53 protein-coding genes and 1 other RNA gene are annotated in these 56,756 nt (G+C 72.1%); 39 read left to right on the forward strand and 15 right to left on the reverse strand.

The annotated features are described in order from the left end of the window. Positions 1-169 precede the first annotated feature (169 nt). From prfB to BLU82_RS02570, 9 genes are all read left to right on the forward strand, one after another. Positions 170-1,288: a peptide chain release factor 2 gene (prfB, locus tag BLU82_RS02535; RefSeq protein WP_370246274.1), complete on the forward strand. Its 1,119-nt coding sequence runs from the start codon at positions 170-172 to the stop codon at positions 1,286-1,288. A 148-nt stretch (positions 1,289-1,436) separates the two neighbouring features. Next, positions 1,437-2,126, forward strand: a complete 690-nt coding sequence (ftsE, locus tag BLU82_RS02540) for a cell division ATP-binding protein FtsE (RefSeq protein WP_069110375.1) — start codon at positions 1,437-1,439, stop codon at positions 2,124-2,126. Between the two features lie 40 nt (positions 2,127-2,166). Beyond that, on the forward strand, positions 2,167-3,072 hold the full coding sequence (ftsX, locus tag BLU82_RS02545) for a permease-like cell division protein FtsX (protein ID WP_069110374.1): 906 nt from the start codon (positions 2,167-2,169) through the stop codon (positions 3,070-3,072). Positions 3,073-3,578: 506 nt separating this feature from the next. Beyond that, positions 3,579-5,009 carry a M23 family metallopeptidase gene (locus BLU82_RS34645; RefSeq protein WP_172885516.1) on the forward strand — a complete coding sequence of 477 codons (1,431 nt, stop codon included), beginning with the start codon at positions 3,579-3,581 and terminating at the stop codon, positions 5,007-5,009. 41 nt (positions 5,010-5,050) lie between these two features. Then, positions 5,051-5,524 (forward strand): SsrA-binding protein SmpB, encoded by a 474-nt coding sequence (gene smpB, locus BLU82_RS02555; protein ID WP_092615190.1) that lies wholly within the window; start codon positions 5,051-5,053, stop codon positions 5,522-5,524. Between the two features lie 18 nt (positions 5,525-5,542). Further along, entirely contained in the window at positions 5,543-6,544 is a 1,002-nt protein-coding gene (locus BLU82_RS02560) for a DUF3048 domain-containing protein (protein ID WP_092615193.1), read from the forward strand. A 23-nt stretch (positions 6,545-6,567) separates the two neighbouring features. After that, the gene (locus BLU82_RS02565; RefSeq protein ID WP_092615196.1) at positions 6,568-7,050 is read left to right on the forward strand and encodes a tetratricopeptide repeat protein; all 483 of its coding nucleotides are present in this window, start codon (positions 6,568-6,570) and stop codon (positions 7,048-7,050) included. Positions 7,051-7,349: 299 nt separating this feature from the next. Next, positions 7,350-7,499 (forward strand): hypothetical protein, encoded by a 150-nt coding sequence (locus tag BLU82_RS33950; protein WP_157740488.1) that lies wholly within the window; start codon positions 7,350-7,352, stop codon positions 7,497-7,499. Beyond that, complete coding sequence (locus BLU82_RS02570) at positions 7,496-7,921, forward strand: MaoC/PaaZ C-terminal domain-containing protein (protein ID WP_092615199.1); 426 nt, start codon at positions 7,496-7,498, stop codon at positions 7,919-7,921. The genes BLU82_RS33950 and BLU82_RS02570 overlap by 4 nt, the downstream gene beginning before the upstream one ends. Here BLU82_RS02570 and BLU82_RS02575 read toward each other — a convergent pair. Further along, entirely contained in the window at positions 7,918-9,816 is a 1,899-nt protein-coding gene (locus BLU82_RS02575) for an acyl-CoA dehydrogenase family protein (protein WP_092615202.1), read from the reverse strand. The two genes, BLU82_RS02570 and BLU82_RS02575, sit on opposite strands and share 4 nt — an antisense overlap. A 267-nt stretch (positions 9,817-10,083) precedes the next feature. Here BLU82_RS02575 and ssrA point away from each other — a divergent pair. From ssrA to BLU82_RS02605, 5 genes are all read left to right on the forward strand, one after another. Continuing rightward, positions 10,084-10,455: a transfer-messenger RNA gene (ssrA, locus tag BLU82_RS02580) on the forward strand. Between the two features lie 262 nt (positions 10,456-10,717). Continuing rightward, complete coding sequence (locus tag BLU82_RS02585) at positions 10,718-11,650, forward strand: hypothetical protein (protein ID WP_157740489.1); 933 nt, start codon at positions 10,718-10,720, stop codon at positions 11,648-11,650. Positions 11,651-11,756: 106 nt separating this feature from the next. Further along, the gene (locus BLU82_RS02595) at positions 11,757-12,587 is read left to right on the forward strand and encodes a hypothetical protein (protein WP_157740490.1); all 831 of its coding nucleotides are present in this window, start codon (positions 11,757-11,759) and stop codon (positions 12,585-12,587) included. A 260-nt stretch (positions 12,588-12,847) separates the two neighbouring features. Beyond that, the gene (locus BLU82_RS36245; protein WP_370246303.1) at positions 12,848-13,102 is read left to right on the forward strand and encodes a DUF5994 family protein; all 255 of its coding nucleotides are present in this window, start codon (positions 12,848-12,850) and stop codon (positions 13,100-13,102) included. Between the two features lies 1 nt (position 13,103). Further along, complete coding sequence (locus BLU82_RS02605) at positions 13,104-14,237, forward strand: acyl-CoA desaturase (RefSeq protein WP_092615218.1); 1,134 nt, start codon at positions 13,104-13,106, stop codon at positions 14,235-14,237. 14 nt (positions 14,238-14,251) lie between these two features. Here the strand turns inward: BLU82_RS02605 and BLU82_RS02610 are convergent, their stop codons facing one another. After that, positions 14,252-14,461: a lipopolysaccharide assembly protein LapA domain-containing protein gene (locus tag BLU82_RS02610; RefSeq protein ID WP_157740491.1), complete on the reverse strand. Its 210-nt coding sequence runs from the start codon at positions 14,459-14,461 to the stop codon at positions 14,252-14,254. A 284-nt stretch (positions 14,462-14,745) separates the two neighbouring features. Here BLU82_RS02610 and BLU82_RS34650 point away from each other — a divergent pair, with 284 nt between their 5' ends. From BLU82_RS34650 to BLU82_RS02665, 12 genes are all read left to right on the forward strand, one after another. Beyond that, entirely contained in the window at positions 14,746-14,922 is a 177-nt protein-coding gene (locus BLU82_RS34650; RefSeq protein ID WP_172885517.1) for a hypothetical protein, read from the forward strand. Positions 14,923-15,004: 82 nt separating this feature from the next. Then, the gene (locus BLU82_RS02615; protein ID WP_092615224.1) at positions 15,005-16,282 is read left to right on the forward strand and encodes a guanine deaminase; all 1,278 of its coding nucleotides are present in this window, start codon (positions 15,005-15,007) and stop codon (positions 16,280-16,282) included. A gap of 179 nt (positions 16,283-16,461) precedes the next feature. Further along, positions 16,462-17,883 (forward strand): xanthine dehydrogenase small subunit, encoded by a 1,422-nt coding sequence (locus tag BLU82_RS02620; protein ID WP_092615227.1) that lies wholly within the window; start codon positions 16,462-16,464, stop codon positions 17,881-17,883. After that, positions 17,880-20,162: a xanthine dehydrogenase molybdopterin binding subunit gene (xdhB, locus tag BLU82_RS02625; RefSeq protein ID WP_092615230.1), complete on the forward strand. Its 2,283-nt coding sequence runs from the start codon at positions 17,880-17,882 to the stop codon at positions 20,160-20,162. The genes BLU82_RS02620 and xdhB overlap by 4 nt, the downstream gene beginning before the upstream one ends. Beyond that, on the forward strand, positions 20,159-20,980 hold the full coding sequence (gene xdhC / locus BLU82_RS02630) for a xanthine dehydrogenase accessory protein XdhC (protein WP_092615233.1): 822 nt from the start codon (positions 20,159-20,161) through the stop codon (positions 20,978-20,980). The genes xdhB and xdhC overlap by 4 nt, the downstream gene beginning before the upstream one ends. Further along, a complete protein-coding gene (locus BLU82_RS02635) occupies positions 20,967-22,190 on the forward strand; it encodes an aldolase/citrate lyase family protein (protein WP_092615235.1) in 1,224 nt (407 codons plus the stop codon). The genes xdhC and BLU82_RS02635 overlap by 14 nt, the downstream gene beginning before the upstream one ends. Before the next feature lie 9 nt (positions 22,191-22,199). Next, a complete protein-coding gene (gene pucL, locus BLU82_RS02640; RefSeq protein WP_092615238.1) occupies positions 22,200-23,087 on the forward strand; it encodes a factor-independent urate hydroxylase in 888 nt (295 codons plus the stop codon). A gap of 8 nt (positions 23,088-23,095) precedes the next feature. After that, entirely contained in the window at positions 23,096-23,527 is a 432-nt protein-coding gene (uraD, locus tag BLU82_RS02645) for a 2-oxo-4-hydroxy-4-carboxy-5-ureidoimidazoline decarboxylase (RefSeq protein WP_197682689.1), read from the forward strand. Continuing rightward, positions 23,524-23,826: a hydroxyisourate hydrolase gene (gene uraH, locus BLU82_RS02650; RefSeq protein WP_092615242.1), complete on the forward strand. Its 303-nt coding sequence runs from the start codon at positions 23,524-23,526 to the stop codon at positions 23,824-23,826. The genes uraD and uraH overlap by 4 nt, the downstream gene beginning before the upstream one ends. Beyond that, positions 23,816-25,141 (forward strand): allantoinase AllB, encoded by a 1,326-nt coding sequence (gene allB / locus BLU82_RS02655; protein WP_092615245.1) that lies wholly within the window; start codon positions 23,816-23,818, stop codon positions 25,139-25,141. Before uraH ends, allB begins: the two co-directional genes overlap by 11 nt. Continuing rightward, on the forward strand, positions 25,138-25,950 hold the full coding sequence (locus tag BLU82_RS02660) for a bifunctional allantoicase/(S)-ureidoglycine aminohydrolase (protein ID WP_092615248.1): 813 nt from the start codon (positions 25,138-25,140) through the stop codon (positions 25,948-25,950). The genes allB and BLU82_RS02660 overlap by 4 nt, the downstream gene beginning before the upstream one ends. Before the next feature lie 84 nt (positions 25,951-26,034). Continuing rightward, on the forward strand, positions 26,035-26,430 hold the full coding sequence (locus tag BLU82_RS02665) for a VOC family protein (protein ID WP_092615251.1): 396 nt from the start codon (positions 26,035-26,037) through the stop codon (positions 26,428-26,430). Here BLU82_RS02665 and BLU82_RS02670 read toward each other — a convergent pair. Genes BLU82_RS02670 through BLU82_RS02685 form a run of 4 tightly spaced genes read right to left on the reverse strand, consistent with a single transcriptional unit; the run spans position 26,382 to position 30,633 of the window. After that, the gene (locus BLU82_RS02670) at positions 26,382-27,038 is read right to left on the reverse strand and encodes a helix-turn-helix domain-containing protein (protein WP_092615254.1); all 657 of its coding nucleotides are present in this window, start codon (positions 27,036-27,038) and stop codon (positions 26,382-26,384) included. The two genes, BLU82_RS02665 and BLU82_RS02670, sit on opposite strands and share 49 nt — an antisense overlap. Before the next feature lie 24 nt (positions 27,039-27,062). Beyond that, positions 27,063-28,076, reverse strand: coding sequence for an NAD(P)-dependent alcohol dehydrogenase (locus BLU82_RS02675; protein ID WP_197682690.1), 1,014 nt, complete (start codon positions 28,074-28,076; stop codon positions 27,063-27,065). Positions 28,077-28,078: 2 nt separating this feature from the next. Beyond that, complete coding sequence (locus BLU82_RS02680) at positions 28,079-28,834, reverse strand: SDR family oxidoreductase (protein WP_092615257.1); 756 nt, start codon at positions 28,832-28,834, stop codon at positions 28,079-28,081. Next, positions 28,831-30,633, reverse strand: coding sequence for a hypothetical protein (locus BLU82_RS02685; RefSeq protein WP_157740492.1), 1,803 nt, complete (start codon positions 30,631-30,633; stop codon positions 28,831-28,833). Before BLU82_RS02685 ends, BLU82_RS02680 begins: the two co-directional genes overlap by 4 nt. A 153-nt stretch (positions 30,634-30,786) precedes the next feature. Here BLU82_RS02685 and BLU82_RS02695 point away from each other — a divergent pair, with 153 nt between their 5' ends. The 12 genes from BLU82_RS02695 (at position 30,787) to BLU82_RS02750 (ending at position 43,973) form a co-directional block, all read left to right on the forward strand. Beyond that, the gene (locus tag BLU82_RS02695; protein ID WP_172885518.1) at positions 30,787-32,520 is read left to right on the forward strand and encodes a hypothetical protein; all 1,734 of its coding nucleotides are present in this window, start codon (positions 30,787-30,789) and stop codon (positions 32,518-32,520) included. Positions 32,521-32,550: 30 nt separating this feature from the next. Next, positions 32,551-33,897: an ABC transporter substrate-binding protein gene (locus tag BLU82_RS02700; protein ID WP_157740496.1), complete on the forward strand. Its 1,347-nt coding sequence runs from the start codon at positions 32,551-32,553 to the stop codon at positions 33,895-33,897. Positions 33,898-33,949: 52 nt separating this feature from the next. Next, on the forward strand, positions 33,950-34,894 hold the full coding sequence (locus BLU82_RS02705; RefSeq protein WP_092615272.1) for a carbohydrate ABC transporter permease: 945 nt from the start codon (positions 33,950-33,952) through the stop codon (positions 34,892-34,894). After that, a complete protein-coding gene (locus BLU82_RS02710; protein ID WP_092615275.1) occupies positions 34,891-35,682 on the forward strand; it encodes a carbohydrate ABC transporter permease in 792 nt (263 codons plus the stop codon). The genes BLU82_RS02705 and BLU82_RS02710 overlap by 4 nt, the downstream gene beginning before the upstream one ends. Before the next feature lie 76 nt (positions 35,683-35,758). Then, entirely contained in the window at positions 35,759-36,775 is a 1,017-nt protein-coding gene (locus BLU82_RS02715; protein WP_092615278.1) for a LacI family DNA-binding transcriptional regulator, read from the forward strand. Between the two features lie 132 nt (positions 36,776-36,907). After that, complete coding sequence (locus BLU82_RS34925; protein ID WP_197682691.1) at positions 36,908-38,236, forward strand: glycerophosphodiester phosphodiesterase family protein; 1,329 nt, start codon at positions 36,908-36,910, stop codon at positions 38,234-38,236. Positions 38,237-38,304: 68 nt separating this feature from the next. Beyond that, positions 38,305-40,827 (forward strand): fibronectin type III domain-containing protein, encoded by a 2,523-nt coding sequence (locus BLU82_RS02725; RefSeq protein ID WP_157740498.1) that lies wholly within the window; start codon positions 38,305-38,307, stop codon positions 40,825-40,827. Between the two features lie 79 nt (positions 40,828-40,906). Beyond that, a complete protein-coding gene (locus tag BLU82_RS02730; RefSeq protein ID WP_092625340.1) occupies positions 40,907-41,179 on the forward strand; it encodes a DUF1876 domain-containing protein in 273 nt (90 codons plus the stop codon). 35 nt (positions 41,180-41,214) lie between these two features. After that, positions 41,215-42,006 carry a nucleotidyltransferase domain-containing protein gene (locus BLU82_RS02735; RefSeq protein WP_092615284.1) on the forward strand — a complete coding sequence of 264 codons (792 nt, stop codon included), beginning with the start codon at positions 41,215-41,217 and terminating at the stop codon, positions 42,004-42,006. Positions 42,007-42,079: 73 nt separating this feature from the next. Beyond that, positions 42,080-42,406, forward strand: a complete 327-nt coding sequence (locus BLU82_RS02740; RefSeq protein ID WP_092615287.1) for an L-rhamnose mutarotase — start codon at positions 42,080-42,082, stop codon at positions 42,404-42,406. 103 nt (positions 42,407-42,509) lie between these two features. Next, complete coding sequence (locus BLU82_RS02745) at positions 42,510-43,406, forward strand: hypothetical protein (RefSeq protein WP_092615289.1); 897 nt, start codon at positions 42,510-42,512, stop codon at positions 43,404-43,406. Positions 43,407-43,415: 9 nt separating this feature from the next. Beyond that, on the forward strand, positions 43,416-43,973 hold the full coding sequence (locus BLU82_RS02750; RefSeq protein WP_092615291.1) for an AAA family ATPase: 558 nt from the start codon (positions 43,416-43,418) through the stop codon (positions 43,971-43,973). 54 nt (positions 43,974-44,027) lie between these two features. On the opposite strand, the gene BLU82_RS34655 is transcribed toward BLU82_RS02750, so the two are convergent. Together BLU82_RS34655 and BLU82_RS02760 are read right to left on the reverse strand one after the other, a co-directional pair. Then, entirely contained in the window at positions 44,028-46,202 is a 2,175-nt protein-coding gene (locus BLU82_RS34655; protein WP_172885519.1) for an Ig-like domain-containing protein, read from the reverse strand. 133 nt (positions 46,203-46,335) lie between these two features. Next, the gene (locus BLU82_RS02760; RefSeq protein WP_092615295.1) at positions 46,336-47,223 is read right to left on the reverse strand and encodes a sigma-70 family RNA polymerase sigma factor; all 888 of its coding nucleotides are present in this window, start codon (positions 47,221-47,223) and stop codon (positions 46,336-46,338) included. Between the two features lie 144 nt (positions 47,224-47,367). On the opposite strand from BLU82_RS02760, the gene BLU82_RS02765 reads away from it, so the two are divergent. Next, the gene (locus tag BLU82_RS02765) at positions 47,368-49,488 is read left to right on the forward strand and encodes an MMPL family transporter (RefSeq protein ID WP_092615298.1); all 2,121 of its coding nucleotides are present in this window, start codon (positions 47,368-47,370) and stop codon (positions 49,486-49,488) included. 16 nt (positions 49,489-49,504) lie between these two features. Here the strand turns inward: BLU82_RS02765 and BLU82_RS02770 are convergent, their stop codons facing one another. From BLU82_RS02770 to BLU82_RS02800, 7 genes are all read right to left on the reverse strand, one after another. Further along, the gene (locus BLU82_RS02770) at positions 49,505-49,729 is read right to left on the reverse strand and encodes a hypothetical protein (protein ID WP_092615301.1); all 225 of its coding nucleotides are present in this window, start codon (positions 49,727-49,729) and stop codon (positions 49,505-49,507) included. A 79-nt stretch (positions 49,730-49,808) separates the two neighbouring features. Next, the gene (phzG, locus tag BLU82_RS02775; protein ID WP_092615304.1) at positions 49,809-50,450 is read right to left on the reverse strand and encodes a phenazine biosynthesis FMN-dependent oxidase PhzG; all 642 of its coding nucleotides are present in this window, start codon (positions 50,448-50,450) and stop codon (positions 49,809-49,811) included. Positions 50,451-50,459: 9 nt separating this feature from the next. Continuing rightward, the gene (locus BLU82_RS02780; RefSeq protein WP_092615307.1) at positions 50,460-51,518 is read right to left on the reverse strand and encodes an ABC transporter permease; all 1,059 of its coding nucleotides are present in this window, start codon (positions 51,516-51,518) and stop codon (positions 50,460-50,462) included. Beyond that, the gene (locus BLU82_RS02785; RefSeq protein ID WP_092615310.1) at positions 51,515-52,579 is read right to left on the reverse strand and encodes an ABC transporter permease; all 1,065 of its coding nucleotides are present in this window, start codon (positions 52,577-52,579) and stop codon (positions 51,515-51,517) included. The genes BLU82_RS02780 and BLU82_RS02785 overlap by 4 nt, the downstream gene beginning before the upstream one ends. Further along, positions 52,576-54,120 carry a sugar ABC transporter ATP-binding protein gene (locus tag BLU82_RS02790; RefSeq protein ID WP_092615313.1) on the reverse strand — a complete coding sequence of 515 codons (1,545 nt, stop codon included), beginning with the start codon at positions 54,118-54,120 and terminating at the stop codon, positions 52,576-52,578. The genes BLU82_RS02785 and BLU82_RS02790 overlap by 4 nt, the downstream gene beginning before the upstream one ends. A 16-nt stretch (positions 54,121-54,136) precedes the next feature. Further along, positions 54,137-55,135: an ABC transporter substrate-binding protein gene (locus tag BLU82_RS02795; RefSeq protein ID WP_092615316.1), complete on the reverse strand. Its 999-nt coding sequence runs from the start codon at positions 55,133-55,135 to the stop codon at positions 54,137-54,139. Between the two features lie 112 nt (positions 55,136-55,247). Next, complete coding sequence (locus BLU82_RS02800; RefSeq protein ID WP_092615319.1) at positions 55,248-56,270, reverse strand: LacI family DNA-binding transcriptional regulator; 1,023 nt, start codon at positions 56,268-56,270, stop codon at positions 55,248-55,250. Between the last annotated feature and the right edge of the window lie 486 nt (positions 56,271-56,756).

The following is a 56,756-nucleotide window of genomic DNA, read 5'->3' on the forward strand; positions in this document are numbered from 1 at the left end:
GACCTGGTGGCGGCGTTGCCAGGGCCGCAACGGTGCACGTCACGCAACATGGAACGCCGTGCGATGTCGCGCTCAGTGGGGCGGCCGGACACGTTTCCGCCCAGGTCGCCGCCCGCGTCGGCCGTCGTCGTGCCGGGAATCTCAGCCGCAGCGCGTACCCTTGTGCGACGTGGCAGCACGTGACGTAGACGCCGAGATCGCGGACCTCTCGCAGACCCTCGCCAGCATCGAGAATGTTCTCGAGCCGGAGAAGATGCGAGAGCGCATCACCGACCTCGAGGCGCACGCGGCCGCGCCGGACCTGTGGGACGACGTCGAGCAGGCGCAGCAGGTCACCAGCCAGCTGTCGTACCTGCAGGCCGAGTTGCGCAAGGTCACCGAGCTTCGCCAGCGCATCGAGGACCTCCCGGTCATGGTCGAGCTGGGCCGCGACGAAGGCGACGCCGACGCGATGGCCGAGGTCGAGCGCGAGATCGACGACCTCCGGAAGGTGATCTCCGACCTCGAGATCCGCACGCTGCTGTCCGGCGAGTACGACGAGCGCGAGGCCGTCGTCACGATCCGGTCCGGCGCCGGCGGGGTCGACGCCGCCGACTTCGCCGAGATGCTGCTGCGCATGTACCTGCGCTGGGCCGAGCGGCACGGCTACAAGACCGAGGTCCTCGACACCTCCTACGCGGAGGAGGCCGGCCTCAAGTCGGCGACGTTCGAGGTCAAGGCGCCGTTCGCGTACGGCACGCTGTCCGTCGAGGCGGGCACGCACCGCCTCGTCCGCATCTCGCCGTTCGACAACCAGGGCCGCCGGCAGACGTCGTTCGCGGCGGTCGAGGTCATCCCGCTGATCGAGACCACCGACCACATCGACATCCCCGAGACCGACATCCGCATCGACGTGTTCCGGTCGTCCGGTCCCGGCGGGCAGAGCGTCAACACCACCGACTCCGCCGTCCGCATCACCCACCTCCCGACCGGCCTGGTGGTGTCGATGCAGAACGAGAAGTCGCAGATCCAGAACCGCGCCGCCGCCATGCGCGTCCTGCAGTCCCGACTCCTGCTGCTGCGCCGCGAGGAGGAGCAGGCGCAGAAGAAGGAGCTGGCCGGCGACGTCAAGGCGTCGTGGGGCGACCAGATGCGCTCCTACGTCGTCCACCCGTACCAGATGGTGAAGGACCTGCGCACCGAGCACGAGGTCGGCAACCCGCAGGCCGTGTTCGACGGGCAGATCGACGACTTCCTGGAGGCCGGCATCCGCTGGCGCAAGCAGCAGGAGCAGGCCGAGGCCCAGTGAGCACGATTCCCCTTTCGCATGCGCGACTCACCGTCCCTTCTCAGCGTGCGGTCACATCCGGACGTACACTCGCACACGAACCGGCAGACGAGCTTCAGGCGGTCAGGGCCATCGCAGGAGCGTCTGACATCCACATCGGCGAGGCATCGTGATCCTTTTCGACAACGTCAGCAAGTTGTACCCGACGCAGAACCAGGCAGCGCTCGAGAGCCTGTCCCTGGAGATCGAGAAGGGCGAGTTCGTCTTCCTCGTCGGGCCGTCCGGGTCCGGCAAGTCGACCTTCCTGCGGCTGACGCTGCGCGAGGAGAAGCCGACCGCGGGCCGCATCCGCGTCGCCGGCAAGGACCTCCACCGGCTGTCGAACTGGAAGGTCCCGCACCTGCGCCGCCGCATCGGCACCGTCTTCCAGGACTTCCGGCTGCTGCCGAACAAGACGGTGTTCGAGAACATCGCTTTCGCGCTGCAGGTCATCGGCAAGCCGCGCCGCCAGATCAACCGCGACGTCCCCGCCGTCCTCGAGCTCGTCGGGCTCGACGGCAAGGAGGACCGGCTGCCCGACCAGCTCTCCGGTGGCGAGCAGCAGCGGGTCGCCGTCGCCCGCGCGTTCGTCAACCGCCCGCTGATCCTGCTGGCCGACGAGCCCACCGGAAACCTCGACCCGGGCACCAGCGTCGGCATCATGAAGCTGCTCGACCGCATCAACCGCACGGGCACCACCGTGGTCATGGCCACCCATGACCAGTCCATCGTCGACCAGATGCGCAAGCGCGTCATCGAGCTCGAGCACGGCAAGCTGGTCCGCGACCAGTCGCGCGGCGTCTACGGCTACACCCGCTGACACCGCCCTTCGTCCCGAACCCGCCGACCCGGAAGAAACCATGCGCTTCCAGTACGTCCTGTCCGAGATCACGACCGGCCTGCGCCGCAACCTGACGATGACCATCGCGCTCGTCATCGTGGTGGCCATCTCCATCGCCATGCTGGGCGCCGGCCTGCTGATCCGATCCCAGGCCGAGACCACCAAGGGCTACTGGTACGACCGCATCGAGATCTCGGTGTTCATGTGCAACGAGTACTCGACCGGAGCCGGCTGCGCCGACGGCGCCGTCACCGACGCGCAGCGCGACACCATCCGGCAGACGCTGGAGTCGCACCCCGAGGTCGACGAGGTGTTCTACGAGAACCAGGAGCAGGCGTTCGAGCGGTTCAGCGAGCAGTTCGACGACTCCGACATCGGCGGCATCATCACGCCCGACCAGCTCCCCGAGTCCTTCCGCGTCGCCCTGCAGGACCCCGAGCAGTACGACGGCGTCGTCTCGGCGGTGGCCGGTCTGCCCGGCGTGCAGGAGGTCACCGACCAGCGGCAGCTGCTCGAACCACTGTTCCGGACGCTCGACGGCTTCCAGCTGGTCGCGTTCGCCATCACCGTCATCCAGATCATCGCGGCGGTGCTGCTGATCGGTAACACCATCCGGCTGGCCGCGTTCAACCGGCGCCGCGAGACCGGCATCATGCGGCTGGTCGGCGCGTCGAACTTCTACATCCAGCTCCCGTTCATCCTGGAGGCGGCGATCGCCGGCCTGCTCGGCTCGGTGCTCGGCGTCATCGCCCTCTTCGGCGGCGTCGAGCTGATCGTCGGCCGGTTCATCGCGCCCAACCTCCAGTTCACGTCCTGGGTCGACAGCGCCGACGTGTGGGCGGCGACGCCCTGGCTGCTGGTGGCCGGCGTGCTGTTCTCGATGCTGGCCTCGTTCGTGACCCTCCGCCGCTACCTGCGCGTCTAGCGGTTGGGCCGGCGCGAGGTCTGGCGCGCGGTCGGCGATCGGGCTGGTGAGCGGTCTGGTGCGCGCTGGGTCGCCGATGCGCGGACGTTGTCGCGCTGACGTTGTCGGTGCCCGCCCGTAGGGTGAGAGGCCCTCCCGGCCGGGAGGGGGCCGTACGTCGAGTCGGCCGTGTCTGGCGGTGCAGGGCGCCGGTCGCGTGCGGCCTCGGTCGGCCACCGCGCTGGCGCGGCCCGGGCACCCTGGAGGCCCTGCGCAGCCACCACTGAGCCCGGCGGCAGCCATCACTCGAGCCCGGCGGCAGCCACCACTCAGACCGCGGCCGGACCCTGACCCACCACCTCCCGACACGCCGAGGCGGCGAAATCCGGCGTCCGCGCCGATTCGCGTTACTTGCCCACCTTGTGCCCTCGCCTGCGGGAATGACAGCGATGTAGTTATCGCGGGCTGCTTCGCGGCCAGAGTGAATGGTGTTACGGTCATGCACGAGTGGTGCGAGGGAGGCCGCTGTGAAGGCTGTGACAACTGAGACGTCGTGGGCGCGGCGGGTGACCGTGATCGTCGTCACCGTCGGCCTTCTCTGCACCGGTCTGAGCCAGGCATGGGCCACGTCCGACGCCGAGCGACGGTTGAAGGACGCGCAGAACAGCCTGGAGCACGCCCAGGATCAGCTGGCCCACTCCACGCAGGCGCTCGCCGACGCGACGGCCGCGTACCAGGCGGCGACGGCGCAGTTGCCGGCCGCCGAGGCGACGCTGGCCGGCGCGCAGCAGGGCCTGGCCACCGCCGAGCACGAGCTCGAGGTCGCGCGCGGCGAGGTCGCCGCGGCACGGGCGGCCGACGAGGCGGCGGCGCAGAAGCTGGCCGACGCCGAGAAGAAGGTGAAGGACCAGATCGCCAAGATCGACGACGTCACGGAGCGGATCGACGGCAAGCGGGCGTCGATCAGCCAGGTCGCCGTCGAGGCGTACACCCGCGGCGTCGGCGCCGACCTCGCCAGCCTCACCATCCTCATGCAGGCCGACAGCATGGACGCGCTCGCCGCGCGCGCCGCCGCTTCCACGTCGGTGCTGACGGCCGAGAACACCATCCTCGGCGCCCTCAAGGACGACCGCGCCGAGCTGGCCAACGAGCGCGTCGTCCTCGAAGACCTGGAAGCGGCCGCCGAAGAAGCCCGTCAGCTGGCGGCCGCCACCCTGCAGGCGACCGAGGAGCGCGAGCAGGCCGCCGAGGCCGCGCGCGCCACCGCGCAGGCCGCCAGCGACGCCGCCGCGGCGGCGAAGGCCGAGGTCGACCAGCTCGTCTCCGCCCGCGACGGTGCGAGGACGGCGGCGCAGGCGGCCCAGGCCGCGGACCAGGCCCAGACGGCGGCGTGGTCGGCCGAGCGGGACCAGATCGAGGCCGAGATCGCCGAGATCCAGCGCCGGCAGCAGGAACAGGCCGAGCAGGAGCAGGCCGAGCAGGAAGCCGAAGAGGACAACGGCGGCTCCGGCGGAGGCGGCGGCGGTGGTGGCGGCGGAAACGGCGGTGGCGGCGGAGGCGGCGGCAGCTCCGTCACGCTGGCCTTCCCGACCGCGAACCCGTACGTCACCTCGCCCTACGGCATGCGCGTCCACCCGGTCACCGGCGTCTACAAGCTGCACGACGGCACCGACTTCCGGGCCTACTGCGGCACGCCGATCCGCGCGGCCGCCGCGGGCACCGTCGAGTGGGCCTACTACCGGGGCGCGTACGGCAACCAGGTCGCGGTCAGCCACCGGCGCATGGTGACGACGTACAGCCACCTGTCGCGGTTCGCCGTCAGCGACGGCGAGAGCGTGTCGCAGGGCGAGATCATCGGCTACTCCGGCACGACCGGCAGCTCGACCGCCTGCCACCTGCACTTCATGCTCTACGTCGGCGGCGAGCGCGTGAACCCGATGAACTACCTCGGGCAATAACGCAGTCGTCTCGAGGGCACCGGAGGTGCGATCCTTGGGGCATGGCACGAGAACGCGGACGCACCGTGGTGGCCCAGAACCGCAAGGCCCGCCACGACTACCACATCGACGACACCTACGAGGCCGGCATCGTCCTGACCGGCACCGAGGTGAAGGCGCTGCGGGCCGGCAAGGCGTCGCTGGTCGACGGTTTCGCCGAGGTCCGCGACGGCGAGGTGTGGCTGCGCAACGTGCACATCCCCGAGTACGACCTCGGCACCTGGAACAACCACGCGCCGCGGCGCTCGCGCAAGCTGCTGCTGCGCAAGGACGAGATCAGCAAGCTCATCGGCAAGACCCGCGAGACCGGGTTCACGCTCGTCCCGCTGACGCTGTACTTCAAGGACGGCTACGCCAAGATCGAGCTGGCGCTGGCCCGCGGCAAGAAGGCCTACGACAAGCGGCATACGCTGGCCGAGCGCGAGGCGAAGCGCGAGGCCGAGCGCGCCATGGCCAACGCCCGCCGCAAGCGCTGAGCCCGCGGTGAGCCCGCAGTGAGCCCGCGGCGGCTCCCGGCGGCGACGGCCCTGCTCCTGGCGGCGGTGCTGCTGGCCGGCTGCGGCGGCGGCTCCGCGGCCTCGACGCCGTCGCCGTCCGCCTCGACGCCCACCGCCACGGCCACGCCCACCCCCGCCCCGGCCTGGCCGCTGACCGGCCTGCCCGCGCCGTCGGCCGCCGACGCCGCGACGCCGGCGCTGGTCGTGAAGATCGACAACACGCCGTCATCGGCGCCGCAGCTGGGGCTGTCGAAGGCCGACCTCGTGGTCGAAGAGCTGGTCGAGGGCGGGCTGACCCGGCTGGCCGCGCTGTACCAGTCGGCGCTGCCGCCGGTCGCCGGGCCGGTGCGGTCGGTGCGCACCACCGACGCCGGCCTCGCGCTGCCGGCGGGCGGCGTGCTGGTCGCGTCCGGCGGCGCGGAGCGGGTGCTGAAGGCGCTGGACGAGGCCGGCGTCACCGTGCTGACCGGCGGCGGCAACGGCCTGTCCCGCGACCACAGCCGGCCGGCGCCGTACAACGTCATGCTCGACCCCGCGGCGGCGGTGGTCAGCCTGCCCGCCGGCGCCGGCGTCCCCACCAGCCCCTACCTGCCGTGGGGGACGGCGCCCGCGGGCCGACCGGTCGGCGGCGCCGTCGTGACGTTCTCCGCCGCGCGCACCTCGACCTGGACGTGGTCCGACGGCGTCTGGGTGCTCGACGGCGACCACGCGGCCGACGGCGACCGGTTCGGCCCGGCGACGGTGCTGGTGCTGCGGGTCGAGCTGCGCGACGCCGGCTACGAGGACCCGGCCGGCAACCCGGTCCCCGAGACCGTCCTCGTCGGCTCCGGCGCCGCGACGCTGCTCACCGGCGGCGCGGCCGTCGAGGGCACGTGGAGCAAGGAGTCGCTGGCGGCGCCGCTGACGCTGGCCGGCGCCGCTGGGGCGCCGCTGCACGTGCCGCCGGGGCGGGTGTGGATCGAGCTGGTCCCCGACTCCGGCTCGGTGACGCTGCGCTGACCGCGCCGTGCGAGGCTGGCCCGATGACCGACGACGCATGGGAAGGACGCATCGCCGCGGCGTGGGCGTCCATCGACGAGTACGACGACGACGCGTTCCGGGCCGTCGTCGACGACCTGGCCGCCGAGCTGCCCGCCGGGCACCCCGTCGCGGCGTTCGAGCGGGCCTGCGCGTTCGACTCGACCGGCCGCCCCGACCTCGCCGAGCCGCTCTACCGCGAGGCGCTGGCCGCCGAGCTGCCGGGCGAGCGGCGTCGCCGGGCGGTGATCCAGCTGGCCAGCACCGTCCGCAACCTCGGTCGTCCGGCCGAGAGCGTCGAGCTGCTCACCGCGGAGCAGGGCCGCGGCTCGGACCACCTGGACGACGCGGTCAGCTGCGTGCTCGCGCTGGCGCTCACCGACGCCGGGCGGGAGCGCGAGGCCGTCTCCGTCGCCGTCGGCGCGCTGGCCCGGCACCTGCCGCGCTACCAGCGCTCGATGACCGCCTACGCCCGGGCGCTGGTCTAGGGTGTGTCTGCCAAGTCCGTGGCCTACTGCGCGACGCCCAGGCGGCGCCTCGCTGCGTTCTCGTCAGTCGTCATAGAACCCCGCCATGACTCCTTCCTCGCACCTTGCGAGGCCTCCACCCGGACGCCGCTCGCTACGGCCGAGACATGGCAGACACACCCTAGGCGGAGTGATGCGCACCGCACCCGCGAGACCTTGTCACCCCGCTTAAAAGAAGGGATATTCGTTTTAGAAACTCGACCGACCCACGGAGGCATCCCGTGACACCACCGCCACGAGCGCAGGCAGGACGATCGCCGGTGAGGATGGAGCGGGTCGCCGGGCGATGGTGGTGGGTCCGGCGCGACTGCTACGGCCGGGTCGCCGCGATGGCGGCGGACCTCGACGGCGTCCGGATGCTCGACGTCGCCGTGGTCACCCGGCGCGACGGGGCGGGAGCCCGCCGATGACGTCGTCCGTCGTGGAGGCGGGCCCGGCGGCCGGGACCGTCGTGGCGAGCGCCGAGTACCGCATCAGCCGCGCGGACCTGGTCCGCTACGCCGGCGCGTCGCACGACTTCAACCCGCTGCACTGGAGCCCGCGGATCGCGGCCGCGGCCGGGCTGCCCGGCGTGATCGCGCACGGCACCCTTCTCCTCGGCCTGGTGACGCGGCTGCTGAACGGCTGGCTGGGCGACCCGGGGCGGCTCGACGAGCTCACCTTCCGCTTCCTCCGCCCCGTCGTGGTGCCCGACGACGACGTCTCCGTCGCGATGAGGGCCCAGGTCGCGGAGCGTCATCCGGACGGCCGGGTCGCCGTGACGGTGGTCGGGTCGGTCGAGGGCACCGGCACCGTGGGCCGGGGCCGCGCGATCGTCCGGCCGCCGGACTAGACGGCGCGGCGCGCGACGTTCTCGGCCGGCGGGCCGCTCGCCGGTGCGGCGATCCAGGGGCCGGTGCCCTCGCTCTGGTCCAGCACGTCAGCCTCGAACCAGGTGTGCTCGCCGGCCAGCACGGCCTTCGCCAGCGCTTCGTCGGCGCCGTCGGTGTTGCGCCAGAGCCCGTCGAACAGCCGCTCGACCCGCAGCCGCGCCTGCCGCGCGAACACGTCGGCCAGCTGGACGGAGCCGGAGTCGGGCAGCATGCGCGCCCGCACGCAGGACGCCGCGATGGCGAACAGCTCGGCGCCGATGTCGACGACCCGGCCGAGGAAGCCCTGCTTGCGCTCGAGGCCGCCCTGCCAGCGGGCCATGCCGTAGAACGTCGACCGCGCCAGCCGCCGCGACGCGCGCTCGACGTAGCGCAGGTGCGGCGCCAGCACGCCGAAGTCCTGGTACGACGTCGGCAGCTGGCCGGCCCCGGTGACCAGCTGCGGCAGCCACTTCGCGTAGAACCCGGTCGCCTTGACCGCCGCCTTGGCCTTGCCGGGCAGCGCGACGTCGGGGTCGACGATATCGCCGGCGGCCTGCAGGTGGGCGTCGACGGCCTCGCGGGCGATGAGCAGGTGCATGATCTCCGTGGAGCCCTCGAAGATGCGGTTGATGCGCAGGTCGCGCAGGATCTGCTCGGCCGGTACGGCGCGCTCGCCGCGGGCCCGCAGCGAGTCGGCGGTCTCGTAGCCGCGGCCGCCGCGGATCTGCACCAGCTCGTCGGCCACCTGCCAGGCCGTCTCGCTGCACCAGAGCTTCGCCAGCGCCGCCTCGATGCGGATGTCGCGCCGTCCCTCGTCGGCCAGGTGAGCGGAGAGGTCGAGGACGGCCTCCTGTGCGTACGCCGTGGCCGCGATGTAGGACAGCTTGTGTGCGACGGCGGCGTGCCGGCCGACCGGGCGGCCCCACTGGACCCGCTCGGCGGACCACTCGCGGGCGATCTTCAGGCACCACTTCGACGCCGCCGTGCACAGCGCCGGAATCGACAGCCGTCCGGTGTTCAGCGTGGTCAGCGCGATCTTCAGGCCCTCGCCCTCGCGGCCGACGCGGTTCGCGGCCGGGACCTTCACCCGGTCGAGCCGGGTGACGCCGTTCTCGATGCCCTTGAGCCCCATGAACGCGTTGCGATGCTCGACGGTGATGCCGGGGGAGTCGGCCTCGACGACGAACGCCGTGACGCCGCCGCGGCCGCCGTCGTGCTCGGGGACCCGCGCCATGACGATCAGCAGCTCGGCGATGACGCCGTTGGTGGTCCACAGCTTGGTGCCGCTGAGCTCGTAGGCCGCGCCGCCGTCGACCGGGACGGCTTCCGCCGCGAGGCGGGCGGGGTCGGAGCCGACGTCGGGCTCGGTGAGCAGGAACGCGCTGATGGCGCCGCCGGCGCAGCGGGGCAGGAACGCCCGCTTCTGCTCGTCGGTGCCGAACAGCTTCACCGGCTCGGGGACGCCGATGGACTGGTGCGCCGACACCAGCGCGCCGATGGATGGGTGCACGCCGCCGAGCAGCATGAGCGCGCGGTTGTAGCCGACCTGCGTGAGCCCGGCGCCGCCGTATTCGCGCGGGATCTTCATGCCGAACACCCCGGCCCGCGCCATGGCCTTGACGTACTCGTCGGGGATGCGCGCCTCGCGCTCGATGACCGCGCCGTCGAGCTCGTCGCAGACGCCGCGCAGCCGGTGGAGGAACGCCGTCGTGGCCGCCTCGTCCTCGGGGCGCTGCGCCGGGTGCGGATGGATGAGGTCGAGCCGGAACCGGCCGAGGTACAGCTCCTTCGCGAACGACGGCTTCTCCCACCGCGTCTCGCGCGCCGCCTCGGCGACCCGCCTGGCTTCTCGCTCGTCGACCTGCTGGGTGGTCATCCGCGCCTCCTCCGTCGGTGGCGTCGTACCCAATGTTACCCGCAGGTAGCCATAGTCGCGATGCACAAATAGTCTGGTCGCCGGCCGGCCGCAGCTGGTCGCGCCCTGGGGCGGCGCCGGGTGGGCAAGACGTTCCTGCTCACGCACTTCGCCCAGGGGCGGCCGGCCGACGTCCTGGCCGACGGGGAATCTCAGTGGCCCGGTCGGCGTTGAACGTTGTAACCTTGGCGAACCTTCGGGTGCGCCCGGGGGATTGACAACTCCAGAGGGGCTGAGCGGTTTCGACTTCGTTCGTCGAACCAGGGGAAGCGGGCCGAGGAGGCCGCGTTATCTCGTTAACGCTCGCGGCAAACGTTACAAGTGCCAACGCTAAGCGCACTGACTTCGCCCTCGCCGCCTGACGGCAGGTACTGAAGTCTGTCGACCCGGGGATGTCTCCGCCCCGGTGTTCGGCATCATCTAGGAGACTCACCGACCGGTACGGTCACGGGACCGGTAGGGACACTCACGTGGCTGGGCTCGTCACGGTGAACTCGCCTGTGTGATCACCGGAGCCGAGTAGAGGCATGACAGGCTGCGCCCGGAGAAGCCCTGGAGAAGCGTCGAAGGACCCGGGTTCGATTCCCGGCAGCTCCACAACAGCCGAAGCGGCTGGTCAGAAGCGATTCTGGCCAGCCGCTTCGTCGTGCGACGACCACGTGACGACCACAGTGCGGATGCGCAGCGCGCCGGTTACGGCAGTGCCGGATGCGGCCGCCGGTCGGCCAGCACGGCGTGACCTCGCCGAGGCCGGCCAGGACCACGGGCTCCGAGGCAACCGAGCGCGCCGCGGGAGCGTCATGGCTATGTGAGGGGCGCCACATTCGCGCCCGCATCGCATTCTCGACCTCGGGAGAGCGGCATGAAAGTGACCGCAACAGCTGTCGGAGTCATCGTCGCGGCCATCGTGAGCAGCGGTGTCACCTCCAGCGCCACCGCACCCTCGAGCACCTCTGCGGTGCGCGCAGCAGCACCAGCGGCCGTCTGCCAGACACACCTCGGCACGTTCGACCACAGCGGCACCTACCGCAAGGTGAACGTGTCCAGCGACCTCACCATCGTCATCGGCGAGGGCGGCAACCTTCCTGGCGCGGCCGACCTCCGAACCCTGGGCACGGGCAGCATCGACTACGGAGACCACGCCGAACCACAGCCGTTCCACGACAACTGGCACCTCGCGACGTCCTCGGCCGCGCTGTACCTGATCCGCGCCCAGAGCAATTCCTCGACCGGTGAGCACGACAGCGTCACCGCCGAACTGGTGGCGCCGCGGTGGGGCGGTTTCCGTCACCTGGTGCAAGCCGGCCAGCCAGGTGAATCAGTGCCCAATCTGATCTACGGCCTGCACGACAACGGCACCTTGTACCGGTATCAACTCAGCTGGGGCGGAGGAACACCCGGTGTCAGCTCCTACGGCAGCGTGGCCGGATTCGGCGACCTCCGAACCATGACGTTGATCAGCCGCAGGCCCGGCTACGACACGCTGCTGGCCACGACGACCACTGGGCAGCTGACCTCGATCAGAATCCCCACGACGGCCACCATGACCGCGACCCGCTCGGTGATCCGAACGCGCACATGGGGAGCGCTCGACCAGCTCGCCATCGGGGTGTGCGACTCCGGCACGATGCTCGTCGCCATCAACAGCGCGACCGACCTGGCCTACGCCTACCACCTCGGCGTTCTCAACGGCACGAGCACCCCGATCACGAGCTGGGGGCAGCTCCGGGGCCAGTGGGCCTACCGGCTCGTCACCAGCAGCTTTCCCTTCGACACCATGCCACGTGGAGCGTGATCAAGTGAGACCACGATTCGCCATCATCGCCGCCGGCCTCTTCGTCGGCGCGACCCTCGCCGCGGCGCCGGCCGCGAGCTCGACGCCGGGCACCCCCGACCTCCCCGTGGTCCGCGCCGCCGCGTCGTCGACCCTGCCCTGCAGCATCGAAATGTCGATCATCGGCGCCGGAAGGTACCGAGAAATCCGCGTGAGCGACACGACCAGCCCGCGCACCATCACCGAGATCGGCGAGGTGCCCGGCGGAAGGTCGGTCCGCTCGTTGGCCACCGGCCACTTCCACGCCGACTTCGGCTTCAAGCTCCGTCACCACCTGGGCAACACCTCGACCTCGCTGTTCAGCCTCTCCGCCCGCGACGACCAGGACAGCAAGGAGATCACCGTCACCTCCATGGGTCGCGGCTGGGGCGGCTTCCGGCGCCTGGTGTCCTCCGGAGAGGCGACGGAATCCGTCAGCCCCGTCAGCCTCTACGGTCTGCACGACAACGGAAGGATCTACCGCTATCGGGTCGCCGCCCGCGAAGGCGGACAGCGCGTGGTCACCGGCGCCGGATCCGTCGCCGGATTCTCCGACCTGAAGACCATCGCGTTGATCAGTGTCACCTCGAGTTACCACGCACTCCTGGCCAACACCACCTCTGGCCAGCTCGTCGTGATCAAGATCCCGACGTCGTCCACGATGACCGCCACCCGGACCGTGATCAGGACCCGCACCTGGCAAGGGTTCGAGCACCTCGCTGTGGCGGACTGCAACGAGGGCTCGACCAACGTCCTGGTCGGCATCGACCACGACACGTCATCGGCCTACGCCTACTCGATGGCATTCCTGAAGAACACCACCAGCTCGATCCTGGGCCACGGGCAGGTCGCCGGCTCCTGGCCGTGGCTGGTCTTCACCAGCCTCCACGAGGCCGAGAACCCGCCTCAGGGCGCATAAGGCAGTACGGCGGTGAGTGGGTCGCGACGACGTGCGTCGTGACCCGCTCATGTCGCCTGTCGCCCGCTCGGTGCAGCCGATGGGTTCTGGGCCGGCACGGTCGAGTGCGGGCCGAGTAGACCGCCGATCCGCGTCGGCCGGTCGTCAGGGGCGGACAGGGTAGAATCAGGACATCGGCGCACGGTACTGAGCCCGGTCGGGGCTCCGGCGGCGCCGGCATCATGAAGCTCGGCCGCAGAGGCCGGAGACGGGCCGCGATCATGGCATCGCCCGCATCAGCAGTCGCCTCCGCGCGAGAGACGGCGCGCACCGCGTTCACGTCCCTGCCGGACCGGCACCGCGTCCTCGACGGCGGCTGGTGGCCCAGGTCCCGCGACCTCGTCGCCGAGTTGCCTGGCGTCATGCCTGCCGCCGGCGACGCGGAGTCGGCCGGGCGGGCGTTTGCTCACGTGCTCCGCGGGCACGGTCACGATGAGGCGAGCGCGACGCTCGCCGACACGAACTCGAGGAGTTGACATGACCACTGAACAACCGCTCAGACAGCGACGAGCCCATCCGCAGACCCGAGGTGGTGCCGGTCCACCGGTCGCGACCAAGGACCGGGTCCCGGCTCCCGTCCGTCACGTCAGCACGTACACCGAGCTGGCTCGGCAGATCCGCGAGGCCGGGCTGTTGCGGCGGCGCTACGGCTACTACTGGACCCGGATCGCCGTGGCCGTGACGGCGTTCGCGGGGATCTGGGTGGGGTTCGCGTTCCTCGGTGACTCCTGGTTCCAGTTGCTCCTCGCCGCCGCGCTCGCGGTCGTGCTGGTCCAGTTCGGGTACCTCGGGCACGACAGCGCCCATCGCCAGATCTTCGCCTCGCACCGGTGGAACGACTGGACCTCGCGGGTCTTCTCCGGGCTGTTCACCGGGCTCAGCTACGGCTGGTGGCAGTCCAAGCACAGCCGGCACCACGCCAACCCGAACAAAGAGGGCTCGGACCCCGATGTCGGGCCCGGCGTGCTGGCGTTCACCCCGGCCGTCGCCCAGGCCCGGCGCGGCCTGGCCGCTCGCCTGACGCCCCGTCAGGGCTACTTCTTCTTCCCGCTGCTGCTGCTCGAAGGGCTCGCGCTGCACGTCGCGAGCATCCAGACGATCATGCGGCGGCAGCCGCTGAAACACCGCTGGTGGGAGGCGTCGTTCGTCGCCGTCAGGCTCGGCGGGTACCTCACCGTGCTGCTGCTGGTGCTGCCGCCCGGGAAGGCGGCCGCCTTCTTCGGCGTGCAGATGGCGCTGTTCGGACTGCTCCTCGGAGCTTCCTTCGCACCGAACCACATCGGCATGCCCATCGTCGCGCCGGACGAGAAGGTCGACTTCCTGCGGCGTCAGGTGCTGACGTCGCGCAACATCCGCGGTGGCCGGCCGATCGACTTCTTCATGGGCGGGCTCAACTACCAGGTCGAGCACCACCTGTTCCCGAGCATGCCCCGGCCGAATCTTCGCCGGGCCCAGCCGATCGTGCGGGAGTACTGTGCCCGGCACCTGGTCGGCTACACCGAGACCAGCCTCTTCGGCGCCTACCGCGTCATCGTCGGCTACCTCAACCGGGTGGGGCTGCGCGGCCGGTACGCCTATCGGTGCCCGATGGCCGCGCAGTTCCGCGTCTGAGGATCCGACCCTGGTCAGCCGGGCCGGCGGGACAGCTGCCGCCGCAGCCGGATGATCCGGACGCTGCCGATGACCGCCACCACGAAGCCCGCGCTCGCTGCGGCGATGAGCAGCGCCAGCGCCAGCGGAACGCTGCCCTCCAGCCACAGGAAGGTGACGTCGACCCGACCCGTGTTCTGCAGGATGAACACCATCAGGATCGCGAGACGGACGCCGCGACGCAACTGCCCACCCAGGTGGCGCCGGTGCGACTGCGCGGGACCGGCGGTGTCGGCGCCGGTGCTCCCACGTCGGTATCGGCCGACGGCTCCGGACCGTCGCCGTTGCGGCGGAACAGAGGCATGACATTCCTTCGTCGAGATGGTCGGGCCGGCATGACTGGCACCTCGAAGATGGGATGTCGCGGTTCCCGGATACCTTCACCCTACGCCGTTCCGGTTGACCGGGCCGGGCGGGCTCGTGACCCGCTGACCTGCGTGCGACGTCCGGAACTGGGTACAGGTCCACCATGCTCGTTCTCGTCGTCGTCCTGCTGGCCATCTGGCTGGTGCTGTCGATCGTGGGATTCGCGATCGAGGGCATCCTCTGGCTCGGTGTCATCGGGGTGGTGCTGTTCGTGGCCACTGCTATCGTCGGCTGGCTGAGGCGATCGGCCCATCGAAGGGCGAACCCCGGCGGCGCCTGATCGCCCCCGGCTGCGACCAAGATCGCCGGTGCGGTCTTGAGGAGAGCGGTGGATCCTCCGCCGTGCAGGCAAGGGGTGACGCGTGACGATCTATCGCGGGGCGGTGCTCGACACCCCCGAGAGCCCGTTCGCCGGGGGGAAGCTGCGGTCGTCCTCGGACGAGGGCATCGTGGTGCGCGACGGCGTCATCGTGGCGCGCGGGCCGTTCGCCGCGCTGCGCCGGGAGCACCCGGACGAGGACCTCGTCGCGCTGGACGGCGGGCTGCTGCTCCCGGGGTTCGTCGACACGCACGTGCACTTCCCGCAGGTGCGCGTCATCGGCGGTATCGGCCTGCCGCTGCTGGACTGGCTCGAGCGCCGCGCCCTGCCGGAGGAGGGCCGCCTGGCGGACGCGGCGTACGCGGCGCAGGTGGCGGCGGACTTCGTGTCCGGCCTCGTGACCGCTGGCACCACCGCCGCCATGGTGTTCGGATCGCACTTCCCGGCCGCGGTCGAGGCACTCTTCGAGTCGGCCGCCGCTGCCGGGCCGCGCGTGACCAGCGGGCTCGTCGTCAGCGACCGCAACCTGCCCGCTGAGCTGCTCAGCTCACCCGGGCGCGCGTACGAGGAGAGCGTCGGGCTGGCCCGCCGCTGGCACGGCACCGGGCGCGCCCGGTACGCGGTGACGCCGCGCTTCTCGCTGTCCAGCACCGACGCGCTCCTCGCGACCTGCGCGGCCGTGCTCGACGACGTCCCCGGCGCGTTCGTCACGTCGCACGTGAACGAGAACGTCGAGGAGATCGAGCAGGTGAAGAGCCTGTTCCGGACCGACAGCTACGTCGCGACGTACGACCGGCACGGGCTGCTCGGCCGGCACAGCGTGCTCGCGCACAACGTCCACCCGGGCGACGACGAGCTCGAGACGCTGGCCGCGCGGGGATCGTCGGTCGCACACTGCCCGACGAGCAACGCCGCGCTGGGGAGCGGGCTGTTCCCGCTGGCCCGGCACCTGCGCCACGGCGTCGCGGTGGCGCTGGGGTCGGACGTCGGAGCGGGCTCGGGATTCTCGCTGCTCAAGGAGGGCCTGCAGGCGTACTTCACACAGCAGCAGCTCGGCCCGGACGGCTACGCGCTCACACCCGCCCACCTGCTCCACCTGGCGACGGCGGCCGGCGCCGCCGCCCTCGACCTCCCCGACGTGGGGCACCTCTCCGTCGGGCAGCGGTTCGACGCGCAGTGGCTCCGCCCGGCGCCCGGTTCGACGTACGACGCGGCGCTGCGCAACGCGGCCGGCCCGGACGACGCGCTGGGCATAACGTTCACGCTCGGCACGGCGACCGACGTCGCCGCGGTGTGGATCGACGGCGTGGCGGTTCGTTGACCGGCCGCGACGCACGGGCTAGCGTGGATGGATGCGGATCTCCACGGTTCCGGGCGACGTGCGCCGACGGGTGCACTCGACCGCGTGGACCCGGGGCCGAGTCGCCCACGGCGCCTAGCCGACCTCCAGCAGTCCTCGACCCCATCGACTGATGGGGTGATCCGACTTGGAGGTGCTGGATGGCCGACATCGTCGTCAATGGCCAGCCGCGTGATCTGACCGGTGTTCCACCCCACACGAACGTCCTCGACTTCCTGCGCGCCTGCGGGCTGACCGGCGCCAAGGAAGGATGCGCCGAGGGCGAGTGCGGCGCCTGCGCGGTGATGGTCGCGCGGCCCGCCGCCGACGGCTCCGCGACCGCCGAGTGGACGGCGATCAACTCCTGCCTCCCACCGGCGGCGGCGCTGGACGGCCAGGAGATCGTCACCGCGGAGGGCCTCGGCACGCCGGACTCGCTGCACCCGGTGCAGCAGGAGCTGGCGGTGCGCGGGGGCTCGCAGTGCGGCTACTGCACGCCCGGCTTCGTCTGCTCCATGGGCGCGGAGTACTACCGGGCCGATCGCGCGCCGACCGGCGACGGCGACCGCTACCACGGCGCGAACGGCTTCGACCTGCACGCGGTCAGCGGCAACCTGTGCCGCTGCACGGGCTACCGGCCGATCAAGGACGCCGCCTTCGCGCTCGGGTTCCCGGCGGCCGACGACGCCATCGCGCGGCGGCGGGGGAGCGCCGCGCCGCCGGTGGTGGCCACGACGCTGCGCGACGACGAGGCGACGTACGTCCGTCCGTCCGGCCTGACCGAGGCGCTGGACCTGCTCCGGGAGCACCCGGACGCCGTGATCGTCGCTGGCAGCACGGACTGGGGCGTCGACGTGAACCTGCGCGGCCGGCGGGCCGGGCTGGTGGTGGCGGTCGACCGGCTGCCCGAGCTGCGCGGCTTCGCTGTGACCGATGCCGAGCTGCGCATCGGCGCGGCTCTGACGTTGACGGAGGTCGACCGGCGGCTGGCCGGGCGGGTCCCGCTGGTGTCCGCGATGATCGCGCAGTTCGCGTCGCCGCTGATCCGCAACGGCGCCACGCTCGGCGGCAACCTCGGCACCGGCTCGCCCATCGGCGACGCGCCGCCGGCGCTGCTCGCCCTGGAAGCGTCCGTGGTGCTGGCCTCGGCCGACGGGTCGCGGACGCTGCCGCTCGCGGAGTACTTCACCGGCTACCGGACGTCGAAGCGCCGTCCGGACGAGCTGATCACCGAGGTGGTGGTGCCCCGGCCGGTGAGCGGGCTGACGGCGTTCCACAAGATCGCCAAACGACCGTTCGACGACATCTCCTCGGTGGCGGCCGGCTACGCCCTCGACGTCGTCGACGGGGTGGTGCGGCGGGCGCGCATCGGGCTCGGCGGCGTGGCCGCGACGCCGATCAGGGCGCTCGCCACCGAGGCGGCCCTGGAAGGTCGCCCGTGGACCGCCGACAGCGTCGACGCGGCCGCCGCGGTGCTGGCGGCCGAGGGCACGCCGATCTCGGACCAGCGGGCCAGCGCCGCCTACCGGTCGGCGATGCTCGGCGAATCGATCCGAAAGCTGTTCGCGGAGGCGACACCATGACGACGATCGTGGGCAGCCCGCTCAGCCACCGGCCGGACGACGCCGTCGTCGGGACGCCGCTGCCGCACGAGAGCGCGGCCCTGCACGTCACCGGCCGGGCGCTCTACACCGACGACCTGGTCGGCCGCACCAGCAACGTGCTGCACGCGCATCCGGTACAGGCGCCGCACGCGCACGCGACCGTCACCGGCCTCGACGTCGCCGCGGCCTACGACGTGCCCGGCGTCGTCCGGGTGCTCACCGCCGCCGACGTGCCGGGTGTCAACGACGCCGGCGTCAAGCACGACGAGCCGCTGTTCCCGTCCGAAGTCATGTTCCACGGCCACGCCGTCTGCTGGGTGCTCGGCGAGTCCCTCGAAGCCGCGCGGCGAGGGGCGGCGGCGGTCGAGGCGACGTACGCGCCGCTGCCCGCGCTGCTCACCGTCGAGGAGGCCATCGCGGCGCAGAGCTTCCAGGGGGCGCGCCCGACGCTCGCCCGCGGCGACTCCGCGGCCGGGCTGGCGCGGTCGGCCCGCGTCTTCGAGGGCGTGACGTCGATGGCGGGGCAGGAGCACTTCTACCTCGAGACGCACTGCTCGCTGGCGCTGGTCGACGAGAACGGCCAGATCTTCGTCCAGTCGAGCACCCAGCATCCGGCCGAGACGCAGGAGATCGTCGCGCACGTGCTCGGCCTTCCGAGCCACGCCGTCACGGTCCAGTGCCTGCGCATGGGCGGCGGCTTCGGCGGCAAGGAGATGCAGCCGCACGGGCTCGCCGCCGTGGCGGCGCTGGGCGCGACCCTCACCGGCCGGCCGGTGCGGCTGCGGCTGACCCGGGCGCAGGACATGACGATGACGGGCAAGCGGCACGGCTTCCACGCCACGTGGACGGCGGGGTTCGACGCCGACGGCCGGTTCACCGCGCTGGAGGCCACGCTCACGTCCGACGGCGGGTGGAGCCTCGACCTCTCCGAGCCGGTGCTGTTCCGGGCGATGTGCCACGTCGACAACGCGTACTGGATCCCCGACGTCACCGTGCACGGCCGCATCGCGCGGACCCACAAGACCTCGCAGACGGCGTTCCGCGGCTTCGGCGGACCGCAGGGGATGCTGGTGATCGAGGACATCCTCGGCCGGTGCGCGCCCGCGCTGGGCCTCGACCCCGCCGAGCTGCGGCGCCGCAACTTCTACGTCGAGGGGCAGGCCACGCCGTACGGTCAGCCGGTGCGGCACCCGGGGCGGCTGGCGGCGGCCTGGGAGCAGGTCACCGCCACCTCGTCGCTGGCGGATCGGCGGGCCGAGATCGACCGGTGGAACGGCCGCGAGCGCCACCGCAAGCGCGGTATCGCCATCACACCGGTGAAGTTCGGCATCTCGTTCAACCTCACGGCGTTCAACCAGGGCGGCGCGCTGGTGCACGTCTACAAGGACGGCTCGGTGCTGGTCACCCACGGCGGCACCGAGATGGGCCAGGGCCTGCACACCAAGATGCTGCAGGTCGCGGCCACGGCGCTGCGGGTACCGCTGGGGCGGGTCCGGCTGGCGCCGACGCGCACCGACAAGGTGCCGAACACGTCCGCCACGGCGGCGTCCGCGAGCGCCGACCTCAACGGCGGTGCCGTCAAGGACGCCTGCGAGCAGATCCTGGCCCGGCTGGCGCCGGTCCGCGACCGGCTGGGCGACCCGTCGTGGGAGGAGCTGGTCGCCGCGGCGTACCGCGAGCGGGTCCAGCTCTGGGCGGCCGGCTTCTACAAGACCGAGGGCCTGAGCTGGGACGCCACGACGATGACCGGGCACCCGTTCAAGTACTTCGCCTACGGCGCCGCGGTGACGGAGGTCGAGGTCGACGGGTTCACCGGCGGGTACACCACCCGGCGGGTCGACATCGTCCACGACGTCGGCGACAGCCTGTCGCCGCTGGTCGACCTGGGGCAGATCGAGGGCGGCTTCGTCCAGGGCGCCGGCTGGCTGACCCTCGAGGACCTGCGCTGGGACGTGTCCGACGGGCCGGGCCGCGGCCGGCTCGCCACGCAGGCGGCCTCGACCTACAAGCTGCCGTCGTTCTCGGAGCTGCCCGAGCGGTTCCACGTCGCCCTGCTCGAGGAGGCGCACGAGGACGGCGTCGTCTACGGGTCGAAGGCGGTGGGCGAGCCGCCGCTGATGCTGGCGCTCAGCGTGCGCGAGGCGTTGCGCGACGCGTGCGGGGCGTTCGGCCCGGCCGGGCACTCCGTCGAGCTGGCCTCGCCGGCCACGCCGGAGGCGGTCTACTGGGCGCTCACCGCCGCCCGAGGTGCGTCATGACGACCTGGTTCGCCGGGGTGGCCGCGCTGCGGGCGGCGCGGGAGCCCGGGGTGCTCGTCACCATCACGGATGTGCGCGGCCACGCGCCGCGGGAGGCGGGCGCCAAGATGGTGGTCTCCGCGGCCACGACCTGGGCGTCGATCGGCGGCGGCAATCTGGAGGCCGACGCCGTGACACGGGCCCGTGCGCTGCTGTCGGCCGGGGGCGCCAGGCCCGAGTCGTACCCCGTGCGCCTGTCGGACAAGGCGCCCGGCCCGCACGGCGTCCAGTGCTGCGGTGGTGAGGTGACGGTGCTGCTGGAGCCGCTGCCGGTCGTGCCCGCCGTCGCGATCTTCGGGGTGGGCCACGTCGGACTGGAGCTGGCCAGGATCCTGGCGCGGCACGACCTCGACCTGCACCTGGTCGACTCGCGCGAGGAGTCGCTGTCCGACGCGGCTCTCGCCCCGCTGGCCGACGCGGTCGCCGGCGTGCACGTTCACCACATCCCGGTGATCCCCGAGCTGGTCCTGGCCGAGTTGCCGCCCGGCACCCGCGTGCTGGTGCTGACGCACGACCACGCCGAGGACTTCGCGATCGTCGACGCCGCGCTGCGCTGCGACCACCTCGGTGCGATCGGCCTGATCGGGTCGTCGGCGAAGTGGGCGCGGTTCCGGTCCCGGCTGGTCGAGTCGCTGCCCGCGGAGGTCGTCGACCGGGTCGAGACGCCGATCGGGCTGGCCGGCCTCTCCACGAGCAAGGACCCGGCGGCCATCGCGGTGTCGGCGGCCGCCGCACTGCTGGCCGCGATCGAGCGTGAGGAGACCCATGCCGGACGGTGAGGTCGACGACCTGGCGAAGTCGCTGCTCGGCGAGCTGGACGCGCGGCTGGCGGTGGCGGACGCGGCGCTGGCCAGGGCGTACCCCGGCGACCGGCCGGGTCGGCAGCCGATCCACACGGTATACGTCCCGGCCGACCGCCACACCGCGGGGCTGGTGCCGGCCTACGGCGCAGCGGCGCTGGACCTGCTGGACGAGCACGCCGACCGGTTCGCCGCGATCGTGCGCGACCCCGACGTCGTGGCGCGGGTGCGGGCCAAGCTGGCCGCCGAACCCGTCGAGGACCTCCGGGTCGACTTCGAGGACGGCTACACCGGCCGGACCGACGCGGAGGAGGACGCCGACGTCGTCCGGTCCGCCACGGCCCTGGCCGAGAGCCGGGCGAAGGGCGAGGCGGCGCCGTTCGGGGGCATCCGGATCAAGAGCCTGGAGGCGCCGACCCGGGCGCGCAGCGTCCGGACTCTCACGTCCTACGTCTCGGCGCTGGCCGGAGCCGGGATGGACCTCGGCCGCTGGGTCGTCACGCTGCCCAAGGTGACCAGCGTCGACCAGGTCGAGGCGATGGTGCACGCCTGCGACGTGCTGGAGTCCGGGCTGGGACTCGCGCCGGGAGCGCTGGCGTTCGAGGCGCAGATCGAGACGCCGCAGTCGATCCTCGGACCCGACGGCACGGCGCTGGTCGCGCGCATGGTCCAGGCCGCCGGGCCCCGGCTGACCGGGCTGCACTATGGCACCTACGACTACTCCGCGTACTGCGGGATCGCCGCCGGGCAGCAGTCGCTGGAGCACCCGGTGGCCGATCACGCGAAGCTGGTGATGCAGGCGGCCGCGGCCGGCACCGGGGTGCGGCTGTCCGACGGCTCCACCAACCTGCTCCCGGTCGGCAGCGCCGACGACGTCGAGGCGGCCTGGGCCAACCACCACCGCCTCGTCCGCCGATCGCTGGAGCGCGGCTTCTACCAGGGCTGGGACCTGCATCCGGGGCAGCTGCCGACGAGGTACGCCGCCACCTACGCCTTCTACCGCGACGGGCTGGCCCGCGCGACCGCCCGGCTGGCCGACTACACGCGCCACACCATGACCGGCATCGCCGACGAGCCCGCGACCGCCCGGGCGCTGGCGGCGTTCCTGCTGCGCGCGGTCGACTGCGGCGCCGTCGACGAGACCGAGGTCGCCGACCCGGACCTCCTCCACACGCTGGCCAATCCTTAGGAGCAGCCGATGGCCCACACGCTGGGCGTCAACCAGTACGGCAAGGCGGAGTCCCGCGTCGTCCGGATCGTCCGCGACACCGACCGGCACGAGATCCGCGACCTCAACGTGTCGACATCGCTGCGGGGCGACTTCGAGGCGGCGCACGTCACCGGCGACCAGTCCGCGGTGCTGCCGACGGACACGCAGAAGAACACCGCGTTCGCCTACGCGAAACTGCGCGGCGTCACGTCGCCCGAGGACTACGCGCTCGCGCTGGGCGCGCGGCTGCTCGACGCGTGTCCGGCCGCCGAGTCGGCGCAGGTGCGGGTCGAGGAGTACGGCTGGGACCGCATCGGCGACCACTCGTTCGTCCGCCGCGGCGGCAGCGTCCGCACGGCCGCGGTGACGGTCGGGCGCGACGCCACCCACGTGCTGTCGGGCGTCTCCGGCCTCGCGCTGCTCAACACGACGGACTCGGAGTTCCGGGGCTTCCTGAAGGACGAGTTCACAACGCTGGCCGAGACCGGCGACCGCGTCCTCGCCACGTCGCTCGTCGCGCGGTGGCGGCACACGGGCGCCGACGGCGTCGACTGGAACGCGTCCCACGAGGCCGTGACCGCCACACTGCTGCGCACCTTCGCCGGCACCTACTCGCGCGCCCTGCAGGAGACGCTGTACGCCATGGGCGGCGCCGTGCTCCACGAGCAGCCGGGGCTGGCCGAGATCAGGTTCTCGGCGCCCAACCTGCATCACTTCCTCGTCGACTTCAGCGGCTTCGAGGTCGACGGGCTGAGCAACGACGGCGAGGTGTTCGTCGCCGCGGACCGGCCGTACGGGCTGATCGAGGCGCAGGTGACCCGCGACGACGTTCCACCCGCGGACGACGCGTGGCCGGCCGTGGCGGGGTTCTGCTGATGTCCGGCGTGGTGACGACCCGAGCGACGCTGCTCGGCTGCCTCTCGGTGCCGCGCTGGGCCGACGACGTACTGGCCGGCCAGCCGTACTCGGACCGCGACGCCTTGCTGCGGGCCGCGTCCGCGGCCGCGGGTGAGCTGACGGACGAGGAGCTCGACCAGGCGCTGGCCGGCCACCCGCGGATCGGTGAGCGCGGGGGCGCGCAGTCGCAGCGCGAGCAGTCCGGGGTCCGCGACACCGCCGGGCGGCTGGCCGCCGGCAACGCGGCGTACGAGCGGCGGTTCGGCCGGGTGTTCCTGATCCGCGCAGCCGGCCGCGATGCCGACGAGATCCTCGCCGAGCTGGACCGGCGGCTGCGCAACGACGACGCCGCCGAACGGGCCGAGACCGTCGGCAACCTGCGCGAGATCGCGCTGCTGCGCTTGGAGGCGACGCTGTGAGCACCCTGTCCACGCACGTCCTCGACACCGCCGCCGGCCGTCCGGCCGAGGGCATCCGCGTCACGCTCGAGACCCGCGGGGGCGAACCCCTCGGCGAGGGCGTGACGAACGCCGACGGCAGGGTCTCCGCGCTCGGCCCGGACCGGCTCGACCCCGGCGACTACGTGCTCCGCTTCGACACGTCGGGCCCCTTCCACCCGGAGGTGGTCGTCGTCTTCACCGTCGCCGACCCCGAGGCGCACTACCACGTGCCGCTGCTGCTCAGTCCCTACGGCTACACGACCTACCGTGGCAGCTGAGCTCGACGTCGTCGTCCGCGCCCGGCGGGCCGTCGTCGACGGCGCCGAGGTGCCCGCCGCCGTGGGCATCGCGGGCGGCCGGATCGCCGTCGTCACGACGTTCGACGACGCGCCGCCGGCCGCGCGGACCGTCACACTCGACGACGACGAGGTGCTGCTGCCCGGGCTGGTCGACACCCACGTGCACGTCAACGAGCCGGGCCGGGCCGAGTGGGAGGGGTTCGCCACCGCGACCCGCGCGGCCGCCGCCGGCGGCGTCACCACCCTCGTCGACATGCCGCTGAACTCCGTCCCGCCGACCACCACGCTCGCCGCGCTGGAGCTGAAGCGGCGGACGGCCGCCGGCCAGGTCTGGGTGGACGTCGGCTTCTGGGGTGGCGCGGTGCCGGGCAACGGACCCGACCGCGAGCCGTTGCACCACGCCGGGGTGTTCGGCTTCAAGTGCTTCCTGCTCGACTCCGGCGTCGACGAGTTCGGCCACCTCGAGCCGGACGAATTCGCGTCGGCGATGCGGGAGTGCGCGGGGCTGGGCGCGCTGCTGATCGTCCACGCCGAGGACGGACGGCTCGTCGACGCGACCGCGCTCGACGGGCCGCACTACACCGGCTTCCTCGCCTCCCACCCCGAGTCGGCCGAGCGAGCCGCCGTCGAGCTCGTCATCGCGCAGGCCCGGGCGACCGGCGGCCGCGCGCATGTCGTCCACCTCAGCAGTGCCGGCGCCGTCCCGGCGCTGCGTGCGGCCCGCGCGGCCGGCGTCGACGTGAGCGTCGAGACCTGCCCGCACTACCTGACCTTCGAGGCCGAGCAGATCGCCGACGGCGCCACCGAGCTCAAGTGCTGCCCGCCGATCCGCGACGCCGCCAACCGCGAGGCGCTCTGGGCGGCGCTGGCCGCGGGAGACGTCGACTTCGTCGTGTCCGACCACTCGCCGTGCACCGCGGAGCTCAAGGCGGGCGACTTCGCGACCGCGTGGGGCGGCATCGCGTCGGTCCAGCTCGGGCTGCCCGTCGTGTGGACCGGCGCCCGGGCCCGGGGCCACTCGCCGGCCGACGTGGTGCGGTGGATGGCCACCGCGCCGGCGGACCGCGTCGGGCTGCGCCACAAGGGCCGCATCGCGCCCGGCGCCGACGCCGACCTGGTGCGGTTCGCGCCCGACGAGGAGTTCGTCGTCGACGTCGCCGCGCTGCTGCACCGGAACCCGATCTCGGCCTACGCCGGGCGCCGGCTGACGGGGGTGGTCCGCGAGACGTGGCTGCGCGGGCGGCCCGTCGCCGGCACACCGCGGGGTCGACTGCTGCGAAGGGGCGAGCGATGAATCCCTACCACGTGCCGAGGGGCGGGCTGCCGCCGCAGACCGCGCTGACCACGGACCGCGCGCGTTTCACGGAGGCGTACGCCGTCATCCCGGCCCGCACGCTCAGCGACATCACCGCCTCGTTCCTGCCCGGGTGGGCGCACACCCGCCTCTGGGTGCTGGCCCGGCCGCTGTCGGGCTTCGCCGAGACGTTCAGCCAGTACGTCGTCGAGGTCGCCGCCGGGGGCGGATCGGACCGGCCCGAGCCGGACCCGTCGGCGGAGGCGGTGCTGTTCGTGGTGGACGGGTCGCTCACCCTCGCGGTGGACGGCGGTGTGCACGCGCTGGAGCCGGGGTCGTACGCGTTCCTCCCGCCCGGCGCTTCGTGGTCGCTGGTGAACGAGGCCGAGACGACCGCGACGTTCCACTGGATCCGCAAGACCTACCAGCGCGTCGACGGTCTCGACGTCCCGCCCGCCTTCGTCACCCGCGAGCAGGACGTCACGCCCGTCGACATGCCCGGAACCGGCGGCGCCTGGTCGACGACCCGCTTCGTCGACATCGCGGACCTGCGCCACGACATGCACGTCAACATCGTGAACTTCCGCCCCGGCGCGTCGATCCCGTTCCCGGAGACGCACGTGATGGAGCACGGCCTCTACGTCCTGGAGGGCAAGGCGGTCTACCTGCTCAACCAGGACTGGGTCGAGGTCGAGGCCGGCGACTTCATGTGGCTGCGCGCCTTCTGCCCGCAGGCCTGCTACGCCGGCGGGCCCGGCCCGTTCCGCTACCTCCTCTACAAGGACGTCAACCGGCACGTCCCCCTCTGACGAGTCCCGCTGTCGCGTTCCTTCAAGACGGGTGCCGGGACACCGGCCATGCTGCGGGTGTCACCGACTCCGAGAGGACCTCCGATGCAGCTCCGCTACACCATCCTGTATGTCGACGACGTGGCCGCCGCGGTCGACTTCTACGCCACCGCGTTCGGGCTCGACCGCGGCTTCGTCCACGACAGCGGCGACTACGGCGAGCTCGCGACCGGAGCCACCAAGCTCGCGTTCTCGTCGACCGCGCTGATGCGGCAGCTCGGCAAGGACCCGCGGCCGCCGTCCATCACCGGGCCGACGTTCGAGATCGCGTTCGAGACCGACGACGTCCCCGCGGCGTTCCAGCGCGCCGTGGCCGCGGGCGCCGCCGTGGTGCAGCCGGTCCGGGACGAGTCGTGGGGCCAGACGACGTCCTACGTGAGCGATCCGCACGGCTACCTCGTCGAGATCTGCTCGCCGATCCAGTTGCCCAGCCCCGGCTGAGCGATCGTCGCGAGGACCGACGGTGCCCGCCGCAGCTCCGCCGGCGTCCGGCCGAACCACCGTACGGTCTCGCGGGTCAGATGAGCCTGGTCGCTGAAGTCGCACGCGGCGGCGACCTCGCCTAGCGGCAACCGCGTCGGCAGCGCCAACGCGGCCCGGCGGGCCCGCGACAGCAGCCGCCAGAAGCCCGGCGGCGGCAGGCCCGCCGCCGCGAAGCGGCGCTGCAGGCCGCGCTTGCTCACCCCGAGGTGCGTCGCCGCCTCCGCCACGCCGCGCGTTCCCAGCGTGCCGATGGCCTCGTCGAGCTCGCCGTCCACCACGACGTCACCGTCGATGATCTCGCCGGCCCGCAGCGGCTCGGCCTCGATCCGGGCCAGCACCCGCGGCTCCACCTGTGCTCCGGGCCGCAGCCGATACCCCGTCACCCGCGTGCCCCGCGCGAGCTCGACCACCCGCAGGCCCGCGTCCCACGCCGTCAGCGCCACGAACCCACCACCGGCCGACTCCACCACCACGACGTCGCGGCACCCGTCCGGCGCGACCTCGACGCGACGGGCCGCGAGATGGTCGTGGCGCCACCGGAGGTAACGACGACCGCTCGCGAGCATGGGCCGAACCTACCTCGCGGCGGGTCACGATCGCTGCGGGTGCACCACCGCCTTGAGGATCGACGGATCCTCGCGCGGCGCCTCGAGGGCACGGCGCACGTCACCCAGCCCGAACTCGGTGGTGACGAACCGGTCGAGGTCGATCCGGCCGCTCGCCACCAGCCCGATCGCCGCGGGATACGTGTGCGCGTAGCGGAACGTGCCCGTGATCGTGAGCTCCCGCCCCTGGACGGCCGCCGCGGGGATCCGCAGCTCCCGTCCCACTGGCATGCCCACGAGCACCGCACGCCCGGCCGGCGCGAGGGCGTCGAGACCGTCGTACACGGCCGCCGCGGCGCCGGAGCACTCGATCAGGGCAGTGGGCTGCCAGGAAGCCGCGGGCAGCCGACCGGGCATCGTCGCCTCGAACCCGTGCTCACGCGCCCGATCGAGTCGTTCGGGGACGACATCGACCACGACCACCGACGCGGCGCCCCGGACCTGAGCGACGGTCGCGGCGAGCAGCCCGACGGGACCCGCCCCGGTCACGAGGACGTGGTCGCCGGGACCGGTGCGCGCCTTGTCGTGGGCCCACAGCGCCACGGAGAGCGGCTCCATCAGGGCGCCCGCGTTGTCCGAGACGTGGTCGGGAATCGGGTGCAGGAACGGCTCGGGGACCGAGAGCACCTCGGTGAAGGCGCCGTCGACCGGTGGTGTCGCGAGGAACCGGACGTCCGGGCAGAGGTTGTACCGGCCCGTCCGGCACGGCGCGCAGTCGCCATAGGAGACGCCCGGTTCGATGGCGACCCGATCGCCGGGCCGCAGCGTCCGGACGTCCGCGCCGACCGCGAGCACGCGTCCGCTCGCCTCGTGGCCGAGGACCAGCGGCGCCGTCACCACGAAGTCGCCGATCCGCCCCTCAGTGAAGTAGTGCAGGTCGGATCCGCACACCCCGACCGCGAGCACTTCGACGAGGGCGTCGCCCGCTGCCGGCTGGGGCGTGTCCCGCTCCTGGAGCTCGATCACGCCGGGCTCGATCAGTACGGCCGCACGGTTCACCGTCAGCTCCCTTCCGCCATGCTCCAGCTCGCCCAGAGCGTGGTGCGCATGCGGCGCGGCTGGCGGAGCACGGTGACGATCTGGAGGGCGACGTCCTCGGGCGCCAGCAGGTCGGCCAGGCCCGGATCTCCGGCGACGCGGCCGGTGCCCAGCGCGAACTCCGTGTTGGTCCCGGCCGGGGCGATCGCGGTGACCCGGATTCCTTCGGGGCGAAGCTGCCGGTCGATCGCGCCGGCGAGCCCGATCTGGGCGAACTTCGTGGCCGCGTAGACCGCCTCGTGGGCGCCGCCGCGGAGCCCGGCGACGCTCGCGACGATGACGATGTCGCCACCACGGTTGCGGCGGAACTCCGGTAGCACCTCCCGCACGCCCCACACGGTGCCGAGCACGTTGGTGTCGACCATGCGCCGGATCTCGGTGTCGTCGTGATCCTCGACGCCGCCATAGAGGCCGATGCCCGCGGCGAGGACGATCGAATCGACCCGGCCGAAGCGCGCGACTCCCGCCGCGACGAGCCCGCGGACGGCTTCCTCGCTGCGCACATCGGCGGGGACCGCCAGAGCGGCCGCGCCGAGCTCGTCGCCGAAACGCGTGAGCCGCTCGCTGGCGCGGGCGCCGAGGACGACGTTCGCTCCAGCGGCGACCAGTTCTCGCGCGGTGGCCAGGCCGATCCCGGAGCTCGCTCCGGTGATGACGATCGTCTCACCGGCCAGGGAACGCTCGGCCGGGCGGCGGTGTGGTGGGGGTGGTGGGGTCACGTGCGTGTCCTCTCGTGACGATCGGCAAGGGTGCGCAGGGCGAGCAGGTTCAGTGCGGTCTCCCACGGCCGCCGCCGGCTCCCGTCCGGCTGGTCCCCGCGGAAGCGCTCCGGCCACCCGGCGTCGCGGTCGAACCGGCCGACGGCCTGTCGCAAGAGCAGGGGAACGTGCGGATCGTCGTCGGGGAGCGCCATCAGGCACATGCCGACGTCGTGTCCGTTCGACCGCGCGCTGGGATCGAGGAGAACCCCGGCCGCCACGTGCGCCGCGTCGACCAGGGTCTGGTCCGGAACCGGCGGGCCGGGGAGCAACGCCGGCAGCAGCTGCGCGGTGGGCACACCGATCTCGCGCCAGGCCGCAGGCGGCAGGTCCGCGTCGAGACACCGCACGCACACGAAGCGCCCGCCGGTGTTCCGCACGAGCCAGGTCGGGTAGTCGTGGCAGGCCTCGCAGACACCGTGTCGTTCCTCGACGGTCTCGGCGACGCGGGCGGCGGTGAGCCAGCCCGCGGGGCCGGCGAACCGCTCCGCGAAGCCCGACGCGGTCCGCTCGACGACCGCGCGCACCGCCGCTGCCCGCAGCGCGTCACGTGGCGCGAGGAACTCCGCGTAGCGCTCACCACTGCGGATCATGACCAGGGTCGACTCGAAGGAGCCGTACCGGAGGAAGGAACGGTCCAGGAAGCCGCCCGCGACGTAGGTCTCGTCACCGTTGAACGGGACGGCCCCGTCGCGAAGTGACGCCAGCTGCGCCCGCCAGCACCAGTCCAGCATGTCGCCGAGACCGTCGACGGCGTCGTCCGCCAGCGCCTCCAGTGCCTGCAGCATCGCGTAGCCCGGTGCCTCGGCGCCGTCGTTCTCGTGCCGATGCCGGATCCGGTCGTGTCCGATGCTCTCGGCGTTCGCGAGGTCGCCGAAGCGCTGCCACTTGGCGACCCGGAACCGGGCCAGGGCGGCGGCACGTTCGGTCAATCCGAGATCGAGCAGGGCTCGGGAGACGCCGTAGGAGTCGCGCAGGTAGGCGAGCGGGAACTCGGGGCCGGCGATGAACGCGCCGTCGGCGGACTGCTGGGCCGTGATCAGGTACGCGCTCGCCTCGATCAGCTGCGCGCCCGGCAGCGGGGACTCGACCCCGTGCGCACGCAGCAACGCGTCCAGGCGCTCTCCGTCCGGGAGGGCGCCGTTCACCGTACGCCGATAGTGCTCCGTCGCGCAGGCGCCGGCCGACCGGGCGGATCCAGGCAGCGGAGCCAGCACCTCGCTCAGCCGGCGTCCGAGGCGCACCTGCCAGGTGTAGGACCCCGGGGCGAGCATGAGCGTGACGCTGCCGCCGTCGTGCCTCAGCTCGATCGGCGCCGAGCCGGACAGGTGGACGCCGGCGAACGCCTCGGCGCCCGTCGGGTACACGAAGACCGGGCCGAAGCGATCGACCCGGACCAGCACGCTCACGCCGTCAGCCGTCCGCGTCGGGACGACCCGATCGGCGTGGGGGAAATCGAGCCGGAGCTCCAGGGGTTCGGTGAGGTCGACGTCGGCGAGATAACAGGGCGACGATGGCGCGACGGTGTCGTGGACGGTGCCCAGCGGATGTGGCCCGTCGGCGAGCGACGAGTACCACTCCATCGTCCCTGGGGCACGGGTGGAGCTACTGGTCAGCGGGCCGCCATCGCGCAATCCGTACCTGGCGGAGAGCGCCGTCGGCATCGTGAACTCGGGCCCCACGCACCAGGTGAGCTGGGCGCCGTCGAGGTGCGCCACGATCGCGCCGTTACCGAGCACTCGCATGCCGCTGGTCTGCATGGCGATCCCTGCCTTCGTCGTGAGGAGGTCGTCGAGGAGCTCTTGACATCGGTCAACCGCGCGGCGATGCTACCGACTGGTGAAACGTTCAATCAAGTCCGGCAGACGCCCGCTGACGGCTGCTGTCATCTGACCCGACCCACGGAACGGCGCATGCTGCAGACGGAATTTCTCCCGCATCTCCGAGTTCGCGGAGAACTCGGCAAGCGGCTGGAGTTGACGGCTCGACAGTTCACGAGCCGCGAGGTGTACTCCGCCGAGTTGATCACGCAGGACCTGGTCCTCCACCCGGATCGCCGGCGCACGGCCGACGACTACTCGGGGGACCTGTCGGGCCGCTACCTCGAGGCGGTCGCGCTCGCCGCCCAGCTCGGATTCGCTCCGGACTGGGACCTACTACGCGACGTGATCGAGGTGCTGCTGTCCACCCAGCGCGCGGACGGCTCGTTCGGCGCTTCGGACGCCGCGCTGGGCGGTTTCGACCACGGAGTGGTCTGGGGCAACGCGTTCCTGCTCACCGGGTTGATGGAGCTCGCCCCGCTGCTCGACGACCCGTCCTGTCCGCTCGGGGCGCACGCGCCCGAGGTCCGGGCTGCGACGGCGCGGCTCGCCGACTCGCTGGTGCTGTCGGCGCCGCGGTGGCTGCGCTGGTTCACCCATTCGCGGGAGCGTGAGCACAAGTTCGCACTCGACTTCTTCGCGATGCTGCTGCCCCTGACCCGGTGGGCGGAGCACACGGGCGACTCGCGTACGGTGCAGGCCGCCCAGTCGCTGGCCGACGCCGTACCCCTGCCGGACGGCCCTTGGCACCTGCACGGATACCTCACGGCGCTGCGAGGGAAGCTCCGCTTCGCCGAGCGGTTCGGGACCGATCCGGCGGCGGCCCAGGAGGTGATGGACGCGTGGAACCTCGTGCGGCGGCGGTACGTGCTCGCGCACGGTGGCGTCCGCGAGAGCATGCGCGAGCCGATGGACCTCAACACCGAGGGCTGCGGCATCGCCGACTGGATCATGCTCTCGATCGACCTCGGCCGCCATTTCCGCGACGACGAGCTGTTCGACGCGGCGGAGATCGCGCTGCACAACGCCCTGCCGCACGTCCAGGCCCCGAGCGGTCACTTCGGCTGCGAGACCCTCGCCGCCGACCCGGGCCTGCTCACCGCGGACTACGTCCCGGAGGCGTGGTGGTGCTGCACGTTCCACGGCTTCCGGGCGATGTACCACGTGGCCACGAACGCCGTCCGGCTCGAGCGCGACGCCGACGGCGAGCGGGTGCGGGTCGATCTCCCGGTTCCGGTCGTCACCCAGGTCACCACCGCCGCGGGCACCGCCACCGTGGAGGTGACCACGGACTATCCGGCCCGCGAGTTCGAGCTCCTGGTGCGGTCGGAGCCGGAGCTCCCGTGGTCCGTGCGCGCGTCGCGGTTCTGGTCGGCCGGCAACGTCGAGGTGAGCGGCGGGACCGTGCGTCCCGGTGGCTCCGAACGGATCGTGGGCCGCGCGCTGACCTGGATCGACGCTGCCGGCGTCCCCGTCCACTCGCTCCAGCTGAACAACACCGATGAGCAGGCCACCTGGCTCGGGCAGGGCGTCTCCGTCTTCGTCGGTCCGGTGATCCAGGTCCTGGCCGCACCGCACACCGGCGCCGGCAACGTGGTCGCCGCCCGTACGCTGCACGTCGCGCCAGACGGGCAGCGCATCGAGCACGTCGCCGCCGACGGTCTGGCCCACCTGACGGGCCTGGTCCGGGAGTTCCGCGCGCCGTGGTCGACGCTGCGCGACCACACGTGGCACCCGGTCGACGCCGACGACACCGTCGTCAGGTTCCGCTTCGCGGCCCTGGACGTCACCCCATTCACTCCGGCTCGAGCAGCCGGCCACGACTAGCAAGGGGAGCGGATGAGAACTCTACGGTCAGTGAGGATCGCCGGTGTCGCGCTCACGATGATCACCATGGCGGGCGTCAGCGCGTGCTCGCAGGGGAGCGGCACCGAGGAGGAGGCCTCGTGGGCCGGCGCCGACCCGTCCGAGGCGAGCGGCACCGTGACGTTCTGGTCTTGGGGCGACGCGCCCGACATCGTGAACGCCGCCGTCGCGGAGTTCAACGAGGTCTACCCGGACATCGAGGTGTCCGCCAAGGTCGTCAGCTACAAGGACTACGTCTCCGCGCTCGGCGCCGCGCTGGCCTCGGGCGAAGGGCCGGACACGTTCAACCTGGAGCCGGCCATGGCGCAGCAGTTCACCGACTTCACCGAGGATCTCGTCCCCTTGTACGAGGCGCAGGTCGGCGCGGACTGGCGGTCCAGCGTCTCGACGGTGGCGGTGGACGAGCTGACGGTGGACGACCGGCTCGTGGCGGCGCCGAACTCGCTCAGCGTCGCGGGAACGCTCCAGCTCAACGTCGGCCTGCTCGACGAGCTGGGCCTGGAGTTCCCCACCGGTTCCGTCGCTCCCGATGAGCTCGCCCGGTTCTGCGAGTCGGTGCGGCAGGCCGGCAAGGCGTGTATCAGCATCGGCGCCAAGGACGGGTGGGTGTCGCAGGACGTCTTCCAGGCCGTCGCGAGCAGCGTGGCGCCGGGCGCGTTCGCCGCCGCCGTCGAGGGTGGCGACTGGACCGCACCCGGGCTGGAGGCCAGCCTCGACATCTGGCAGTCGTTCTTCACCGACGGCGTCTTCCAGGACGGCGCCCTGGGCGTGAGCCAGTACCCGGACGCGTGGAACGCGTGGCTGCGAGGTGAGGCGGTGGCGACGCCCGTCGGCTCGTGGGGCGCCACCGACTTCATCACCGCGACGAATCTCAACAACCAGTCCGGTGCCGGGGTGAGCGATCCGACGCCGCTCCAGACGGTGCTCGTGCCGTTCCCCGCCGTCGGCGGCGATCCGACCACGCTGGCCGCCTCGGTCGGCAGCGGCACCGCCATCAACGTCGACAGCGAGAACAAGGCCGCGGCCGCTGCGTGGGTGAACTGGTACTCGACCGACCCGGCCGGCTACCAGAAGTTCGGCGCGGACACCCTGGTGGGCCCGGCCAGCATCACCGGGGTGGAGGCGACGCCCGGCGACGTCGCGTATCCCGAGCTGGTCGAGGACTCGCTCGCGCTGCTGGCGTCGACCGCCGCGCAGGAGGCCGAGCCGCGCGCCATCCCGTATCCGGAGGTGGTCACCGCCCTCGCGGCGGCGCTGCAGTCCTCGGCGACCGGGGAGTCGTCGTCGACGGTGCTCGAGACCCTGCAGGCGGCGTCGGACGGCATCACCCGAGGCTGAGGACCCGGGGGTGGGCCGTCTCGCCGGTCCACCCCCGAGCGGAAGGTGTCATATGCGGACCACGTCCATCGCACCGGCGATCGCGCCCGTCACGCGCGACGGTGCGCCCGAGGGCCGGCGGCACGACGGGCGGCGGCGGTTCACCCGCCTGAGCAACTACCTCTTCGTCCTGCCCGCGGTCGTGCTCATGGCGGCGATCGTGTACTACAGCATCGCCTACACCGTCTCGTTGAGCACCTACGAGACCAACGGGATCAGCCCGCGCCGCACGTTCGTCGGCGTGGAGAACTACCTCAGAGCGTTCGACGATCCGGGCTTCTGGTCGTCCCTGCGCAACATCGGGCTCTTCCTGCTGCTGGTCCCGGTGCAGATGGCGATCGGGTTCGCCTTCGCCGTCGTGATCTCGTCGGGCATCCGTGCCGCGATCTGGTACAAGATCGTCCTGTTCCTTCCGGTCGTGCTCGCGCCGGCCATCATGGCTCCGGTCTTCGTGCAGATGTTCGCGCCGGGTGGACCGGTGAACGACCTCCTCACGGGCGTCGGGCTCGGCGGGTTCGCCAAGGCGTGGCTCGCCGACCCGGACACCGCCATCGGCGTCCTCGGGCTGATCTTCATCTGGGGTGGGACGGGCTTCAGTTTCGTCATCTACCTGGCCGGCCTCAGCCAGATCGATCGCCAGGTCATCGAGGCCGCACGCATCGACGGCGCGGGCAACCTGCGGGTGCTGGGCTCGGTCGTGCTGCCGATGCTGAAGGGATCAAGTGTGACGCTCGTCGTGCTCGGCACGATCGGCACCATCAAGACGTTCGACATCCCGCAGATCATCACGCAGGGCGGGCCGGCCAACTCCACGCAGTTCCTCGCCACGTACATCTACCAGCAGAGCGTCAAGAACTACGCGGCCGGCTACGGAGCCGCGATGACGGTGCTGCTGGTCGTGGCCTGCCTGTTCCTCGCCGCCGCCCAGCTGCGGCTCGCCCGTCGAGGTGACACATGATCGAGCTTCGCCGCACCGGCGCCCGGGCCGTACTCCAGGCCGTGACGACGTTCGCCATCGTGCCGTTCCTGGCGCCGTTCGTCGTCATGCTCGGGGTGGCGAGCTCCGGCGAGGGCGCCGTCGCGAACTTCGGGGCCGTGCTCGATCGTCCCGAGCTGACCCGGTTCGCGCTGAACAGCGCCGTGATCGCGGTGCTCGTCGTGGTGATCACCTACGTGTGCACGATGACGGCCGCCTACGCCCTCGCGAAGCTCCGCATCCGCGCGCGGGAACCCATCTTCTACTTCCTCGTCGCCGCCCTGACGCTGCCGACGGCCGCGTTGACGGTGCCGCTGTTCATCACCGTGCGCTCGCTCGGGCTCTACAACAACCCGCTCTCGGTGATCCTGCCGCTCGCGGCCCTGCAGATCTCGTTCAACGTCCTGCTGGCCCGGCAGTTCATCCGCGGCATCCCGGACGAGCTGCTCGAGGCGGCCGACCTCGACGGCGCGTCGGCGTTCGGCGCGTTCCGGCACATCATCCTGCCGCTGTCACGGCCGATCACGGCCGTGATCCTCATCTGGTCGTTCGTCGGCGCGTGGAACGAGTACCTGCTCCCGCTGATCTTCCTCCAGGACACGAACCAGCAGACCCTGACGCTGCTGCCGTCCTATTTCGCGTCGCAGTTCTCCGCCGATCAGACGAAGATCTTCGCGGCGTCGTGCCTCATCGCCCTGCCCACGGTGATCTGCTACATCGCGTTCCAGCGGTACTTCGAGCGCGGACTGACGGCGGGTGCGCTGAAGTGACGGCCGCCAACGGCTGTCCGGGCCGGATCGGTGATCCCGAACGGCTATCGTTCTCTGCACGAGGAGGGGCTCGACCATGACCCGCACCACCGACACGGACCCGCCCGGGCTGAGAGAGGTCGCCGCTGCGGCGGGCGTCTCGGTCACCACCGTGTCGAACGTGCTCAACTCCACCGGGCGCTACTCGGAACGGACCCGGGAACGGGTGGAGGAGGCGATCAGCTCCCTCGGCTTCGTGCGCAACCGGTCCGCCTTCGAGCTGCGCACCAAGGCGCGGACGATCATCGGCCTCCTGGTGCCCGACCTCTCGAACTCCTTCTTCGCCCGGCTGTCGCGCGGGGTGATCCAGAGCGCCGCCGAGAAGAACCGGCTCGTCGTCGTGTCCGACAGCGCCAACGACGCGCAGCGTCAGGTCGAGAACCTCGACTCGCTGTCCGAGCTGCAGGTGAACGACCTCATCGTGCTGCCCGTCGACGGCGCCGACGACCTCCTGGAACGCTGGCGCCCGCATCCGCTCACCGCCGCCGTCCTGGTCGCGAACGCGGCCCCCGCCGACTTCTGCTCGGTGGCCGTCGACGACGAGCAAGGCGGGTATCTCGCCGCCCGGCACCTCATCGACCAAGGACGGCGCCGGCTCGTCTTCGTGGCCCCCCGCACGCGGTCGTCGGTCCTCTCGGCCCGCTTCCGTGGCGCGAGCCAAGCGGCGGTGCATTTCGACGCATCCGTCGAGTGGCGCGAGATCGCCCGTCCGGACGTTCAGGCGGGCGTCGCCGCGGCGAGGCTGCTGGTCGACGAGGGTGTGGAGTTCGACGGCGTCCTGGGAGTGAACGACCTGGTCGCCATCGGCATGCTGCGGGCCTTCCGAGAACACTCGGTGGCCGTGCCCGACCAGGTCTCGGTCGTCGGCTACGACGACCTCGAGCGCGCCCAGGACCTGCCGATACCACTGACCTCGGTGCGCCAGCCGACGCTCGAGATCGGCAGGCTCGCGCTGCGGATGCTGCTGGACGAACGCACGGAGACCAAGCACGAGCACCGTCATCACCGGCTCGCGCCCGAGCTCGTCGCACGAGCCTCCACGGTCGCCGCATGAGCCCGCTCGCGGTCGCGAGGCGTTGACAACGACAGGTCGTTCGGCAACACTTCCACCAGTTTGATTAAACGTTACATCACGGCCGCATCCCATCCTCGGACCCGACGAGAGTCGACGAAGGAGTCGAGCCGAATGCGCACTGATCAAACGTTCCATCACCGGTTCTCCGCGCGCGGACCCCGGCGGGGCCGGCGCGCCATGGGCGCGGTCGGCGTGCTCATCGTGATGGTGGCCGCGTTCGTGGGCGCGGCCCCGGCGCGAGCCGCGGAGATCGTGGTCGTCGACACCTGGGACCACCCAGCCGACCTGCACGACCCGGCGACGACCTCGCTCGGCCAGACCTTCGACGTCCCGGCCGGCGCCGCGGCGGTCGACACCGTGGGTGGCGTGTTCGCCACCTACGGCGGCACGACGTCCGGAGTCACGCTGACGCTCCGGGCGTCGGGGCCGGCCGGAGCGGTCGTCGGCACGGAGGTGTTCACGAACCTCCGCGACAACGCCTGGGTCGAGCTCGTCCTCGACGCGCCGCTCGAGCCCGGCAGCTACTACCTCGAGGCCAGCGACCCGGTGGGGCTGGTCGCTTGGTGGAGCAACACGGCCGACCTGTACGCGGCGGGATCCGCCCAGCTCAACGGTGCCGCGGTCGCCGGGGATCGCACGATCCTCGTCCGCAAGACCATGCCGGCGCCGCCGCTCTCCGCCGTCGTCGACATCGCCCACCGCGGCGCGTCCGCCGCGGCGCCGGAGAACACCGTCGCGGCGGTCGAGCGCGCGGTGGAGCAGCGCGCCGGCTTCGTCGAGGTCGACGTGCAGCGCACCGCCGACGGCGAGCTGGTGATCCTGCACGACACCACGCTGGCCCGGACGACGAACGTGGAGGCGGTCTTCCCGGACCGTGCGCCGTGGAACGTCGCCGACTTCACGCTGGCCGAGATCGAGCAACTCGACGCCGGCTCGTGGTTCTCGCCGGACTTCGCCGGCGAGCCGATCCCGACCCTGCGCGAGGTCGTCGTCGCGCTCGGCCCGCGTACCGGCCTGCTGCTCGAGCTCAAGCGTCCCGATCTCTACCCGGGCATCGAGGCGCGGATCCACGCGGAGCTGTCCGCCGTGCGCGGCTACCTGAACCGGTCGCTGCGCACCGGCCGGCTGGTGGTCCAGTCCTTCGACGCCGGCTCGATGCGCACGTACCACGAGCTGGCTCCGGAGGTGCCGATCGGCCTTCTCTACAGCTCGCCGCCCACGCAGGACGAGTTGCTCGAGGCGAGCACCTGGGTCGACCAGGTCAACATGGCCTTCACGGTGACCGACCGGCGGCTGGTGGACCGGATCCACGCGCTCGGGATGACCATCAGCGTCTGGACCCTCGACACCGAGCAGCTCATGCGGCAGTTCCTCGGCCTCGGGGCCGACGGCATCATCACGGACCACCCGGACCTGCTCCGGGAGATCTTGAACCGCTAGGGACAACCCGCGAATCGACGAAGGAGACGAATCGCATGCGCCATGCTCGAACGTTACATCATCCGTCCGTGAGACGAGCCCGGGGTGGCCGGCGGCACGGTGCGGGCCGGGTCGCCGCGCTCGCCGCGGGTGTGCTCCTGGCCATGAGCGCCCTGGTCGCCGGCACGGCGCCGGCACAGGCCGGAGAGGTGATCAGGGTCGGCAGCTGGGACTACCCCGCCGACCTGCACGACCTGGCGACCGAGTCGCTGGGCCAGACCTTCGAGCTCCCGGCCGGCGCCGAGCTCGTCGACACGGTGGGCGGCGTCTTCGCCAACTACGGTCAGAGCGGATCGGGGCTCACGCTGACGCTCCGGGCCGCCGGGCCGGGCGGGACCGTCCTCGACACCGAGGTGTTCACGAACATCCGCGACAACGCCTGGGTCGAGCTCAGCCTCGACACGCCGCTGGGCCCGGGCACCTACTACCTCGAGGCCACCGACGCGGTGGGCCTCGTCGCGTGGTGGAGCAACGCCCCGAACGTGTACCCGGGCGGAACCGCCTACAAGGACGGCGCCCCGGTGGCCGGCGACCGCACCGTCGTCGCGCGCAACACCGTCCCGGTGCCGGTCGACCCACCGGTCGCCCAGCCCGGCTTCACTGACGGTGTGGCGAACGGGATGGCCTTCGAGTCCGAGGGCTTCACGCTGCGCCGCGACGACCTCAGCGGGTTCTCCTACGACTACGCGCCATCGGTGATCGTGGAGGACGGCGTCGAGAAGATGTGGTGGTGCGGCCACAACGTCAACGGTGACGGGGTCTACTACTCGCAGCGCGACCAGCCGGACGGGGAGTGGTCCGAGCCCGACCTCGTGCTCGCGGCGGACCGCGCGTGGGAGGTCGTCCACGTCTGCGATCCCAGCGTGATCCGCGGGTCCTTCTCCGTCGACGGCGCCGCCTACTCGTACCTGATGTACTACGGCGCGGCCGACCTCTCCGGGCAGAACACGAAGCTCGGCGTCGCCTACAGCAACGACGGCGTGACCTGGGTGAAGCACTCGGACGAGGCGCTGCTGGAAGAGCCCGGCATGATCTTCGACTACGGCGTCGGCATGCCGGCCCTGTTCACGATGGACGGCGACGTGTACGTGGCGTACTACGACACCGGCCGGAACAGCGCGCCGATCGTGCGGGCGGTCAACGCCGACGGCACGCTCGGCGCCGACCTGTTCATGCTGCCGCTGTCCGGCGGCGACACGTTCGCCGATCTCGCCTTCTCGCCTGCCGAGCAGGTCTGGTACGCCACGACGAAGGCGCAGCTTCCCGGACTCAGCGACGAGGAGACCTACGTCTACCGGTCCCGCACCGCCGATCTGCGCACGACCGACTGGGTCTTCCTCGGAATGGCGGGCGAGTGGCTGACCGGCTTCCCGCGTAACCACAACGCCGGCTGGTACCGCACCGCGGACGGCAGCCTCTACGAGCCCGGCGGCGTCAAGCGGCTCGTCGTCGGCGCACAGGACGGTGGCCAGGGCACGACTGATCCGGACAAGTGGGACCTCGCGACCGTCGCGGTCTCCGGCACGCCCGACGCCGCGCCCGCACCCGGTGCGCTCACGCTCAGCACGCCGGCCGACGCGTCGCTGGTCGATCCGCTCGACGTGAACGGCTTCTCGTGGTCCGCGTCCGAGGGCGCGACCAGCTACGTGGTGAAGGTCGGGCCGGACCCCTCCCTCGGCAGCGACACCGTCGAGCTGAGCACGACCGTCCACGCCACGTCCGTCGACGGCCTCAGGTCGCAGTTCGCCACCGGCAGCATGACCCAGCGGATGAGCCTCCAGCCGGGCACGACCTACTACTGGAGCGTCACCGCGGTCTCGCCGGGCGGCGTCACCGAGGCCACCGACGGGCCGTTCAGCTTCCGCACCACGCCCTCCTACGCCCTCGACCTGGACGCCGGGAGCTACGTGCACTGGAGCACGCTCGGGGACGCCCGGTTCACGCCGGGGCCCGTGGCGTCGCTGGCGCTGCCGACCGCGGAGAGCGGACTGCGCACCGGCGCCGACTACAACCCCCTGCGGGCGGACCTGTCCGGGCTGGACGGGTTCGAGTTCACCTTCGCCGAGGGCTCGGACCCGGGCGCCCTGGGGAGCCTGGTGCTGACGTACAAGCTGCAGTCCGATGCCCGGGACGAGCCGGCCCACACGGTGACGGCGGACATCGCCGCCGGGCTCGACGGCGACGTTCTCACCCTCGACATGACCGGACAACCCGGCTGGGGCGTGGCCGGTGAGCGCATCGCGCTGCTCACCCTCCAGTCGACCTCGCCCGGCACCCTGCAGATCGCGGGGCTGCGCCTCACCGCCGCCTGCGAAGGCGGTCCGGCCACGATCGTCTTCGGCGACCAGGACTCCGGCGTGCCGAACTACGACCGCGGCGACAGCTGCACCTTCACGGGCCTCGTCACCGCGGGCGGGCCGTATGCCGAGCACGGTGCGCTCGTCCGTGCTGTCCGGGACCTGACCCAGGCGTGGCGCGCCGAAGGGCTGCTCACCCGCGCCGAGGCACAGCGCGTCCAGGTGGCGGTCAGCCGGTCGAACCTCGGCGGCTGATCGCTGGCGGCACGCCGTTTGGCCGCTCCGGCCTCGGGTACGCGGAGGCCGGAGCGGCCGCGGGAGAGGAGTCACGATGATGCAGGCAGAACACTGGACCGTCGAGCTCGTCATCGACGAGCACCAGGAGGATCGGACGACTCATGCCGAGGCGCGGCTGCAGGCGCCGCGACGGCCGGCGCTGGCCGGTGTCGGGCGGGCGCGGCGCAACCCGGACGACCCGGAGGTGCCGCGCATCGGCGACGAGCTGGCCGTCGCGCGCGCTCTGGCCGACCTCGCGCACCAACTCCTCGAGGTCGCGGCCGGCGACATCGAGGTGGCGAACCGGCAGGAGGCTCGACCTCAAGCGTGACCGATCATGGGACCTTCCGATCGAACGAGGTGACGATGGACCCGGAAGGTCTCATCAGCAGGATCCGCCAGGTGCTGCACGACGATCCGCGGGTGCTGGCCGCGTGGCTGAGCGGCAGCCGAGGACGGGGGACGGCCGACCGCCACAGCGACACGGATGTGTGGCTGGTGGTGTCCGCCGGCGACGTGCCGGGGTTCGTGCAGGACTGGCCGCAGACCTGCGAGCGCATCTCGCCGACGGTGTTGTGCCAGCAGGTCGGCGGCGGGCCGGTGTTCACCGCCATCACGCCGGAGTGGCTGCGCTTCGACGTCGCGATCGGCACGCCGGAGGACGTCGCCGGGCGCAGCCGGATGACGCTCGAGCCGCTGTTCGACCGTGCGGGACTGTCCGAGCGGCTGCAGCCCGCCGGCCGGCCGCTGCCGCCCGATCCGGGCCGGGTGAGCGGCCTGACCACCGAGTTCCTCCGCGTCCTGGGACTGCTGCCGGTCGTGCTCGGACGGCAGGAGTACGTGGTCGCCGCTTCGGGCGCCGGGCTGCTGCGGCAGTTGCTGATCCAGCTCATGCTGGAGGACGTCGCCGTCGAGGACCGTGGCGGGGCGCTGCGGCTGGCCGGGCTGCTGCCGCCCGACCGCCTGCGGGCACTCGCCGCGCTGCCGCCGACCGAGGCGACCAGGGCGTCCGCCGTCGCCGTCCACCTCGAGTGCGCCCGCGCGTTCCTGCCGCTCGCCAGGGACCTGCACGACCGGTGCGGCCTGACCTGGCCCGCCGACCTGGACGACGCGCTGCGACGGCACCTGCGCGCCGAGCTCGGCCTGGAACTCGTCTAGGGTGAGCAACCGCAGACATCCGATGTCTCAGCGGCTTCTCGGCCAGGATGAACGACCAGGAGAGGATCGGCCCATGCAACGGATCGCCCTGCATACGGTGCTCCAGCCCGGGAAGGAAGAGGAGTACGAACGCATCCACGCCGTGATCCCGGCCGAGCTCGACGCCGCGTTGCGAGCGGCCGGCGTGCACAGCTGGAGCATCTGGCGCGAGGGCCGCGACCTGTTCCACGTGGTCGAGTGCGACGACTACCAGGCGATGCGGGCGGCCCTGCGCGACCACCCCGCGAACGTCGTCTGGCAGGAGCGGGTCGGCCCGCTGCACGCCGTCGCGGACGACTACTCGGGCGGCGACACCGGACTCCGGCACGTCTGGGACCTCCCGGCCCGGCCGGCGCACTGAGCGTTCGTCGGCGTCGTCCTCGTCGTCGCGCCGTACCTGCCCCGCCGCACCGTCCAGCTGGCACGCATAGCGAATTGACCTGCGAAAATGCCATGCTGACGGTATGACTGCGTATGTCGGGTCCGGCCCGTACTGCTATGCCAGCACGCTCGCCACGGTCGCCGGGAGGGGGTGGCCGGCGGCGGTGGTCGAGACGCTGACGGGGTCGGCGTTCGGGTACCAGCTGTTCGACGGCCTGCCGTACTTCGACCCGGCCGGCTGGGACCCGGACCTCGGCGTCGACCAGGCGCTGGAGCTGCTCGGCTGGACGAGCGAGCGGCGCACGTACGACGACGGCGAGACGGCGTACGGGGAACTTGGAGAGCTGGCGGCGGACGGGCCGGTGTTCGCCGGGCCGCTGGAGCTGGGGCTGCTGCTGCACCAGCCCGGCTCCGACCGCCCGCTCGGCGCCGACCACTTCGTGACGGTGCTGGCGGCCGACGCCGAGGGGGTGCTCATGCACGATCCCGAGGGGTTTCCGTACGCGTGGCTGCCGAAGGACGCGTTCATCGCCGCGTGGGCGAGCCCTGTCGCCTACTGCGTGGGGCGGTTCCCGCTGCGCACGGCCGTCCGCCCGGCCGCCGACGTCGGCACGGACGCCGCGCTGGCCGCGTCGCTCCCGCGCGCCGCGGCGTGGGCGGCGGCGCCCGAGAACGCGGCCGGCCTGCGCGAGCTGGCCGCACGGGCGGCGGCCGGTCTCGACGACGAGACCACCACGGTGCTCGCCGACTTCTCGCTGCGCCTGGCCGGCCGCCGCCGCGTCGACGCCGCCGTGGCGCTGCGGCCGCTCGACGCGACCCTGGCCGGCCACCTGGACCGGCAGGCGCGGCTGCTCGGGCGGGCCCAGTACGCGGCCGTCCAGCGCGAACCGGCCCACCTCGCCGGACTGTTCGAGCAGGTCGCCGACGTGCACGACGAGCTGGCCGGGCACCTCGCGCCGCTGGCCGGCCGTCCTGCCTAGTCTGGCCGCATGAGCGCGGACATCATCATCCTCACCGGCCCGCCGGGGGCGGGAAAGTCGACGACGGCCCGGGCGCTCGCCTCGACATACCCGCGTTCGGTGCACCTGCACACCGACGACTTCTGGCGCGCCATCGTCTCCGGCGCCATCCCGCCCTACCTTCCTGAGTCCGGTGAGCAGAACCACCTGGTGATGCGGGTCATCCAGGGCGCGGCTGCCACGTATGCGGCCGGCGGGTTCGTGACCGTCGTCGACGGCGTCATCGGCCCGTGGATGCTGCACCACTTCCAGCTCCCTGGCGGCGCCGCCGCGCGCCTGCACTATGTGGTGCTGCGCCCGTCCCGGGCCGAGACGCTGCGCCGGGCCCAGAGCCGAACCGCGCCCGACGCGCTGGTCGCCGAAGAGCCGCTCGTCTCGCTCTGGGACGAGTTCGCAAGCCTCGGGCGGCTGGAAGGGCACGTCATCGACACCACGAGTCACGAGCCGGCCGCGACACTGGCCGCGGTGCGCGAGGCGGTCGCCGGCGACGCCTTCGTCCTGACGGCGGGTGACGGCGCGGTGAGCTGAACGGACGGGCACCGCCGCGCGCTCGCGGCGGTGCCCGTCGTGGTGGAGCGGACGTCAGCGCGTGGCCGTCCGCCCACGGGTGCGGGTCACCAGCATGCCGCCGGCGGCCAGCAGCAGGACCGCCCCGAGCAGCACGCCGGCACCGGGGCCACCGGTGTCGGGCAGGTCCTCGCCGCTGCCGTCCTCGGCCGCGCCGCCGGCGTCGCCGGACTCGCCCGACGCGTCGCCCGAGGCGTCACCCGACCCGCCCGAGGCGTCCCCGCCGTCACCCGAGGAGCCGCCGTCGCCCGACGACTCGACGGTGACGGTGACGGAGGCGTCCGAGTCGAGCAGCTCGGGGTCGCCGCCGTCGCCGGCCGAGGCGGTCGCCGTCAGGGTGTAGTCGCCGGCCGCCAGTTCGGCCGCCGGGGTGAACGTCCAGTCGCCGTCCTCGTCGCGGTCCAGCGCGCCCTCGACGGCGGCCCGGCCGGCGTCGTCCGTCAACGTCACGTCCAGCTCCGCCGACGGGTACGAGCCGCCGCTGAAGACCTGGCCCGCGTCCCGCGACGGCTCGTCGATGGTCACGCCCGGCGCCGGGACGCCCAGGTCCGCGACGACGACGTCCTGGTAGTCGAGGCGGACCACCTGGGTGAGCAGCGCGTCGAAGCGGACGCCGATCGGCAGGTCCGCGTCCGGCGCGACCGACCAGCGGCCGTCGTCGGCGACGATGGCCGAGCCGAGCTCCTCGTCGTCGACGGTGAGGGTGACGGTGCCGCCGGGCTGGCCCGTCCCGGCGAACTCGACGTCGCCGGTCTGGCCGTCCTCCGGCGACTCCACCGCCAGCGGCGCGACCACCGGTGCCTCGTGCAGGCACGGGTCGGGCCGGTTGACGGGGGAGAGCTGCCGGTCGATGACGCCGCCGTCCTCGTTGCCGCGGAAGAACAGCCGCTGGACGTCGTCCTCGTCGGTGTCCCAGGTCCAGAACAGCCAGCCGGTGAGCTCGAACGCGCAGCTCTGGACCTGGTGGTGACGCATCGCCTCGGCGGCGCGGCCGATGTCGTCGCCGTAGCGGTCGCGCTGGGCGCCGAACTCGCCGTTGATCACGACGCCCTCGACCTGCGGCCACTCGACCGAGTTCAGCGCCTCCTCGAGGGTGTACTGCGGCGTCGGGTAGGTGTGGATGTCGAAGAAGTCCAGCGCCGACTCGCGGGTCAGCGTCGACACCCGGGCCGGGTAGCGGAAGTCGCCCTCGCAGGCGTCGCCGGCGCAGTGCGTGGCGAAGCCGTCGTAGCCGGGCTTGCCGACGGCCCGGTTGGTGAACGCGCCCATCGTCACCATGAGGTCGGGGTCCACGTCCTTGGCGGCGGCGGTGGCCGCGTCGGCGTAGGCGACGATGGTGTCGTCGGCGGCGGCCTGGCGCTGCTCGGGCACGGACATGTCGTAGGCGGTGCCGTCCGGCGCGGTGAAGGTGCCCGACGCCTGCGCGAACGGCGCCTCGTCGGCGGCGAACGTGGCCTCGTTGTCCAGCTGGAGCGCCAGGAACGTGCTCATCAGGGGGCCGAGCCGGTCCGTCATCTCGGTGGTGAAGTTGGCGAGGTACGCCTCCTTCGCCGCGACGAAGCCCTCGTACATGTAGTTCGTGTTGCGGCCCGAGACGTTCTCCGGCGGCGCGCTCTGCGCCACGATGTCGAAGTAGTACGCGTTCTGCGGGAACGCGTCCATCGACGGCAGCACGTACATGCCGTTGGCGGCCGCCCGGCGGACGAAGTCGGCGAGGTTGTCCAGGTACTCCGGGTTGCCGGTGCTGGTGTCGTCGTCGCCGTGGCCCAGGCCGTGCGGCGTGCCGTTGAGGTTGTCCTGGCCGTGGCCGGGGTCGACGAACACCCGGACGGTGTTGTAGCCCGCGGCGCTCTGTTCGGCCAGCGCGGCGCCGGCCCGCTCGCCGTCGTACTGTCCCGGCTCGAAGGTCGAGTGGTAGGGCTCCTCTGGGTTCCACGGCTGCGGCGCCAGGCGGACGTAGTTGTAGCCGCGCGGGATGAACGGCCGGCCGGTCTCGGTGTCGATGAGCTGACGGTTCTCGCCGGCGGCGATGCGCGGCAGCGGCTCGGCCGGGTCCTCCCGCGTCTCGGCCGCCGACGCGACCAGGCCGCCCAGCAGGCTCGTGACGAGCGTCAGCGCGGCCACACCGCCCAGCGCAGATCGGCTGCGCAGGCTTTTCCGTATCACGTAGATCTCCAGGATTGTGTTCACGTGTGGGACGACGGCGTCAGCGGCGCGAGCGCGCAGATGACACCAGTCGGGACCGTAGGCGTGCGCACGGCAGAGCTGGAGAGCCGGAACGGGGCCGGCGTCCCCGGTCGGTCACGGACCGGTAACGACGGCGTCAGCCAAGGCCGGGGACCCGGGTCAGCTTGTCCGGATTGCGCACACCGTCGATCGCGGTGATGCGGCCCCCGTCGACGGTGAACGCCATGACCGTCAGCACGCCGTCGTCGTGGCGGACGGCGACGCCGGGCGCGCCGTTGACGTCGGCGACGTGGACCTCGAACACGGACAACCGGCTGTAGTGCACCAGCGCGTGCGCGACGCGGTCGGCGCCGTAGAGGATCTTCGGCAGCGTCGAGACCTTGCCGCCGCCGTCGCTGCGCAGGACGACGTCGGGATCGAGCAGCGCGATCAGCCCGGGGAGGTCGCCCCGGCTGCAGGCGGCCATGAACGCGTCGACCAGCTCGCGCTGCTCGGCGCCGGTGGCCGGGAGCCGCGGCCGGGTGCCCTCCACGTGCCGGCGAGCCCGCGAGGCCAGCTGCCGCACGGCCGCCGGCGACCGCCCGACCACGTCGGCGACCTCGGGGAAGGGCATGCTGAACACGTCGTGCAGGACGAATGCCGTGCGCTCGGCGGGGGAGAGCTGCTCGAGGACCACCAGCAGCGCCATGCTCACCGACTCGTCCAGCGTGACGCGGTCGGCGGGGTCGAGCTCGCGGGTCTCGACCAGCGGCTCGGGCAGCCACGTCCCGACGTACTGCTCGCGGCGGGCCCGCGCGCTGCCGAGGGCGTCGAGCGCCAGCCGGCTGACGGTGGTGGTCAGCCAGGCGGCGAGGTCGCGGACGGTGCCGGGGTCGTCGAGCCCGCGCAGCCGCAGCCACGCCTCCTGGACGCAGTCCTCGGCGTCGGCCAGCGAGCCCGTCATGGTGTAGGCGACCCGCAGCAGCCGCGGCCGGTTCGCCTCGAACGAGCGAGCCAGCTGGTCGTCGGCGTCTCGTGCGTTCATCGCTCCCATGCCTGGTTGACGACACAGCCGTCACCACTGTGACACGTCGATGTCACACCTCGCCGGGCTGCGTCGTCACCACACGTGACCACGCCACAGTTGAACCGCGAAGAAGAAGCCACGCAGCCACCCGCGCGGTCCGGGGTGTTCGTCCGCATCGCCGGGTTCGCGTACCGCCGCAAGTGGATCGCCCTGATCCTGTGGGTGGCGGTCCTGATCGGCGTGTGGGGCGTCGCCACCGCCGTGGGCGACGCGTACAAGAACGACACCTCGCTCCCGGGCACGGAGGCACAGGCCGCCGCCGACCTGCTGAAGGAGCATGGAGCGGAGCGCGCCGGGGACACCATCGACATCGTCCTGCACGACGAGGGCGGGCTGACCGGTGTGCGGGAGCGGGTCGAGCCGATGCTCGCGGAGGTCGCCGAGCTGCCCAACGTCGGCGACGTCCTGAGCGTCTACGACAACCCGACCGCCGTCTCCGAGGACGGCACCATCGGCTACGCCACCGTGCAGCTCGAGGTGCCGTCCGACGACATGCCGACCGAGGACACCGAACGCATCCTCGACGTCGCGCAGGCGATCGAGGGCGACGGACTCCAGGTCGAACTGGGCGGTGACGCCGTCCGGCTGATCGCGGAGGCCGAGACCGGCGTCGGGGAGACGGCCGGCCTGGTGGCCGCGATGGTGATCCTGGTGCTGATGTTCGGCACGTTCATCGCCGCCGGCCTGCCCATCATGATCGCCCTCTTCGCGGTCGGCTCGACGGTCGGCATCATCGTCCTGGCGTCGCACGTCTTCACCATCGCGTCCTGGACGCCGCCGATCATGTTCCTCGTCGGCCTCGGCGTCGGCATCGACTACGCGTTGCTGATCTTCGCCCGCTACCGCGCGGAACTGGTGCGCGGCGTCGAGCCGGAACGGGCCACCGTCACGGCCATGGACGCCGCGGGCCGCTCGGTGTTCTTCGCCGGCTGCACCGTCATCCTGGCGCTGCTCGGCCTCACCGCCCTCGGCCTCGGCTCGATCCAGGGCATGGCGCTGTCCGTGGCGCTGACGGTGCTGATGACGATGCTCGCCTCGCTGACGCTGCTGCCCGCGCTGCTCGGCATCTTCGGCAAGCGCTTCGCCCGCCAGTTCCTCGCGCGGGCCGAGAAGCGCCGGGCCAAGGGCAAGACCGAGGACGGCGACGGCTGGCGCAAGCTCGCGGCGGCGGTGCAGAAGCGCCCGCTGGCGACGCTGGTGGCGGCGGCGGTGCTGCTCGGCGCGCTCGCCTTCCCGGCGCTGAGCATCCGGCTCGGCTTCAACGACGCGGGCAACGACCCCAGCGACTCCACCAGCCGGCAGGCCTACGACCTGCTCTCCGACGGCTTCGGCCCCGGGTTCAACGGGCCGCTGCTGGTCGTGACCGACGGCGGCGCCGGCAGCGCCGACGAGGCCGCCGCCGCGGCGGTGCGGGCGCTGGGCGAGACCGAGGGCGTCGCGGCCACCGCGGACCCGATCCCCACGCCGGACGGCGAGGCCGCGACCGTCCTCGTCTACCCCACCACCTCGCCGCAGGACGGGGAGACCACGGAGCTGGTCCGCACCCTGCGCGAGGACGTGCTGCCGGGGCTGACGGCGGACAACGGCGCGGAGTACCTCGTGGGCGGGGCCACGGCCGCGTCCGAGGACTACGCGGGCAAGCTCGCCGACCGGATGCCGCTGTTCATCCTCATCGTCGTGGGGCTCGCGATAGTCCTGCTGATGGCGGTGTTCCGGTCGGTCCTCATCCCGCTGAAGGCCGCGTTCCTGAACCTGCTCAGCATCGGTGCCGCGCTCGGCGCGATGAAGCTGGTCTTCCAGGACGGCGCGCTCGGCTTCGAGGGCGGGCCGATCGAGGCGTACGTGCCGGTGATGGTCTTCGCCATCGTCTTCGGCCTCTCGATGGACTACGAGATCTTCCTGATCTCCCGCATGCACGAGGAATGGGTCCGCTCCGGCAAACGGAACCCGGCGCATGCCGTGCGGGAGGGCCTGGCCCACACCGGCACCGTGATCACGGCGGCGGGCTCGATCATGATCGTGATCTTCGCGGCCTTCGTTCTCAGCCCGCAACGGCTGCTGCAACAGGCGGGCCTGGCCTTCGCGGTGGCGATCTTCGTCGACGCGGTCATCATCCGGTGCATGGTGGTGCCGGCGGCGATGCAGCTGATGGGACGGCGCGCCTGGTGGATGCCGGCGCCACTGGCCCGGCTGCTGCCGAAGGTCGAGCTGGAGCGCACCTGAGCGGCGGCTCCGGCCGCTACGGCAGGTCGTCGCCGTCGCCGCTGTGGTTGCCGGCGCCGGCGGCGGCGGGCGGTTCCGTCGCGTCGGTCACGAAGCTGCCCATGCTGGGCCAGGTGGCGACCAGCCCGCGCTCGCGCGGGACCACCATCGCGCGGCCGGCGTGGATCTGCGCGGTCAGGTAGTCGGCGAGCCGGAGATACGTGTAGCCGGGGAGGTTCGGGTCCGGGTCGAAGTCGGGCACGGCCCTGGAACCTCAGGGCGGCCCCGAACGCCCGTCGTCGATGGGACGCGGCCCACCACGGTGTGGAGCACTGCCTAGCTCAGGGCTGCAGCCGGCCGGCCGTCCACTCGGCGTCGTGGGCGGGGCGGGTGTAGCGCAGCCGGCGGTGCAGCCGGGTCGGGCTGCCGTACCAGAACTCCACCTCGCGCGGCACCAGCCGGTACGCCGTCCAGGCGTCGGGCCGGGGGATCGGCCGGGCCGACGCGAGCAGGGCGCGGGCCCGAGCGTGCAGGTCGGCTTCGTCGGCCAGCGGCGCGCTCTGCCGCGACACCGCGCTGGCGGCCTGGGCGTCGCGGGGACGCTCGGCGAACAGCTGGTCGGCCAGCTCCGCGGGCAGCCGCTCGACCTCGCCGGCGGCGGTGACCTGCTGCAGCGTCTCGCGCCAGTAGAAGGTGACCGACGCCCAGGGTTGGTGGGCGAGGTGGCGGCCCTTGCGGCCGTCGGCGGCGCTGGTGAAGACGAGCCCGCGGTCGTCGACCTCCTTGAGCAGCAGTACCCGGCTGGACGGGCGGCCCGCCTCGTCGGCCGTCGCCAGCACGACGGCCGCCGGCTCGCGCACCCCGTGCTCGGCGGCGGCCGCCAGCCAGGACCGCAGCAGGCCCAGCGGCTCGGCCGGCGGGTGGTCGAACTCGGGCAGCTCGAGGTCCGTCGCGCCGCTGAGGGTCTGGGTCCGATCCGTCACCCGGCCAGGCTATCCGCCCGTCTCCGACCGGCGCCGGGCGGCGAGGACGCGCTGGAGGATGACGAAGACCAGCAGGATGCCGCCGGTGATGATGGTCGTCATCTCCGGGCGGATGCCGCCGTCGCGGGTGATGAGGACGTTCATCAGGCCGAGCACCAGCGCGCCCACCACCGAGCCGAGCACGTACCCGGTCCCGCCGGTGAGCAGCGTGCCGCCGATGACGACCGCCGCGATCGCGTCGAGCTCCCAGCCGATGCCGGTGATGTTCTGCGCGCTGCCCAGCCGCGACGTGTAGACGACGGCGGCGATGCCGGCGAGCGTGCCGCTGATGACGTAGATGCCCAGCTTCGTCGCCGGGACCGGCAGGCCCATCAGCGTGGCCGACTGCTCCGAGCCGCCGATCGCGTACACGGTGCGGCCGAACCGGGTCCGGTGCAGCACGAGGAACCCGAGCACGACGATGACGATGGCGGCGACCACGCCCGGCGTGATGACCAGGTCGTTCACCTTGTCGCCGTCGATGATCTTCAGCTGGGTGGCCAGGTCGCGGATCGCGGAGTCGTCGGCCAGCCGCTCGGGGACGGTGCTCAGCATCGACGCGAGCCCGCGGGCGAGGAACATCGTCGCCAGCGTCGCGATGAACGGTTGCACCCCGAAGTACTGGATCAGCACGCCCGAGATCAGTCCCAGCACCGAGCCGATCAGCACCATGACGAGCACGGCGGCCACCGGGTGCCAGCCCGCGTTGGACAGCATGACCCCGGCGACGCTGCTGAACGCGATGACGGCGCCGACGGACAGGTCGATGCCGCCGGTGAGGATGACGAACGTGAGCCCGACCGCGAGGATGATCAGGTGCGAGTTGTTGACCAGCAGGTTCGACAGCGTGTTGAACTGGACGATGCGGCCGTACGCCATCTCGCCGTAGATGATCATGCCGACGAAGATGAGCAGGGCGGCCACGGTGGGCAGGGCCGAGAGCCGCGCCCCCAGGCGGTCCGAGAGCGAGGGGCGCGACGGCGCCGGGCCGGGCGCGGACCCGGTCGGCGGTCGAGTCGTGACGGTCATGCGGCGACGGCCTCCTTCTGCGACTGCGCCCGGAGGGCACGGCGGTGCCGGAACAGCGACCGGACGCGCTCGGACTGCAGCAGGCAGAGCACGACGATCACGATGGCCTTGAACGCGGGCGTGGCCGAGGCCGGGATGCCGAGGAACACGACGGTCTTGTCGAGGGTCGCGATCAGCAGCCCGCCGATCACGGCGCCGCCGATGGAGAACTTGCCGCCGGCCAGCGACGTCCCGCCTATGACGACGGCGAGGATCGCGTCCAGTTCCAGCTGGTAGCCGGTGCGCGACACGTCCACCGTCATGACGCTGGCGGTCGCGAACACGCCGGCGATGCCGGCCAGCAGCCCGCTCGCCGAGTAGACGGTCAGCAGCAGGGTGCGCCGCTTGACGCCGGCGAGCCGGCTGGCCCGCGAGTCCATCCCGATCGCCTCCAGCATGAGGCCGAGCGCGCTGCGCCGCACCAGCAGCCACACCAGCGCGACGATCGCCATGGCCAGCAGGAACACCACCGGGATCCCGACGACGTAGCCGTTGGCCAGCCACGCGAACGAATCGTTGTCGGCGGTGGTGTTCTGCCCGCCGGTGATGACCTTCGCGATGCCGCGTCCGGCCAGCATCATCACCAGCGTGCTGATGAACGGCTGCAGCCCGACGACGGAGACGAGGACGCCGTTCACGGCGCCCAGCACGGTCGCGATGCCGAGCGCGACGGCCAGCGTCACCGCCGCGTTGCCGGCCGTGCCGTCCATGCCGCTCAGCAGTTCCATCGACACCGCGCCGGCGACGACCATGATCGAGCCGACGGACAGGTCGATGCCGCTGGTGGCGACGACGAGGCACATGCCGACGGCGATCATCAGGATCGGCGCGGCCGCGCGCAGGATGTCGATGAGGTTGCCGGACAGCCGCCCGGTCTCGTCGTTGTAGCCGATGGAGAGATAGCTCGGGTCCTTGGCGACGTTGATCGCCAGCAGCGCCACGATCGCGATGACGCCCCAGAACGCCTGGTTGCGCACGATCGCCCCGCGCCCGGCGGCCAGCCGCGCGGCCACGTCCCTCATGCGGAGTCACCTTCCTCGTCGTCGCCCTCGTCGGCGATGACGGCGACGATGGTCTCCGCCGTCACGTGCGGGCCGTTCTCCAGCTCGGCGAGCTTGCGGTGGTCCTTCATGACGATGATGCGATCGCTGAGCCGGACCACCTCCTCGAGCTCGGAGGAGATGAACACGACGGCCACGCCCTTGGCGGCCAGCGCGGCGACGGCGGCCTGGATCTCCGCCTTGGCGCCGACGTCGATGCCGCGGGTGGGCTCGTCGAGGATGAGCAGGTCCGGCTCGGTCGCCAGCCACCGCCCGAGCAGCACCTTCTGCTGGTTGCCGCCGGACAGGAACTTGATCGGCCGCTCCGGGTCGGCCGGCTTGACGTTCAGCTCGGCCAGGTACTTGCGGGTGAGCGCGTCCTGCTCCTTGCGCGACAGCGGCCGGAACCAGCCGCGCTTGGCCTGGACGGCGAGCACCAGGTTCTCGCGGACGGTGAGGTCGCGGATGATGCCTTCGTCGCGCCGGTTCTCGCTGGAGAACGCGATGCGGTGGGCGAGCGCGGCGGTCGGCGTGTGGATGTCGGTCTTCTTGCCGCGCAGCCACACCGTCCCGCTGTCCGGCCGGTCGGCGCCGTAGAGCAGCCGGGCCAGCTCGGTCCGGCCGGAGCCGAGCAGCCCGGCCAGGCCCAGCACCTCGCCCTGGTGCAGTTCCAGGTCGGTCGGCTCGGACGAGCCCTTGCGGCCGAGGTTCTCGGCCTTGAGCAGGGGCTCGCCGCGCGGCTCGTAGTGGTGTGTCGCCCGTTCGCTGCCCAGCGAGCGCAGCGTCGCGAAATCCTTGCCGATCATCTTCGAGATCAGCGTCGTGCGGTCCAGCTCACGAGTCGGGTACTCGCCGACGAAGCCGCCGTTGCGCAGGACGGTGATGCGGTCGCTGATCGCGTAGACCTGGTCGAGGAAGTGCGTGACGAACAGGATCGCGACGCCCTGGTCGCGCAGCTTGCGGATGACCGTGAAGAGGCTGGCCACCTCGTTGGCGTCCAGGCTGGAGGTGGGCTCGTCGAGGATGAGCACCTTCGGCTTGGTCACCATGGCCCGGCTGATCGCGACCAGCTGCTGGACCGCCAGCGAGAGCGTGCCGAGCGGGCGGCGCAGGTCCAGCTGGTCCAGGCCGAGCGTGGCCAGCACCTCGGCCGCCGCCCGGTGCGTCGCCTTCCAGTTGATGCCGAACGGGCCGCGGACCTCGTGGCCCAGCATCACGTTCTCGCCGATGGACAGGTTGGCGCAGAGGTTGACCTCTTGGTAGACGGTGGCGATCCCGGCCGCCTGGGCGTCGGCGGTGCCGCCGAAGCGGCGCTCCTCACCGGCGACCAGGATCTGCCCCTCGTCGATCTTGTAGACCCCGGTGAGCGCCTTGATCAGGGTGGACTTCCCGGCCCCGTTCTCGCCCATGAGGGTGTGCACCTCGCCCGGGAACAGCCGGAAGTCGACGGCGTCGAGGGCCTTGACCCCGGGGAACGAGATCGAGATGCCGGTCATCTCGACGATCGGTGGCGCTCCGGTCATGACGGCTCCAGAGTCCTCAGTACTTGCGGGTGGGAAGCGCGGCCGTCGCGGCCTCCGGCGAGTCGAACGTCTCGCTCGGCACGATGATGTACGGCTCGACCTCCTCGCCGTCCAGCACCTTGCCGACGACGTCGAGCAGCGTCTCGCCGAACAGCGGGTTGTACTCGGCGACGAAGCTCAGGCGGCCCTCGGAGAGCGCCTCCAGCGCCGGCTTGGTGCCGTCGATGGTGGCGATCTGGACGTCGACACCCGGCGTCAGGCCGGCTTCCTCGACCGCGATCGCGGCGCCGAGGCCCATCTCGTCGTTCTGTGCGAACACGATCTGGATGTCGTTGTTGTTGGCCCGCAGGACGGTCTCGAAGACGCTCTTGGCCTCTTCGGTCGACCAATTGGCGGTCTGCGCGCCGATCTTCACCAGGTTGCTGGCCGAGCCGACGGTGTCGTCCCAGCCCTTGTTGCGCTCGTTGACGACGGAGACGCCGGCCGGCCCCTCGAGCACGAAGTAGTTGCCGCCGTCGGGGAAGGCCGAGACGGCCCACTCGGCGACCGACGTGCTGACCTCGTAGTTGTCCGGCGCGATGCGGGTGACGTAGAGGTCGGTGTCGTCCGGCTCGATGCCCCGGTCGACGAGGATGACCGGGATCTCGGCCTCCTGGGCGCGGCGCAGGGAGTCCTCCCAGCCGGCGCCCTCGGTGGCCGACAGCAGGATGACGTCGACCCCTTCGTCGACGAAGGACGTGAACGCGTCGATCTGGGAGCGCTGGTCGAGGTTGGTGGCGGGCGCGTACTTCAGCTCGAAGCCGGCCTCCTCGGTGAACGTGTCCTGGACGTTCGCCTCGTTCGCCTGCCGCCAGCCGCCCTCGGGGCCGACCGCGACGAAGCCGACGGTGACGAGCTCGTCGCCGCCGTCGCCGCTGGTGCTGGTGTCGTCATCGCCGCCGCCGCACGCGGTGAGGGCCAGGGTCAGTGCCCCGGCCGCCGCGAAGGCCCGTGCGATCCGTGCGGTGCTGCGCATCGATCTCCTCCTTGAGACCCGTGCCTTCCGGCGTGGTTCGTGGGCGTGGAACGGCGGAGATGTTACCGGGAACACGTAGGCGGTGCAAGATGTAAAATTGTACTGATTGAGATCACATATCGCGAGGCACGGCGGTCGACTCGCGCACGATGAGCTCCGGTGCAATCCGCGAGCGCCGCTCGGCGCCGCCGCCCTCGAGCGCGGCGACCAGGATCTCGACCGCGAGCGTGCCCAACGCGTGGAAGTCCTGCCGAACCGTCGTCAGGGTGGGCAGGAAGTGCCGCGACACGGACAGGTCGTCGAACCCGACGACGCTGACGTCCTCGGGCACGCGGATGCCGCGGTCGCGGAAGCCGTGCAGGATGCCGAGCGCCATCTGGTCGTTCGCGGCGAAGATCGCGGTGAACGGCGGCAGGTCGTCGAACGCGACGGCGAACTCGTAGCCGGAGTCGGCCGACCAGTCGCCGACGAACGCAGGCGGGATGTGCAGCCCGGCCTTCTTCAGGTGCGCGTGCCAGCCGCGTTCCCGGGCTCGCGCGTCGAGCCAGTCCAGCGGGCCGGCGACGTGCACGATCTCGCGGTGGCCGAGGTCCATCAGGTGCTGGACGGCGAGCGTGGCGCCGAGGCGCTGGTCGACCGAGGCGGTGAGGAAGTTGGGGTCGTCGTCGGCCTTGACGATCAGTGTCGGCAGCCCTTCGGTCAGCTCGCGCAGCACGTCGACCGACGACGCGCGCGGTGCGATGACGCACAGCGCGTCGATGCCGTGCGCCGTCAGGTACGCGACGGCCTCGCGCGGGCGCACGCCGTCGTCGTCGGGGGAGGCCGCGACGGAGCTGACGGAGTAGCCGGCCTCGCGTGCGGCGTGCTCGACGGCGCGCAGCGTGCTGTCGGGGCCGATCTCGACCGGGCGGTCGACGATGACGCCGATGCGCCGCGACTTGCGCGTCGCCAGTGCCCGGGCCGCGCTGTTGCGCTGGTAGTTCAGCTCCTCGACGACGCGCAGGACCTTCTCGCGGGTCTCCGGCCGGATGTTCGGGTGGTCGTTGAGGACCCGGGAGACGGTCATGTGCGAGACGCCGGCGAGGGACGCGATGGACCGCAGGTTCGGCTTGTCGTCCGAGTTCCCGGCGCTCATCGTCCCCTCCACGCTCTGCTGTTCACCTGCGGCGGCACGGTGCCGGGACCCCGGCCGACGCCGGTCTGATCGTACGTCTCGGCGCGGTGACGTTACCGGGAACATGGCGACCGCGACAATCCCGAGCCGTGTCGCCGGCGGCTGACAGCGGCCGTGACCGGTCGCTGAACAGCTCGCGACGCCGCAGCTCATGACATGGTTGCGCTCGCGTGAGCGGCCCTCGCGACCGGCGTTGCGCGTGTCACGGTCGCGTCATCGCGAAGCGGCTGGTCAGTGGGGACTCCGACCAGCCGCTTCGTCGCGTCGTGGCACCGGCGGAAGGGTCAGCCGGCGCCACTCCTCACACTGGAAGCCAGCCGTTGTCGTCGTCAGGATCACTGCCGCCGTCCGGTTCCACACCCGGCTCGGCCGTCACGACTCCGGGCTCACCGGAAGGCTCGTCGGGGCGGCCGCCATGCGGAGGGGGCGGGGAACCGGGGCTGTCCT

The sequence above is a fragment of the Jiangella sp. DSM 45060 genome, from assembly GCF_900105175.1.
In the GTDB taxonomy this organism is placed as follows: domain Bacteria; phylum Actinomycetota; class Actinomycetes; order Jiangellales; family Jiangellaceae; genus Jiangella.

What these genes read in the sequence shown, in the direction of transcription:
- BLU82_RS02750 (WP_092615291.1), top strand. Translation starts at nt 43,416, where the DNA reads ATGAGCGCGGACATCATCATCCTCACCGGCCCGCCGGGGGCGGGAAAG.
- BLU82_RS02570 (WP_092615199.1), top strand. Translation starts at nt 7,496, where the DNA reads ATGACGTCGTCCGTCGTGGAGGCGGGCCCGGCGGCCGGGACCGTCGTG.
- BLU82_RS34650 (WP_172885517.1), top strand. Translation starts at nt 14,746, where the DNA reads ATGCTCGTTCTCGTCGTCGTCCTGCTGGCCATCTGGCTGGTGCTGTCG.
- BLU82_RS02565 (WP_092615196.1), top strand. Translation starts at nt 6,568, where the DNA reads ATGACCGACGACGCATGGGAAGGACGCATCGCCGCGGCGTGGGCGTCC.
- BLU82_RS02795 (WP_092615316.1), bottom strand. Translation starts at nt 55,135, where the DNA reads ATGCGCAGCACCGCACGGATCGCACGGGCCTTCGCGGCGGCCGGGGCA.
- BLU82_RS02735 (WP_092615284.1), top strand. Translation starts at nt 41,215, where the DNA reads ATGGACCCGGAAGGTCTCATCAGCAGGATCCGCCAGGTGCTGCACGAC.
- BLU82_RS02695 (WP_172885518.1), top strand. Translation starts at nt 30,787, where the DNA reads ATGCTGCAGACGGAATTTCTCCCGCATCTCCGAGTTCGCGGAGAACTC.
- ftsX (WP_069110374.1), top strand. Translation starts at nt 2,167, where the DNA reads ATGCGCTTCCAGTACGTCCTGTCCGAGATCACGACCGGCCTGCGCCGC.
- BLU82_RS02575 (WP_092615202.1), bottom strand. Translation starts at nt 9,816, where the DNA reads ATGACCACCCAGCAGGTCGACGAGCGAGAAGCCAGGCGGGTCGCCGAG.
- BLU82_RS02740 (WP_092615287.1), top strand. Translation starts at nt 42,080, where the DNA reads ATGCAACGGATCGCCCTGCATACGGTGCTCCAGCCCGGGAAGGAAGAG.
- BLU82_RS02670 (WP_092615254.1), bottom strand. Translation starts at nt 27,038, where the DNA reads ATGCTCGCGAGCGGTCGTCGTTACCTCCGGTGGCGCCACGACCATCTC.
- BLU82_RS02730 (WP_092625340.1), top strand. Translation starts at nt 40,907, where the DNA reads ATGCAGGCAGAACACTGGACCGTCGAGCTCGTCATCGACGAGCACCAG.
- BLU82_RS02705 (WP_092615272.1), top strand. Translation starts at nt 33,950, where the DNA reads ATGCGGACCACGTCCATCGCACCGGCGATCGCGCCCGTCACGCGCGAC.
- BLU82_RS02760 (WP_092615295.1), bottom strand. Translation starts at nt 47,223, where the DNA reads ATGAACGCACGAGACGCCGACGACCAGCTGGCTCGCTCGTTCGAGGCG.
- xdhC (WP_092615233.1), top strand. Translation starts at nt 20,159, where the DNA reads ATGACGACCTGGTTCGCCGGGGTGGCCGCGCTGCGGGCGGCGCGGGAG.
- BLU82_RS02665 (WP_092615251.1), top strand. Translation starts at nt 26,035, where the DNA reads ATGCAGCTCCGCTACACCATCCTGTATGTCGACGACGTGGCCGCCGCG.
- BLU82_RS02710 (WP_092615275.1), top strand. Translation starts at nt 34,891, where the DNA reads ATGATCGAGCTTCGCCGCACCGGCGCCCGGGCCGTACTCCAGGCCGTG.
- BLU82_RS34925 (WP_197682691.1), top strand. Translation starts at nt 36,908, where the DNA reads ATGCGCACTGATCAAACGTTCCATCACCGGTTCTCCGCGCGCGGACCC.
- BLU82_RS02800 (WP_092615319.1), bottom strand. Translation starts at nt 56,270, where the DNA reads ATGAGCGCCGGGAACTCGGACGACAAGCCGAACCTGCGGTCCATCGCG.
- BLU82_RS02685 (WP_157740492.1), bottom strand. Translation starts at nt 30,633, where the DNA reads ATGCAGACCAGCGGCATGCGAGTGCTCGGTAACGGCGCGATCGTGGCG.
- xdhB (WP_092615230.1), top strand. Translation starts at nt 17,880, where the DNA reads ATGACGACGATCGTGGGCAGCCCGCTCAGCCACCGGCCGGACGACGCC.
- BLU82_RS02780 (WP_092615307.1), bottom strand. Translation starts at nt 51,518, where the DNA reads ATGACCGTCACGACTCGACCGCCGACCGGGTCCGCGCCCGGCCCGGCG.
- BLU82_RS02605 (WP_092615218.1), top strand. Translation starts at nt 13,104, where the DNA reads ATGACCACTGAACAACCGCTCAGACAGCGACGAGCCCATCCGCAGACC.
- BLU82_RS02585 (WP_157740489.1), top strand. Translation starts at nt 10,718, where the DNA reads ATGAAAGTGACCGCAACAGCTGTCGGAGTCATCGTCGCGGCCATCGTG.
- BLU82_RS02785 (WP_092615310.1), bottom strand. Translation starts at nt 52,579, where the DNA reads ATGAGGGACGTGGCCGCGCGGCTGGCCGCCGGGCGCGGGGCGATCGTG.
- BLU82_RS02620 (WP_092615227.1), top strand. Translation starts at nt 16,462, where the DNA reads ATGGCCGACATCGTCGTCAATGGCCAGCCGCGTGATCTGACCGGTGTT.
- BLU82_RS02635 (WP_092615235.1), top strand. Translation starts at nt 20,967, where the DNA reads ATGCCGGACGGTGAGGTCGACGACCTGGCGAAGTCGCTGCTCGGCGAG.
- BLU82_RS02715 (WP_092615278.1), top strand. Translation starts at nt 35,759, where the DNA reads ATGACCCGCACCACCGACACGGACCCGCCCGGGCTGAGAGAGGTCGCC.
- BLU82_RS02745 (WP_092615289.1), top strand. Translation starts at nt 42,510, where the DNA reads ATGACTGCGTATGTCGGGTCCGGCCCGTACTGCTATGCCAGCACGCTC.
- smpB (WP_092615190.1), top strand. Translation starts at nt 5,051, where the DNA reads ATGGCACGAGAACGCGGACGCACCGTGGTGGCCCAGAACCGCAAGGCC.
- BLU82_RS02790 (WP_092615313.1), bottom strand. Translation starts at nt 54,120, where the DNA reads ATGACCGGAGCGCCACCGATCGTCGAGATGACCGGCATCTCGATCTCG.
- BLU82_RS36245 (WP_370246303.1), top strand. Translation starts at nt 12,848, where the DNA reads ATGGCATCGCCCGCATCAGCAGTCGCCTCCGCGCGAGAGACGGCGCGC.
- BLU82_RS02660 (WP_092615248.1), top strand. Translation starts at nt 25,138, where the DNA reads ATGAATCCCTACCACGTGCCGAGGGGCGGGCTGCCGCCGCAGACCGCG.
- pucL (WP_092615238.1), top strand. Translation starts at nt 22,200, where the DNA reads ATGGCCCACACGCTGGGCGTCAACCAGTACGGCAAGGCGGAGTCCCGC.